Below are 57,671 nucleotides of genomic sequence, written 5' to 3'. Positions count from 1 at the left end.
CCGCAACTGGTTGCCAGAGTTATTGCATCTGATAACACTCCGGATATCTGACTGCCCTCTTCTCTCGCCCGGAGTGCCCGGAAAACCCCTTATTACACGTAGGTGAATTATCTGCATAACCGTATTTTGGGTACAAAGAGGCTCTCCGGCTGTCAGTCAGAGGTTATTTAGAAAAATATTTTAAAATATTTGATAATCCGCACACATTAAGGGGTTGCAATTGAGAATCATTACCACTATCTTTAGCTCTATCGAATAGTTGACTGTTTTAATCAACTACTCGATACGACATTGCTCACATTGCTTCCAGTTATCTTTGCCCGCTGACCGCGGGCTTTTTTTTGCCTGTAATAAAGCAGGAGTGCTGGCAATGCCAGACATAAGCTGGCACTGCATAAAAGGGCTAACAAGATTTTTACCCGCTGATTGCGGTGTTTCGGACTTGTCGCTGAGTAGTGACTCAACGCCTGAAAGAATTCGACATTGCTCAGAGCCTGTCAGCGTATCTGACAGAGCTCATTATGGTGTGTACTGCTTACTGCTTACTGCTTACTGCTTACTGCTTACTGCTTACTGCTTAACAGGAAAAAACTTAGCCCAGACGAATACAACCATTATCAATGCCTGCCAGCCTGTCGCCACGAACAATCACTTTTTCCTGCATACCATTGGCCAGCTTGACCATAAACTCTTTACTACCACCGGTCAGATGACCGTTTTCGATTTCTGTCATCTCAGTGACAGCGACGTAACAATGACGCCCGTTTAAAAACATTTTTGCCAACATAGATTTTCCTTTTTTTATGCTACCTGTGAATCATCCTATAGTCAGGTTACAGTAATTTGTCACCACGCATTTTTCTATTCGTGTCAGTCATCGAACATGCGGATAATTCTGATATAATAACCCCTCAGGTTTCAGGGTTACAGCAGGTTTACCCTTTATTACACTGCAGAGAATCTGCCATACGGGCTCGTCAGGCTGATAGCAGCACAGTTGTTACTGTGATGTTTTATCAATAGCTTAACGAAACTCTGACGGTAATTTTCTTAAGTTCTTAAGGAACTGTTGGCCGGAAACCTGGTCGTACCAATGCAATATCGGTTAACCACTGTTTAACCGTAACTGTCGTTAAGAACAAATATTGCAGTTTGCCTATAATCCATTTCCCGCTACGGCGGGATTTTTTTCGCCTCCGTGTTATGTCATCTCTGTAAGCCCCTGCCATCAATTCAGCAAAATACTCACTTTCCGGTAAATTAACGATATACTCCGGCAAACCAATTAACCGGTTCAGGAACCAGAATGACAAAACTCACTTTACAGGAACAGATGCTGAAAGCCGGACTGGTTAGCAGCAAGAAAATGGAAAAAGTACAACGGACTGCAAAAAAATCGCGGCTACAGGCCAGGGAAGCCAGAGAAGCCGTTGAAGAAAATAAAAAAGCCCAGCAGGCACGTGATAAGCAATTCAGTGAGCAGCAGAAGCAGGCAACACAGTCAAAAGAGTATAAAGCTCAAATCCGTCAGTTAATCGAGATGAACCGGATTACTCAGACGGATGGCCCGGTCAGCTTCAATTTCACCGACAACAATCTGATTAAAAATTTGTCAGTGGACAAAAATACCCACACCCAGTTATCCAATGGTCGCTTGGCTATTGCACGGTTGATTACTGATAATAACCGCAGCGAATATGCGATTATCCCTGCCGTTGTAGCCGATAAAATTGCTCAGCGTGATGCAGATTATATTGTCCTGAACAGCCCTGTGAGTGAACAGGAACAGGACGAAGATGATCCGTACGCAGATTTTAAAATCCCCGATGACCTGATGTGGTAAAAGCACTGGCATATCATCTGATCAGGCCACTTAAGGCCTGGTCAGAAGGGTACCATGCTACGGGCAGCGATCGGCTGTAAAGTGACGGGATGAACAAAGTGCAGTTCACTGGCATGTAACATTAGTCGTGGAATTTCTGCTGTGCCCGGCCACTCTTTTCCGCCATACAAATCGCAGCCTAAAATTGGGTGCCCCAGATGCTGACAATGAATACGCAACTGATGAGTCCGCCCCGTTTCGGGTAATAATCGCAACCGGGTCACCGGTAACCGGATATTGTCCGGCGTAGTATAAAACTCCCGCTGCAAGAGCCGGTATCCCGAACGGGCAGATTTGCCTGTTTCCGGACAGATACTCATGCGCGGAAATAATGCCGGGTCTTTGGTAATGGCTGCATCAATGGTGCCAGAGTTTTGTTCCGTGTGCCCGCATACCAGTGCCTGGTATTCTTTAGTCACACTACGCTGACTGAATTGCTGGCAGAGTAATGCATTAACTCTCTTATTCAGCGCAATCACCATCAGCCCGGAAGTCCCAAAATCCAGCCGGTGCACCAGAGTACAGTCAGGATACTCCTGCACCAGCCGGTAATGTACCGAATCCAGGTTTTGCGGATTTTTCCCCGACAGGCTAAGCAGACCCGAAGGTTTATTTATCAGTAACAGAAACTCATCCTGATAAAGAATTTCTATCTGTTGCTCACAAAGTGGCGCAATAAAGGTATCATTAATTTCAGAAATCATCCGGTTCACTCCCTTTCAGGCGGCGGATCATAACTAATATCTGTTCTGCAGGCTAATCAGCATTCTCTGTGCAGCTCTTGTCTGGTTCAGGAGCCGGTTTGGCTGTGGAAGCAAAAGACTCAAATTCAGTTTCAGATAAATCATTCAGCGAGGTTTTATGTTCAGTCATATTACAGTCGGAGTCAGTGATCTTGAAACAGCAGGTCGTTTTTATGATGCCGTTCTCAGCCCGTTAGGATTGATTAACCGGCCAGTTATTCCGGATGGTGGACCGGCATCACTATGCTGGATTCACCCGGATCACAATCTGCCCCGCTTCTACACTTATCTGCCATTTAACGGCGCAGCGGCCACTGCCGGTAATGGCAGTATGGTGGCTTTTCTTGCCCCCACGCCTGATGCCGTCGATAAAGCCTTTCAGGCTGCACTATCTCTGGGTGGCAGTTCTGAAGGTGAACCGGGATTGCGCAAAAATTACGGTGATAACTATTATGGTGCCTATTTCAGAGATCCGGACGGCAATAAAATTCATATCGTCTGCCGGGATGATTAAGGGGCAGATTTTATCCCTGTCTTGTTGATAACACCCTCTGCGACCGTTGGTTTCGGGCATCATGGCAGAACACTCTGACTACAGACGTACTGTCCGCTGTCCGGATACGTTATTTGCCATCCGCTAAAGATCAGGATTTATTTGTGATGAAGATCACACTAATCGGTCGCCAGGCCATTGCCTGAGATAAACTGGCTCACAATTAGGGTCACAGTTTATCTGATTAGGGAGTGATTTCGATGAGTCATTTTTTCTATGACAGTAAAGAAAACCTTATTGATCAAGTAATTGAAGGTATTATCCGTACCAGTCCACATGGAAACCTGACCCGACTGAAAACCAATGCGGGATTGCGTGTGGTAGTGCGCAATGACTGGGATAAAAAACAGGTTGCGTTGTTATCTGGTGGCGGTTCCGGTCACGAACCGATGCATGCCGGATTTGTGGGTAAAGGCATGCTGACCGGAGCAATCTGCGGCGACATTTTTGCATCGCCGGGTGTCGATGCCGTGCTCAGTGCAATTATTAATGTCACCGGCGAGGCTGGCTGCCTGTTGATTGTAAAAAACTACACCGGTGATCGCCTGAATTTCGGCCTGGCAGCAGAAAAAGCCAGAGCGTTGGGTTACAAGGTAGAAACTGTTCTGGTAGAAGATGATATTGCATTGCCTGACAATCCCCGGCCACGCGGCCTGTCAGGCACTATTTTAGCCCATAAGATTGCCGGTTATGCCGCCAGTCAGGGGTTATCCTTACAGGATGTTGCCAGCCAAACCCGTTCAGCCCTGAAACAGATGGCGACAATAGGTGTTGCACTCTCTTCATGTCACCTGCCCGGGGCTGAAAACAGCGACAGATTACCGGCTGGTAAGAGTGAACTGGGGATGGGCATTCATGGTGAACATGGTGTAGCGACACTGGACACTCAGAACAGCCGTGATATTTGCGAACAAATAACCAAGGTCCTGTTGCAACACATTGGCGATAAATCAGATTTATTATTGATGATCAATAACCTCGGCGGATTCTCGGTACTGGAACTGGCACTGCTCAGCCAGCACCTGCTGGCTTCACCGTTAGGAAAACGGGTTCGTTTGCTGCAGGGCCCTGCAACCCTGGTCAGCGCCCTGGATATGAAGGGAGTATCACTGACTGTCCTGCCTCTGAATGAGCAACTCGAAGAGGCGTTACAGGCACCGGTCGCCGTTTCCGGGTGGTCCCCGCTCTACCCACCCGCCGAAATGCACTGGCAGCAGGCTGAGGCTCTGCCGGAAAATACCGCCGTTACGCCTTCGGACAATGCCGGTACTGCGGCGTTACTTGAGTCAGCCTGCCAGGCACTGATTGATAATGAACAAGCGCTTAATACCCTCGACAGCCATGTTGGCGACGGAGACACAGGTAGCACGCTGGCTACAGGTGCCAGATATGTCCTCAAAGCGCTGCAGGATGGCAGATTACCGCTCAATGAGCCGGCGGCCTTGTTAGGCTGGCTGGGAGAAAGCATCACCACGCCAATGGGTGGCTCAGGCGGAGTATTATTATCTCTGCTGTTTACCGCTGCCGCAGAAGGCTATGATCCGCAACAAAATCCCGGTAAAGCCTTTCTTAAAGGGCTGGAACAGATGAAGGAGTATGGTGGTGCCCGTCCTGGTGACCGGACGATGATTGATGCACTGCAACCAGCTTTTGAAGCGATGGCTGAGGATAAAAACTGGTCTGATGTAGTGGCTGCCGCGCAAAAAGGCGCGGAATCCACCGCAGAAATGAGCAAGGCGGGTGCCGGGCGTTCTGCTTATCTGAATGCCGACAGTCTGCAGGGCCATATCGATCCCGGCGCGAAAGCTGTCAGTGAAGTATTTGCTGCCATCCGTCGTTAACTGCCCACAACAACAGGCAGACGGACTTATTGCAACCCGTCGTCTGCCTGCTTAACACCGTTATTCAGACAGAATTTGTCCGACATCGATACGGTTACCGTCGTGGTCAGCAAATACAAAGGCTCTCAGGCCATAGTCTTTATCCTGTATCCCTTTAATGATTTTTGCTCCGGCCTGACGACAACGTTCAAAAAAGGCTTCTGCGTCATCCACCAACAGATGCGCGACCGGATAGGCGGCGGCTTTATGAAACGGCTGAAGTGTGAGGTGCAACTCAGCGTCATCGCGCTTAAGAATCATGAAACCGGTAGGATTACCGTTTTTAAATACTGCTTCAAAATTCAGCCCGTAAGTATAGAACTGCTCTGCACGCTGAATATTTCTCACCGCCAGTACGGCAGCGATTCGACCAAATCTGACAGCATCGTTCATCGTATGCTCCTTGAATCATCCTGAGATGTCAGTTTTGGACGATGCCTGACTGACTCACCGGTCGGTGCCGGAAGAGTTCACACTTTAACCGTTTATCCGGGTTTTGGCAGAATTAATCACAATAATCCGGTCTGTGGTTCTCTGTTTATCAGGGCCAGGCTCATTTATAAACCAGTAACCTGTCCCCCGTCCGGGCTTAGTCAATTAAATCCTGTAAATCACTCACAGTCTGTCGGCTGGATATATTGCTCAGTTGACCAAAGAGTGGGTCCCACTGCTGTATTTCCAGGTTTACTATCAGGTTTTCACGCGCAAACGGGTCGGCATTAACTAATGCATTTACCTGTTGGATATCCTCTGCCCGAAATATTAAAAATCCGGCCCTGAGCGGGGTATTTTTCAGTGGCCCTGAAGCTATCAGACTCCCGTTGCGGATCAACTGTTTCAGGTACAACACATGCTCACGAACAAATGTATTCCATTCAGGACCTTCAGGGTGTTCCATCGTAACCAGATAAATGTTCATTGATTATTCCTCTGTGGCTTTGCAAAAAATTCAGCATAATAACCACCATGAGTATTTAAAATAGCCATATATAAACTTCAGAAACAATCAGGAGTGTTTAATGCCCGATAAACTCACCAGTATGAGAACCTTTGTGGCAGCTGCACGGGGAGGTTCATTCGTCTTTGCCGCTGATAAACTGGGAATATCGCCGCAGATGGTTGCACGACATATTACGGCCCTGGAACATCAGTTATCTGCACGATTGCTGAACCGGACAACCCGCTCGCAAAGCCTGACGCCGGCAGGAGAGCAGTATCTGAAACGCTGCGAAGCGATAATTGATGCGGTTAACCAGGCAGACAATGAAGCCAGCGGTCATTCCAACATCCCTTCCGGAACATTACGGATTAATGCTCCGGTCTCATTTGGCCGCTACAGCCTGGTCGGTTTTGTCAGCCAGTTCCTGCGACGTTACCCGCAGATGAAGGTTGAACTGACACTGAGTGACGGAATTATTAATCCCGCCGCGGAATACTTCGATTTTGTGTTTCGTATTGGAGAACCGGATAAAAACCTGCGTTATATTGCCAGGCCTCTGCCTCCGTACCGGTTTATCGCCTGTGCATCACCAGATTATCTGAGCCGCCGTGGGATACCGGAACATCCGGAAGATTTACAACATCATGACTGTATTGGTTTCTCACCCTGGCCTGCAGGATTAGCCGGCCAGTGGCCATTTACCTGTGAGCAGCAAATAATTCAGGTCTCTGTAAATGGTCCACTGGTTATTAATGACTGGGGAGCGATACTGGAAGCAGCCCTGAAAGGCAACGGAATACTGATAGGCTATGAAAAAGGGCTTGAGTTGCCACTACAGCGGGGAGAGTTAATTCCGATACTGCAAAATTACCCGATTCCGGAACGTCCACTCAATCTCCTCTGCGATCCGCAGAGGATTAAAGAGAGTCGTTGTCAGCTATTTATCCGTGAAATCACTGAATATTTTGGCTAACACCTGCCCTTCTTGTTGGTAGCCAGAGGCCAGCAGGATGGATCAGACCGGGTTTGCCGTGATCTCGCGCAGGTGCAGATAGTGTCGGATCACATCCTGCGCCAGGCTGGCTGCGCTGTCGACAGTAACAAACGGATAGTCGCCGCTATCCAGCAACGGACTGATATCAGTACAGGCTATCAACACGGCGCCGCTGTTGTTTTCCGCAATCAGCCCGGTGATCTGATGCCAAAGTTCGCAAACGGCGTCACTCTGGTAACCCTGCTGTTTAATCGTGCTGATCAGTGTAGTCGTCAGTTTACGGAGTTGCGGGGTATCAAAAAGTTGTTTGCCGGCAGCCTGCAATTTTTGTTGCCAGTAGCCAGCCTCCAGCGTCGGTTCTGTCGCCAGCAATGTGACACTGTTCACCTGATGCGGTATCTGTTGAACGGCACTTCCGGCAATATGCAGCAGCGGGATATCCCCGGCCGCCTGTTCCATTTCGTTGAAATAGTTATGTGCCAGATTACATGGCACTGCAATAAAACTGACTCCGGCCCGGACCAGCTCATTTATTCCTGAGCGTAAGGCAGCAATCATCGCCTGATCATCAATCTGTTTACCTGGCCAGAACGGTGTCGGCAATGAAATGATATGCATGCGAGGAAAATCCATATCAAAACACGCTGCATACTGAGACTGGCATTCCGAGATCAACATATCAATAAATGGCGCGGTTGAACGTGGCCCCATGCCAGCCAGAATTCCGATTGAAACGGTCATGTTTACTGTCCTGCTTTATGCTAACTCAAAGGCTGTAGTGTATCTCAGATAGCATTAACCGGGCCAGCCGCCAGCATTTCAGCACTGTGGAAACACCATCTTCTCCGTGATTGTTTGTACCAACAGAGCTCGCTGAACAGAGGAAATTTGAGATGGAAGAAATAAAAAAACCGCCATCCGGAGATAGCGGTTTATTTAATTTAACGGTTCACTGAGTTTAATTAGTGATATCCGGATGCTGGTCAACTAAGTTACGGCGTTTAGCCTGCAGCTCTTCAATCTGCTCATCAATATCTTCAATTCGCTGTTCAATACCGTCATGGTGTTCCTGCAACAGTTCTTTCGCTTCTTCCAGCGAGGAGGCTGCCGGAGTGCCGCCATACAGCGGTTTATTGGCGGTTTCACGCATCGAAATACCGGTGACCACCCCAATAACACCCACTACCATCAGGTAAAAGGCAGGCATATACAGATTGCCACTTACCTCCACCAGCCAGGCGGTCAGAGTCGGGGTAATACCCGCCACCAGGATAGAGATATTGTAGGTACTGGCCAATGCACTGTAGCGGACCTCTGTCGGGAACAGAGCCGGCAGAGTCGCTGCCATCACCCCAATCAGACAGTTTAGAATCACCGCCTGAATCAACAGCCCGAAAAATAACGCAGGCAGACTGTTGTGTGTAATCAGCATAAATGACGGAATCGAGAAGACCACCATCGCAATGCTACCGATAACGATAAACGGACGACGACCGAACTTATCGCTAAGCAGACCCATCACCGGCTGTACAAACAACATTGCCAGCATAATAACCACGATAATCAGCACACCCCGGTCTTCAGAGTAATGCAGATCGTGAGTCAGATAGCTTGGTACGTAGGTCAGCAACATGTAGTACGCAACGTTGGTGGTAATGACGATACCGATACAGGAGACCAGGTTACGCCAGTGTTTGCGAGCTACTTCTTTAAATGGTACTGACGGACCTTCGCTCAGCCCCTGTTTGGAACCTTCTTCCAGCGAATCCACATGTTTCTGGAATGCCGGAGTCTCTTCCAGAGCATTACGCAGATAAAGGCCAATTAAACCCAGCGGTAATGCAAGGAAGAACGGAATTCGCCAGCCCCATTCATTAAAGGTTTCCTGCCCCAGCATAGTGGTAAGCAGTACCACAATCCCTGCACCACACACAAACCCGACCAGCGACCCAAAATCCAGCCAGCTGCCCATAAAGCCACGTTTTCGGTCCGGGGAATATTCGGCCACGAAGATCGACGCACCGGTATACTCGCCCCCCACAGAAAACCCCTGCACCATCTTAGCTATCAAAAGAAGTACCGGTGCCCAGAATCCGATAGTGGCATAGGAGGGAATTAAACCAATACAGAAGGTACTGAGGGTCATCAGAACAATGGTGGTCGCCAGTATTTTTTGTCGTCCATATTTATCGCCCAGTACCCCAAAGAACATTCCTCCCAACGGACGAATGATAAAGGGTACAGAGAACGTCCCTAACGCAGCGATAATCTGAATAGCAGGAGATGCATTAGGGAAAAATACTTTACCTAAAACTGTCGCAACATATCCATACACACCAAAGTCAAACCACTCCATGGCATTACCCAATGCCGCAGCTGTTATGGCTTTTTTTAGCCTGGCGTCATCGATAATCGTGACGTCCTTCAGCCGCATTGGTTTAACTTTTTTACGTTTTATTTTTAGCATCTTTTTTCCTTAAAACACAAACACCTTAATAATCACCCACCTATAAAGCATAGGCTAAACCTGTGAGGTTTCAAATCGGGCGTTATTGTTTAGGAAAAAGCTGCAAAAAAACCGGACGTTAGCGGGTCCCATTCTGCCTGCCCGGTATCAGTTTTTACTGATGGTTTTCGATTCAGTTACAGTTTAACCAGCACCAGACACCGGGCTTTTCCACTACAGGTTTCATTCAATGCCTGTGGAGCAGATTCCAGCCCGTTAAAACAGGTCTGAGGAAAACGAATATCTGACCATAACGGCTGTGTCAGGCATTCCAGCCATTCACTGAACGCTTCCGGATGTTGATCCGCACTGTAACCGCGCATCGTGACACCTTTGACTATCAGTTCAAACGAATCAATTTCAACCGGGGCATACTTCGTTGAAGTCCCTTCGGCAAGCCCGGCAGATAATGCGCCAGGCAGAACCAGTCTGGCCCCTTCGCGGCTTTGTGAGACAGCAGCGGCCAGTTGTTCGCCTCCGACAATATCAACAAACAGATCAATGCCCCCTGGCGCATAGCGCTGCAATTGTTCGCTGATACTCCCTTCGCCACGGATTATCACCTCATCATAGCCCAGTTCCTGTTTCATCCACTCTGCCTTCCGCTGGCTTCCGGTACTGCCAGTCACCCTGCCCGCCCCCAGCTTACGGGCGATTTGCCCGGCCATCGAACCGATCGCGCCGGCACCGCCGGAGATAAACACCACATCCCCATGGGCGACAGTGGTGCCCCTTGTCAGTGCGGCATACGCTGTCCAGTCGTTCCCGGGATAAGCTGCCGGATTCAGCAACTGGCCGCCTAACCGGGTACAGTGATTCAGATCGACTACTACAAAGTTGCCGGAGTAGTTTACCGCCACACAATTATTCCACCACGGAATAGATATTATCCGTTTTGAAGGCGATCCCATTTAAGCAGGAATGGAATATTGTGATTCCACACCCAGCCAATCCTGTCTGGCCATCCTGAGGAATATCGCTATGTCAGCATTTGAAACCTACCGCAACGCATTCCCGAACGCCCGTCTGACCCGCAAAGAAAACGGGGTACTGGAAGTTAAATTCAACACCGATGGTGAAAAGCTGGTGTTCGACGGTCACACCCACCAACAGTTTGTTGAATTGTTTCATGCCATTGGCGAAGACCGTGATAACCGCGTTGTGATTCTGACCGGTTCCGGTGATGCCTTTATGGACGCCATCAGTCCGGAAGGTTTTGACTTTTTCACCCCTACAGGATTCGACAAAATTCTGCGTGAAGGCCGGAAAGTGCTCAGCAACATTCTCGATATTGAAATACCAATGATCACTGCACTCAATGGCCCTGTGCTGCTGCACAGTGAATATGCCCTTCTGAACGATATCATCCTGGCCACGCCGGAAACAGTGTTTCAGGACAAACCTCACTTTGAGTTCGGGATAGTACCAGGCGACGGTGTACACATCCTGTGGCCGGAAGTGATTGGTTCTGTTCGTGGTCGTTATTTTCTGCTGACCCGCCAGAAACTGGATGCACAGACCGCCAAAGAGTGGGGAGTGGTTAATGAAATTGTTCCCGCCGACCATCTGTTGGCCCGTGCCCATGAAATCGCCGATGGGATTGCTGCCCTTCCGCCACTCACCTCACGCTATACCCGCATTGCACTGACACAGCGTCTGAAACGATTGTTAGACGAAGGTATTGGTTATGGCCTGGCGCTGGAAGGAATCAGCGCGGCTCAGGTTGCCCGTACTATGGCGCAACAATAAACGCGAAAACCACCGAACCTAAATCATTCACCGGTGACCGCGGCATACACGATCACCGCTGAGTTACGGAGTATTAATAATGAAAAAATTACTATCAGCCGCCATTGCCGGAAAATTACAGCTCGAACACCGCGTTGTCATGGCCCCCGCGACCCGCATGAGAACAGAGCCGGGAGGAGTTCCCGGTCAACTGATGACGGAATACTACCGTCAACGGGCCAGTCAGGGCGGGCTGCTGATTGCCGAAGCTACCGCGGTGTCGCCTTACGCAAATGCTTATCAGGATGCCCCTGGCATTTTTACCGACCAGCAACAGGCCGGCTGGCAACGACTGACAGAAGCCGTTCATGCCCGGGGGAGCCAGATTATTTTACAACTCTGGCATCCGGGCCGTCAGTCACTGCCGGAACTGTCCGGAGGTCAGCAACCTGTGGGCCCTTCCGCACTGACAGCCAGAGAAACCTACGGAGTGGTGAGAAATGAACAAGGCGGCCAAGCTATTCCCACAGCCGCGAGCACTGGAAACCGCCGAAATTCAGCGACTGATAACTGAATTGCGCCAGGCTGCAGTACGGGCGAAAGATGCCGGCTTTGATGGTGTTGAACTCCATGCAGCGAATGGTTATCTGCCTGAACAGTTCCTGCTGGATGGCAGTAATCTGCGTACCGATAACTATGGTGGCAGCCTTGAAAATCGTGCTCGCTTTCTGCTGGAATCGGTTGCGGCACTGACTGAAGTGTGGGGCCCCGGCCGGGTAGCCGTTCGTATTTCACCCAGTGGTATTTATGGTGATATGCATGACAGTGATCCGCAGACCACCTTCCGCTATCTGGTGAGTCAGCTCGTCCCTTATCAACTGGCTTATCTGCATATTATTGAGCCACGGATTGTTGGCCCGGAAGATAAACAGGCAGATCATTATGCAGAGCCGGTGGCCAGCCACGATCTCCGCCCTTATTATCCGGGGACGATTATCGCTGCCGGTGGTTTCAAACCGGAGGATGCGGAGAAAATGCTGCAAAGTGGTGATGCTGACCTGATTGCCTTTGGCCGGCTGTTCACATCAAACCCGGATCTGCCGGAACGTATCCGTCACAGCCAGCCACTGACACACTATCAGCGCGAGACTTTTTTTGGCGGAGATGCCCGCGGTTATACCGATTTCCCCACATACCACAGGTCAGCTGAAGTGGCTGAACTGTAGACAAGAGAGCAGCGCTCCTCTGCAGGGGAGCGCATAAGTATAAATACCTGCCCGAAATCCCGAACCCTGTATCCAGTCCTGAGCAATGGCTGTCTTTTATGCGGTATCTCAGCCGGGGAGACAGTGAATGAGCAGGGTTAATTTTCCTGGTGTCAGCGTAGTATCCGCTATTAAAAACGGGCTGTTGATATCGTTTTTGAGAGTCATCCATTCATATCAGGGTGAGTATTTTGAAAAGGTTGACGGGTGTTGTTCTAAATCTGTCTAACACTGAGTGGTAGCAGGTTAACCTGCTACCACCTTAAGCCTTATAGATTTTTTATTCTGAGAAAATCGATTAACTCTGCCATTGCCGGGCTAAGTGAATCCGGCGTTTTATAGCAAATACAGATCCGCCGCCGTGCCCACGAATCGTTTAGTGGCAATATATGGTAGTGAAATTTTTTACTAAAGCGCTCAGCAAGTGACACAGGAATAACTGCAACACCAATCCCATTACTGACCATCTCGCAAATGCCTTCAAAACTGCTCATTCTGATACGATAACAGAGTGCATTACCCGTTTTTCTGGCATGTCCACTGATATGGTCCTGTAGCGCATTACCGGGATACAGACCAATAAAAGGTTCACTGATCACCTCTGACAGTGTGGCATTATCTCTCAGTTTCAGCGGATGAGTGACAGGGATAATAAGCGCAAGCCTGTCATCGGCCAGGGGTTCGAGAATAAGCTCACCGGCATCAACCGCATCAGATATCAGCCCTGCTTCAGCAATACCATTACGAATACTGTTAATAATATCTTCACTGGTTCGCTCTTCCAGCTCGATGGTTACATTAGAATGTTCTGACAGCCACGTTGCCAGCTTACCCGGCAGAAAACTGGCCATCGCTGATGTATTAGCATATAACCGGACCTTACCTTTGATACCTTTGGCATAGGCATCGAGTTCAGTTTTGAGTCGTTGGTGCCGGGCAAGTAATTCTCTGGCGTGGCCGACCAGTATCTCACCGGCCTCTGTCAGGCTAATGCCCCTTGGATGGCGAAAGAATAGTTTCACCCCGCTGTCTTGTTCGATGCTTTTCAGCCTCTCGCTGGCCGATCCCACGGCCAGACTGGCATGTTCGGCACCCCGGGTAATGCTTCCCGCATCAGCAATACAGACAACCAGCTTCAAATCAGAAAGATCCAGTCTCATTCAGGAATCACCTAACGCTTCGGATTATCCGAAGCATGGTGCACTAAAACCAGATTGTCCACTTAACGCAGTGGTGTTTGAATCACTTAACTTTCCTTAGCAGAGCAAATGTCATGAACGAACAACTGTATCTCTGCCTTATCTTTATTTTTATCCTCGCTGGTTTTGTTAAAGGTGTGACTGGTATGGGCTTACCTACGGTAGCAATAGGTCTGCTGGGTCTGTTTTTACCTCTGCCGGTCGCGGCAGCATTGCTGGTTATTCCTTCTTTTGTCACTAATTTACTTCAGCTTTTCACCGGCCCGTCAGTGCGACTGATTTTCAGACGTTTGTGGCTGATGATGATGTTGATTCTGGTTTGCACGGTAGCAGCCTCTCCCCTGATAACCCGAATGAATCCCGCCTGGTCAGCGTTTTGTCTGGGGGTGGCTCTGATTGTTTATGCTGCTTTCGCACTGATTTCGCCTTCCCTCACGATCTCTCAGACCCGGGAAACATGGCTGTCACCGGTGACCGGAGGAATAACAGGATTAATCACCGGTGCCACGGGCGTGTTCGTTATGCCGGCAGTTCCCTTTCTGCAGTCACTTCGCTTCAGTAAAGATGAACTGGTGCAGGCACTTGGGTTGTCATTTACCGTGTCAACCATTGCACTGGCCATCGGGCTTTATCTTAATGACGCATTCAGAATCGGGCAGTTTTCATTATCCTTTCTCTCAATATTCCCGGCGCTGGCGGGAATGTGGATTGGACAAAAGGTGCGCGCATGTATCAGCGCCAGACGTTTCAGACAGTGCTTTCTGTTGTTTCTGATATTGTCCGGGCTGGAGTTAATTTCACGCCCGTTTATCTGATTGTCAGGACCCAAAAATCAGCTACCGCTGAAACCAGTCCAACCGACAGATAACCGGGCAGAGGCCCGGGGGGCACCTGTATGGTCAGTAGAAAGAATGCCCGGGCTGTTGAATAAAATGTCAGACCTGATACAGCGGGCTATTTAATAAGCCCGTTAAAAAGCGGTCTGTATTCCATATGCAGACTGAATTTATACGGCAATACCGTTCTGTCAGTGCCAGGATTCATTCTGTTACCTGCCCGTATTGTCTGCACGGGAAGTCAGGAATATAAGTACAGTCGCGATAATTAACATCACGGCACTGGCCAGAAAGGTACTTTGATAACCGTGATGGTCGAAAAGCAAGCCACCTACTGTTGAACCAAGGGCAATCGACAGTTGCACGGTGGCTACCATCAGCCCTCCGCCAGCTTCGGCATTCTGTGGGAAGGTACGTGGAATCCATGCCCACCATCCAACCGGTGCGGCGGTAGAAATAAGTCCCCAAAATCCAAGCAATACCGTCACAAACGCTACCTGGCTTCCGAAAGCAATCAGTGCCAGTGCAGTGATGGCCATCAACACAGGGATAGCCATTAATGTCTGGTAGAAACCGGGTTTAAGTACCTTGCCAATTAACGTGGTCCCGATAAATCCTGCAACACCAATGATCAACAGAATCATAGTCACCACTGAAGCATGCACCTTCGTTACCGTCTCCAGAAAAGGCCGGATGTACGTGAAAAGCGTGAACTGTCCCATAAAGAAAATCCCGACCCCGAGCATGCCGAGCGTGACTAATCTGCTACGAAACAGAGCAAATATATTCCGTGAACCAGCTTCCTGTCGGGCTCCCGGCATAGACGGCAGACTGACCAGTTGCCAGATAAATGCAATCAGCGCGACCGGTAACAGGCAGAAGAATGCTCCCCGCCAGCCAATCACCGCACCAAGCCAGCTTCCCAACGGAGCCGCCACTACGGTAGCCAGCGCATTGCCGCTATTGAATATAGCCAGCGCCAGCGGAACACGATGTGCAGGAACCAGACGCATTGCCGTTGCTACAGACATCGACCAGAATCCACCGACCACAATACCAATCAGGGCCCGCCCCGCCATATAGGTCAGGTAATTAGTCGCCATCGCGATCACCGCCCCGGAAAGCGCCATAATGCAGGTCAGACCGAGCAACAGGGTCTTACGGTTAAGTGTGCCAGCCAGCCTGGAAATAAACAGGCTGGTTACCACCGCAAACGCACCGGAAATAGAGATTCCTTGCCCGGCCATACCTTCGGTAATATTCAGTGCGTGAGCCATTGGAGTCAGCAGGCTGACCGGCATAAACTCGGAGGCGATTAGCGAGAAAACGCACAACGTCATGGCAAAAACGCCACTCCAGTGCGCCTGCGGTTTCCCAGTCTGTCTGTTTTTGTTTCTGATCTCAGTTTGATGATTACCCATTTACGCCTTTCTTTTTTAAAAATAATACGATGCCGTGCTGTGGCTGGTTCAGGGCCATCAGGGACAGTGGAACGAAGGTGTGAGGAATGAACGTGTTATTAACAGGATTGGCAGCACTACAAAGTGCAACTGTTCAGTCTGAAACGCTGATTTGCACTGACAGTGGCCCGTGCCGCTCAAGAGCAGCAATACCTGAATCAATTTTTCCTAACGGAATCAGTGAGCGAGCGTAGGCTCTGCCGTGGGTAAAAATCGCCAGATTACCCCAGGGCGCGTAGAACGTGATATCCCCCGCTTGCGGCGTCATACCCGCCGGAGCCTGTGCAACAGATAATCTGCGTGGCAGATCACTAATGCGTTCAATATCGGCATAGTCCTCAAGGGTTATGTTAAGAGGCAATAATGAGGCAAAATCCCGCGCTGTCGGCGTGTCAAACAATGTGGCAGTGGCTGTCTCTCCGTCGACGATAAGTTTAATTTTCATAAGTATCTCCTTTCCTGGTCTTTGGTCATTTCCAGCAGCCATATCTGCATACAAGGCGAACAGCAGCCCGGCCAGAATGAGCATCAGCAGTAATGACGGTATATTGCGGGTGTTTCGCCTGTCGGATAATGTTGGCTTTTTCATCGCATTATTGTTACCAATAGGCAGCGGTGAAACTAGCTAATGAATGCTTAACAGCCTTATAAGTAAAATTAATAAACAGGACAAAAACGGTCATGGCCAGACGTAACCTTAACGACTTACTTTCCTTTGTGACCGTGGCGCGGGAATCCAGCTTTACGCGCGCTGCCGCGCAACTTGGCGTAACCCAGTCGGCACTTAGCCAGGCTATTTCCGGACTGGAAGAGCGGATGCAAATCCGCCTGCTCACCCGCACTACCCGTAGTGTATCGCCAACGGCTGCAGGAGAACGTCTGCTGCAGTCAGTGGGCCACCGTATCGACGAGATTGAAGCCGAGCTGGATATGCTCACCGAACTTCGGGATAAACCCGCGGGTACGGTGAGAATTACCTGCGGTCCGAATGTGCTGAAAACGACCTTACTGCCGAAACTCACCCCGTTATTGCGGGAATATCCGGATATTCATATCGAGTTCGATGCTAATCACGGATTCCGGGATATTGTGGCAGACCGTTTTGATGCAGGAGTCCGTCTGGGCGATACGATTGACAAAGACATGATAGCGATGCCAATTGGCCCACAATTACGGATGGCGGCGGTAGCTTCGCCAGATTATTTCAGCCGGCATTCGACTCCGCAGACGCCTTATGATCTGACAGAACACCAGTGCATCAATCTGCGTATGGTCCGGTCCGGTGCAATCTATGTCTGGGAATTTGACCACGAAGGTAATGAGTTGAATGTACGGGTTAACGGGCAACTAACGTTTAATACTTCTGAGCATATTGTGGACGCTGCGCTGACCGGGCTGGGAATAGCCTTTTTACCTGAGCAGGAATGTGGTTCACATATCAGCGAAGGCCGTCTGGTTCGCGTACTTGAGTCCTGGTGCCACCCTTTTCCCGGCTACTATCTTTATTACCCCAGCCGTAAACAACTTTCTCCGGCGTTTTCACTGGTCGTTGATGCGTTACGTATTACCCGATAATTTTATTATCAGGTTTTGATGGTTGAACCGGGCAGCGTCCTGCAAACACTTCAACAGCATAATCCGGCAGGATACGAATTATTCCCACGGCCTTATTTTTGACCAGATTATATGAGGTTATCTGGGCTTGCACTGAACCAGAGCGGGTAAAGCTTCAATGGCAGAGGCACTCTTCAGAGGTTTTCAGACCAACAGCTCCATGGACAGGAAGTACACAAACTTTCGGTCCCTGATTTTCCCGACCCGGTTTCATCATCTGAACATAAGTTTATCCACCGCTACATAGGGCAGTGCATTTGTATTTTCACTCTTTCAATCAGTTTATTGCGCTAATTTAGTATCCTGCACACCAACTATACCCATGACATTCGGCAATGTGTGTTATTGCCATAACGGATTAGGCAAATCACACGCCTGCAACCACTCGCACATTATTAATTAGCGTTCTCAATCGACGACAACACGAATGACATAGTTCAGCACGAACTACCAATTTACACATTTAAATCTTTAAATATAATATTACCACTTTGTCATTTAAGGATCGTTTGTTATGCCATCTCTTTTCAGCCCTTTATCTCTGGGTTCACTGACTCTGCGTAACCGTATTGCGCTTCCTCCTTTAACCCGCTGCCGCAGCAATCAGCCGGGAAATATTCCAGGCGATACGATGGTCGAGTACTATCGCCAGCGTGCAAGTGCAGGATTTATGGTCACCGAGGGTACACAGATTGAGCCCCGGGGCCAGGGATATGCGTGGACACCCGGCATCCATAGCGAACAACAGATTGCTGGCTGGAAGCGAGTGACCGATGCCGTTCATCAGGAAGGAAGTACAATTTTTTGTCAGCTCTGGCATGTCGGTCGCGTATCACATAATGAACTTCAACCAGAGAAACAAGCCCCGGTAGCACCTTCCCCTGCGGCTGCAACCAACGTGAGAGTCTTTATTGAAACCGGGCCGGGAACCGGGATTCTGACATCACCCAGCCAACCGCGCGAATTGACGACTCAGGAAGTTAAACAGATTGTGGAACTGTATCGGACAGCGGCAGAGAATGCTAAAAAAGCCGGTTTCGATGGTGTAGAACTCCACTCGGCCAATGGATATCTGATTAACCAGTTTATTTCTGAACATACTAACTTCCGTTGTGATGAATACGGTGGTTCGCTGGAAAACAGACTACGTTTTTTACGTGAAGTAGTTCAGGCAGTCAGTTCTGTTTTTGGCAGTGATCGTGTCGGCGTACGCTTTGCTCCCCTGTTTTCCAGTACTGATGAAGAACGGGTCTATCTGGGTCTGGTTGAAAGTGATCCTCACACCACCTATATCCGTGCAGCAGAAATCCTGAGTGAACTTGGCGTCGGATATCTGTCAATTGCTGAGGCTGACTGGGATAACAGCTCGGACCTGCCGGAAAGTTTCCGGACTGCTTTACGTAAAACTTTTCAGTCACCAATAATGTATTCCGGTCGTTACACTCAGGAGAAAGCCATGCTTATGCTGGAAAAAGGCTGGGGTGACTTATTTGGTTTTGGCAGACCATTTATCGCGAACCCGGATCTGCCTGAACGGCTAAAAGCGGGCTACCCATTAACGGACACCGATCAATCGACTCTGTATGGTGGTAGCGTGAAAGGATATACTGACTACCCTGTTTACTCTTCCTAATCTTTGTGAGGCGGCATGTCACCAGAAAATGCCATTAAGTTACTGGCTAACCCTACACGGGTTGCTGTGCTGAAATGGCTAAAAAATCCCGAAGAAGCGTTTGCAGGCTATTCTCAGCTCTTTCCCTTCGGACAGTATGGTGTCTGTGCCAGCCTCATCCAGGACAAGACGGGTTTGTCACAACCCGCCACCTCATTGTGTCTTAAAGCCCTCTATGATGCAGGTCTGCTCGAAGCCAGTAAGGTGGGGAAATGGACCTATTATCGTCGTTGCGAACCACGTATTGGTGAGATGACTGATATTGTCTCCCGGGCTCTGCATGAGCTGTAATTCCGGTATTGCCGCCCTTTTGATATTCACTGTCAAAACACTAATTATTCTTAACTCTGGTCGATAATTTCCTGCAGCAGTCAGCTGCAGGAAATTATCACCATTTTATGCCGCCTGTTCACCGCCAATAGCAGTCATCGCTGAACAAATGTCTGGCCTAAACTGCACCGACTGGCCGGGGTGTTCCGCCTCCGGAGTGCAGTCAGAACAACGAGTTTATCGTCAGAACAGTAATACCCTCATATGGAGGGTATTTATCTGAAATGACTATAGCGGACGTTTTTCCAGTGCCTCGGCTATACGTTTAAGATATTCATTATTTTTAAAGCTAACAATAACGCATTCGAAGAATACTCTACTGAAAACAGCAATAATGATTAAAACGATCGCTTCGCTAACTTTCCCTTGTGACAGGTTAAACAAAGCGCCAATTAAGGATAATATCAGGGTCAGAGCATATAACACTGTAATTATCTGAGGTGTAATTAATCTATTGAATCCCACAAAAAAATCCTTTTTAATGTTATGGAGATTAGTCTTATATCATTACGGTCAATATACATCCATTGATATCTGGTGTTACCAGGCTGGCCGATAAACTAAAACTGCTTACCACTTAATCTTTCTCCCGGGATTGTTTTTTCGATTTATTCGCTGGTAAGCCACTTTTATATTTGTGCAGCCTGTTCGTTCTGTAAATGCCCGACGATTTAGTTTGTTATTGCAAGGGCCGTGACACTATTTTTTACAGGCAATATTTCTTATATATATCAAAGACATTTACTTAATTGATTTAGTCAAAATTTTCCACAAGAAACGCCTAATCTTCACAAAGAAATTGCTTGATGGCACGAAAAGTTGCGAGCGTAGCCTTACGAAGCGCTGGTGCTTTTCAATAAAAGGTCTCATGCTCTTTTCATATTCATTAAGAGCATCGTCGATATTGCTCTCATTTCCTGCAAGGGCATTACCTAATGCTACCCCGCCGATCATCCCGGCAGACGCACCCATACCAGAATACAGAGTCAGGCACCATGCAGCATCGCCAAGCAGAACAACCCGCCCTTTTGACCAGGATGACATTTTCACCATATTTACTGTATCAAACACATAATCCTGAGTACCTGACAATTCATCCAGTACAGAGGATATAAGCCCGCTGTTATCCAGACCGCTAAAAATCTTATGTAAGGTTTCGGCCGGAAGTTTTTTAGAAGTTACTTTTTCTCCTGAAATTCTGTAGGAAAATAATGCAGTGGGTGGCATGTTGGCTAACGGGAAAACCGTTAGTGACCGGCCTTTTTCAGCTATAATTATGCCATCCCCCTGAGAGAATCCTTTTAACTGTTCTGATAAAGGAAATGCGCAAAGAACGGTTCCAACCGGATGCAAAAAATTGTCGTCAGAGCCAAAAACCATTTCGCGTACGCTTGAACGTATGCCATCAGCGCCGATAACAAGATCATAATCCTCTTCATATACAGGGCCATCCCCCTGCCGGAGGGACACTGAAGCAGTGAATTCTTTATTAGTAATACTTACGGGACCGGTATCAAATCGGACTTCAATACTCTCATCAATGACCTTCCAGAGTGCCTCCTCAATATCACCACGGAGTAACGCAACAGGAGCGTTTGTTTCATTCGTAATATCTCTGATTGGCCTTCTGTTACCATCCTTATTAATATCGTAGAACTGTGCTTTCTGAGGAGTACGGTTAGGCATGTACTTAAACGCACCTAATGATTCGGCCGCTTGTTTTCCCTCCTCACGCAAGCCAATAAAATATCCCCCCTTCCTTCGTTCAGAAGAACGCTCAATCAGGACCGGAAACCAACCTTGTTTTTTAAGAGAAATAGCAGCTGACATTCCACTGATGCCTAAACCTACAATCAAAACCTTTCGTTTCATATCTCACGCCCACCCATAACCAGCTGATATCTGGATAAATTTAAGTAAAATGCCACATGGTACTATTTTACTTTTACTTAAGTTAGGTATCTCACCCCTTAGTTTAAATTAAATTTAAACTTTAAATGTGAGATAATAAACCTATATTCGAAAAAAATTTGTAACCGGAATGATCTATGAGCAGAGAACGTCGTAGTGATGGTGAGTTAACCCGGATAAAAATCCTGGAAGCCGCTGGCCAACTGATTGCCGAACATGGTCTTGCACATACGACTAACAAGTCGATAGCCAGTGCCGCAGGGGTTGACCTGGCGGCGATCAACTATCATTTCGGTGGCAGAGATGGACTCTACCTCGCAGTCCTTTCGATGGCACATCAACACTATCTGGATGGTGACAAACTGGCTAGACTTGCTGCCAGCCCGGTGCACCCGGATGAAAAACTGGGCGCATTTATTGAAATTTTCATCTCAAAAATGAATGAAGAATGTGGCTGGTACAGACGCGTATTAGCACGAGAATTACTGGCTCCCTCAGTACAACTCGCCGATTTCGTAAACAGTGAAGGGTTGGGAAAAATTAAGTCAGTCAGGAAAATAGTCAGCGAAGCAGCAGGTATCAGCGAAGATGACCCGGCGTTATTGCCTTGTATGTTAAGTGTGATTGCGCCATGCATGATGCTGATAGTAGCAGGAAACCGAATACCCGGACCTGTAAGCGAAGTTGCGGCAATGCAGGCTCAGGAACTGACCGATCATTTTAAGCGGTTTTCCCTGGCAGGTCTTAAGGCAATAAAAGACTCCAAAAAGAGTCAATAACAGAAAAGTTTCCGTTGCCACAACTAAGTAAGTCCTGATGAACATACCTGCTCATACCTCGCTGGTATTAGATAAATACAGAAGTACTCAGCAAGTTGATTTCACACTGGCTCACCAATGTCCATTGCAAGGAATTTAAATCATTGGATACGGGAAAATTATCAGGGAATTGAGTAAATTTAACAGCGGGTTTAAACAAAAACGGGCCCCATCCGGGACCCGTTCCACTTGTAACCACCGTTACCGGAAATTACATATTTGCGATAATCGCATCACCAAACTCTGAAGATTTCAGCAGTTTAGCGCCGTCCATCAGACGTTCGAAATCGTAGGTGACGGTTTTAGCGGCGATAGCGCCTTCCATACCTTTAACGATAAGGTCAGCCGCTTCGGTCCAGCCCATATGACGTAACATCATTTCTGCAGACAGAATCACTGAACCCGGGTTCACTTTATCCTGACCTGCGTATTTTGGTGCAGTACCGTGGGTTGCTTCGAACAGCGCGCAGTCATCACCGATGTTGGCACCCGGAGCAATACCGATCCCGCCGACCTGAGCTGCCAGGGCGTCAGAAATGTAGTCGCCATTCAGGTTCATACAGGCAATAACGTCGTATTCAGCAGGACGCAGCAGAATCTGTTGCAGGAAGGCATCAGCGATAACATCTTTAACGATGATTTCTTTGCCGGTTTTAGGATTTTTGAATTTCATCCATGGGCCGCCATCCAGCAGCTCAGCGCCGAATTCTTCTTTCACTAACTGGTAACCCCAGTCTTTGAAAGAACCTTCGGTGAATTTCATGATGTTGCCTTTGTGAACCAGAGTCAGGCTGTCACGGTCGTTGGCAATGGTGTATTCCACCGCTGCACGCACCAGACGTTTGGTACCTTCTTCAGAACACGGCTTAACACCGATACCACACTGCTCAGGGAAACGGATTTTTTTAACACCCATTTCTTCACGCAGGAATTTGATCACTTTGTCCGCTTCAGCGGTACCTGCTTTCCATTCGATACCTGCATAGATATCTTCGGAGTTTTCACGGAAGATCACCATGTCGGTATCTTCAGGACGTTTCAGCGGGCTTGGAGTACCGGTGTAGTAACGAACCGGACGCAGACAGATATATAAATCGAGCTCCTGACGCAGTGCAACGTTCAGTGAGCGAATGCCTCCGCCAACCGGAGTGGTTAATGGGCCTTTGATGGCAACGCGATATTCTTTGATAAGGTCGAGGGTTTCCTTCGGCAGCCAGACATCCGGACCATACAGTTCAACAGATTTCTCGCCAGTGTAGATTTCCATCCAGGAAATCTTGCGGTCGCCCTTGTAAGCTTTCTCTACGGCGGCATCAACTACTTTCAGCATAACAGGAGAAACATCAACCCCAATCCCGTCCCCTTCGATGTAAGGGATCACAGGGTTATTAGGTACAACGAGTTTTCCCTGACTAACAGTAATCTTCTGACCTTCCGCCGGAACAACAACTTTGCTTTCCATCAACCTCTCCTTCGAGCGATTTTATGTTAATGATTTGTAAGATGCCGGACAATAGTACCCGAATACGCAGGCAATAGCATGCAAAAAAATGTATCCGCTTACCCGTTGCCGGGGACGTGGTGACTAAGAGTATTACCGCAAATTTTCACCGGTGATAAGCATTTTATTTCCCTGACCGGGGAATTGTGATGCAGATGGGTAGTTACAGGCAGATTTGTTCAGCCTGCTGAATAACTGTACGAAAAACCGGCGGTTAGCATATTTTCCGCAGGATGACTCTTCGACAGACTACAGCCAAAATACCCTATCCGGGTTATACTGCTGTGATTCTGGTCAATAATACACATTATGTTTAACAAATCCCGACATCCTCAGCGGTCAACCCGCCCTTCCCGGACTCCGGTTAGTCAACAACCCCGGAAGATCATTCTGTTTAACAAACCTTTCGATGTGCTGCCACAGTTCACCGATGAAAGCGGGCGCCGGACGCTAAAAGAGTTTATTCCGTTGAGCGGTGTTTATGCCGCCGGCCGGCTGGACCGTGACAGTGAAGGCTTACTGCTGTTGACCAACGACGGCAAATTACAGGCTCGCCTGACTCAGCCCGGCAAACGGACCGGGAAAACCTATTTTGTGCAGGTTGAAGGTGATCCCACAGAGCAGGATCTGCAACGGCTGCGTGACGGAGTGACCCTGAAAGATGGCCCTACTCTGCCTGCCACGGTTGAACGGGTTTCGGAACCGCTCTGGTTGTGGCCACGCCAGCCGCCCATCCGCGAGCGTAAGTCCGTTCCAGACTGCTGGCTGAAAATTGTGCTGCATGAAGGACGTAATCGTCAGGTTCGGAGAATGACGGCGTTTATCGGTTTCCCGACATTGCGGCTTATCCGCTATGCTATCGGCAGCTATACTCTGGATAATCTGACCTCCGGAGAGTGGCGTGAAGTGAGTTCCTCGTCAGAGGTCTGAGACCAGATTTCCGACACTATCTTTTCCCTGTTTCCGGGAGTATTTATGTTTAGGCCGCACATTACCGTCGCCTGTATGGTTCACGCCGAAGGCAAATTACTGGTCGTGGAAGAACGGATTAACGGATTACCGACTCTCAATCAGCCGGCAGGTCATCTGGAAGCTGATGAAACACTGGCAGAGGCTGTCAGCCGGGAGTTGTATGAGGAAACCGGACTGCAGGCAGAACCGCACTATTTCCTGGGAGTTCAGCAGTGGATTGCCCCGGATAAAACACCGTTTATTCGCTTTCTGTTCGGGCTGGACCTCGCGATTTGTGCGGAAACCTCGCCGCAGGACAGTGATATCGACCGCTGCCACTGGCTAACCCCTGAAGCTGTTATCGCGGCAGATAACCTGCGTTCTCCGTTGGTTGCCGAATCTGTACGGCTCTGGCAGCAGCCGGAGCGCTATCCTCTGAGCCTGGTTTCAGCCTTCAATTGGCCGTCCGTCAGGGATGCGTAACAGACTGTGTCATGGTAGAATGCGCCGCCGGTTTTTTTATAAATACGTCTTGTGTGAGTAGGTCATGTCTGACAATAGTCAAAAAAAAGTAATCGTCGGTATGTCCGGCGGGGTAGATTCTTCCGTGTCAGCCTGGCTGCTGTTACAGCAGGGATACCAGGTTGAAGGTCTTTTCATGAAGAACTGGGAAGAAGACGACGGGGAAGAATACTGTACTGCTGCCGAAGATTTGGCTGATGCACAAGCTGTATGCGATAAACTGGGTATCCGTCTGCATAAGATTAACTTTGCAGCAGAGTACTGGGACAATGTATTCGAACATTTCCTTGAAGAGTACAAAGCCGGGCGCACGCCAAATCCGGATATCCTCTGCAACAAAGAGATCAAATTTAAAGCCTTCCTTGAATTTGCCGCCGAAGATCTCGGGGCAGATTTGATTGCTACCGGTCACTACGTTCGCCGCCAGGATGTTGACGGTAAAAGTCGCCTGTTGCGCGGCCTGGATGCCAATAAAGATCAAAGCTACTTCCTGTACACCCTGAGCCACCAGCAGGTAGGCCAGAGTCTGTTCCCGGTCGGAGAACTGGAAAAACCGGAAGTCCGCCGTATTGCGGAACAGCTAGATCTGGTGACCGCCCGTAAGAAAGACTCTACCGGTATCTGTTTTATCGGTGAGCGTAAATTCCGAGATTTCCTCGGACGCTATCTGCCTGCACAGCCAGGAATTATCGAAAATACCGAAGGCCAGGTGCTGGGTGAGCATCAGGGGCTGATGTATCACACTCTCGGCCAGCGCAAAGGCCTGGGCATCGGTGGACTGAAAGACAGCAACGATGATCCCTGGTACGTGGTAGATAAAGATGTTGCCACCAACCGGCTAATTGTCGCTCAGGGTGCAGAACATCCGCGTCTGATGTCCGTGGGCCTGATTGCTCAGCAACTGGACTGGGTTGACCGGCTGCCGGTCACCGCACCGTTCCGTTGTACCGTCAAAACCCGTTACCGTCAGACCGATATTCCGTGTGAAGTGATCCCTCTGTCAGATGAACGGATTGAAGTGCGGTTTGATGAGCCAGTGGCAGCAGTCACTCCGGGACAGTCTGCGGTATTCTATCTGGATGACATTTGTCTGGGCGGCGGCGTTATCGAACAGCGCCTGCCTCTGCCTGGCGCTGAATAATAACGGGGACACCGTGGCAAAAAATATCAGGGAAATCACGCTGGCACTGGCCGGCGTTTGCCAGGCAGCTCATCTGGCACAGCAACTGGCCCATCAGGGCAGTTGCCCACCAGAGGTGTTTCGGGTGTCGTTGCAAAGTCTGGTGGATCTTAATCCACCCGATACCCTCGCCGTTTATGGCGGAGATGCAGCTAACCTGCGTTTTGGTCTGGAAACCCTGATTGCCGTCCTGCATAATCCCTCGCGCCAGGGTGTGAGTGCCGAACTGACCCGTTATACGCTCAGTTTGTTGATGCTGGAACGTAAACTGCACAGTAACCGTAAGGCTCTGCAACAACTGACACAGCGAATTTCCGGGCTGGACCGTCAGTTGCAGCATTATGCGCTGGACTCTGATACTGTGATAGCCGCTATTGCTGGCATCTACGTCGATGTTATCAGCCCGATTGGCCCGCGAATTCAGGTCACCGGATCATCGGCAGTATTACAGAACAGCCAGGTACAGAGCAAAGTACGAGCCTCGCTGCTGACGGGTATCCGCAGTGCGGTACTCTGGCAACAGGTAGGCGGTAGCCGCCTGCACTTAATGTTTAGTCGCTCCCGGATTGTCGGAGAAGCGAAATCAATTTTATCCCGTTTGTCGCCCGGATTTTAACTGGCGACAGCATGACTGCTTTTACAATGATTCAGGAGTTGCACTGATGGAATTATCCGCACTGACCGCCGTTTCCCCTGTTGATGGACGCTATGGGGAAAAAGTCAGCCCGCTGCGCGCGATTTTCAGTGAGTTTGGTTTACTGAAATATCGTGTTCAGGTTGAAGTTCGCTGGTTACAAAAACTGGCTTCAACCGCAGAAATCAAGGAAGTTCCTGCATTTGATGCTGACGCAAACGCTTACCTTGACCAGATCGTCGCCAATTTTAGCGAAGAAGATGCAGCACGTATCAAAACCATCGAACGCACCACTAACCACGATGTGAAAGCGGTCGAGTACTTCCTGAAAGAAAAAGTTGAATCAGTTCCTGCCCTGCAGGCCGTTTCCGAATTTATTCATTTTGCCTGTACTTCTGAAGATATTAATAACCTGTCTCATGCTCTGATGCTGGAAACAGCCCGTCGTGAAGTTATTCTGCCTTACTGGCAGCAACTGACTCAGGCGCTGGAAACTCTGGCCACCGAGTACCGTGATCTGCCGTTACTTTCCCGTACCCACGGCCAGCCTGCTACCCCTTCTACACTGGGTAAAGAGATGGCTAACGTGGCTTACCGGATGGCTCGTCAGGTTCGTCAGTTAGAGCAGGTTGAAATTCTTGGTAAAATCAATGGTGCCGTAGGTAACTACAACGCCCATATTGCCGCTTATCCGGAAGTGAACTGGCATCAGCTGAGTGAAGAGTTTGTGACTTCACTGGGTATCCGCTGGAACCCGTACACCACTCAGATCGAACCTCACGATTACATTGCAGAACTGTTTGACTGTGTGGCCCGGTTTAACACCATCCTGATCGATTTCGACCGTGATATCTGGGGTTATATCGCTCTGAACCACTTTAAGCAAAAAACCATTGCCGGCGAAATTGGTTCTTCAACCATGCCGCATAAAGTGAACCCGATCGATTTCGAAAACTCGGAAGGTAACCTCGGTCTGGCAAATGCGGTTCTGCAGCATCTGGCTGCCAAACTGCCGGTTTCCCGCTGGCAGCGTGACCTGACAGACTCCACTGTGCTGCGTAACCTGGGCGTCGGTATCGGTTATGCGGTGATTGCTTATCAATCTACCCTGAAAGGTATTTCCAAACTGGAAGTTAACCGTGATCGTCTGCTGGATGAACTGGACCATAACTGGGAAGTGCTGGCTGAGCCGGTACAGACCGTGATGCGTCGTTACGGTATCGAAAAGCCGTATGAAAAACTGAAAGAACTGACCCGCGGTAAGCGCGTTGATGCCCAAGGAATGCAGGAGTTTATCGATACCCTGCCGCTGCCGGAAGAAGAAAAAACCCGTCTGAAAGCAATGACTCCGGCTAATTACCTGGGCCGTGCTGTCACTATGGTTGATGAACTGAAATAACCTGCCAACACAGGCCGGATAATCCGGTCTGTGTTCATCCCCTGTTTACCCCAAATCACGTATACTGACCAGATAGTCCATCCTGCCTGGTTTGAGGTTTTATTATGCGTGTGCTGGTTATTGAAGATAATGCTCTGTTGCGTCACCATCTGGCGGTCCAGTTGCGTGATATGGGGCATCAGGTTGATGCTGCCGAAGACGCCAAAGAAGCGGATTATTTTCTGTCAGAACATGAACCCGATGTCGCCCTAATCGATCTTGGCTTGCCCGGAGAAGACGGCATGACGTTGATTCGTCGCTGGCGAGCCCGCTCAGTAAAACAGCCTATTCTGGTACTGACTGCCCGCGAAGGCTGGCAGGCTAAAGTTGAAGCACTCGAAGCCGGTGCTGATGACTACGTCACCAAACCGTTTCATATTGAAGAAGTCGCCGCGCGGTTACAGGCACTAATGCGCCGTAACAGTGGACATGCTTCTCAGGTGATCGATTCCGGTCCCTTCCAGGTCGATTTATCCCGCAAAGAACTGACTATTAACCAGCAACCGGTAAAACTGACCGTCTTTGAGTACACTATTGTCGAAACGCTAATCCGTAATGCCGGCAAGGTCGTCAGTAAAGAGTCTCTGATGCTGCAACTCTATCCGGATGCGGAATTGCGTGAAAGCCATACCATTGATGTGCTGATGGGCCGTTTACGCAAAAAGATACAGCAATTGCATGATGGTGATGTGATTACCACTGTCCGTAGCCAGGGCTATCGTTTTGAGTATTGCTAAACGCCTGCGCCATATTATTTCGCCGCACGGTCCGCTGTCATTGCGGGTGCGGTTCTTGTTAGCTGCCTCGGTGCTGGTGTTGTTTTTGTCACTGTCCTACGGAGTGGTGGCGGTCGTTGGCTATGTGATTGGTTTCGACAATAACACCTACCGTGTATTGCGCGGCGAGAGTAACCTGTTTTTCACCCTTGCGCAGTGGCAGGATAACAAACTGACCATTGCTACACCGGAACGTATTAAGCTTAATTTCCCGACGCTGGTATTTATTTATAATGAACATGGTCAGCTACTGTGGCAGTTACGTGATGTCCCGGAAATCCGCTCGGAAATTCATCCCAGCTGGTTGCTGAAAAGCGACTTCTACGAAATTGATACCAATAACCATACCAGCCTGGAAGCTATCGGCGATGATCGCGTAGCGCGACAAAAAATGAGCCAGTTGGCCAATGACGATACCTTCACTCACTCCGTCGCGGTAAACCGCTATGACGCGACACCGAGCCTGCCGGCACTGACCATTGTTGTGGTGGATTCGATTCCCCAGGAGCTGCAACACTCTGACGTAGTCTGGATGTGGTTCAGTTATGTGCTGGCCGCCAACCTGCTGCTGGTGATCCCGCTGTTATGGCTGGCCGCTCGCTGGAGCCTGAAACCTATAGGGCTGCTGGCTTCTCAAATTCACGAACTTGAAACCAATAAACGTGACAGTCTGGACTCCAGTCCACCGCAGGAATTGCGCAGTCTGGTGCGTAACCTGAACCTGCTACTGAATAACGAACGTCAGAGGGGAATGCGCTACCACACAACTCTGTCTGATCTGACTCACAGCCTGAAAACGCCGCTGGCGGTCCTGCAAAGTACGTTACGTTCATTGCGTGGCGGGCACCGGTTAACTATTGAAGAGGCTGAACCGGTGATGTTAGAGCAAATTAGCCGGATATCGCAGCAAATTGGCTATTATCTGCATCGTGCCAGCCTGCATGCTGACCATAATCCGTTGCAACGTGATCTGCATTCAGTTCCGGCATTATCAGACAGCCTTTGCTCTGCACTGAACAAAGTTTATCAGCGGAAAGGTATCGTTCTGTCACTGGATATCTCTCCGGAGTTAACCTTCTGCGGCGATCAAAATGATTTTATGGAAGTGATGGGTAATGTTCTGGATAACGCCTGTAAATATTGCCTGGAATTTATTGAAGTCACCGCCATGCAAAGCGAAACTGAGTTGCACCTTTTTATTGACGACGATGGTCCGGGGATTCCGGTCAGTAAACGTGATCTTATTTTCCAGCGCGGCCAACGCGCTGATACTCTGCGTCCCGGTCAGGGTATCGGGCTGGCAGTGGCCCGGGAAATCGTCGATATCTATCAGGGAGAGATTATCGCTCACTCCAGCGCTCTGGGTGGTACCCGGATGGAAGTGATATTCCGCCAGCAACAGATGTAAATTCTGCCAGACTTCGCCCCGGTCAGACTGATATACTGGGCCATAACTTCAGCAAAACAGAAGGTTTCTATGGACTACCAACTTTCCATCAACTGGCCGGAATTTCTGGCAACTTACTGGCAGAAAAAGCCGGTAGTGATTAAGCAGGGGTTTAATGATTTCATCGATCCAATCACCCCCGATGAACTTGCCGGGCTGGCGATGGAAAATGAAACGGACAGTCGGCTGGTCAGCCAGGATAATGATAAATGGCAGGTCAGTCATGGTCCATTTGAGAGCTTTGATCATCTTGGAGAGACTCACTGGTCATTGCTGGTTCAGGCTGTCGATCACTGGCATGCGCCTTCGGCTGCGTTGATGCAACCCTTTCGTACCCTGCCCGACTGGCGAATGGATGACCTGATGGTCTCCTTTTCGGTGCCCGGGGGCGGTGTCGGCCCACATCTTGATCAGTACGATGTGTTTATTATTCAGGGCAGCGGTCGCCGACGTTGGCGTGTGGGCAATAATGTGCAGATTAAACAGCACTGCCCGCATCCTGATTTGCTGCAGGTTGAGCCTTTTGAGGCAATTATTGATGAAGTTCTGGAACCCGGCGATATTGTCTATATTCCACCGGGTTTTCCTCATGACGGATATTCGCTGGAAAATGCCCTGAATTATTCGGTAGGCTTCCGCGCACCTTCCGGAAAAGAGCTGTTAAGCAGCTTTGCAGACTATGCACTGGCCAACGAAATCGGCACCCATCGTTACAGTGACCCGCAAATTAGCCCCCGCAACAATCCATCAGAGATTTTGCCAGCCGAAACTGAGGCTATCCGGGGCATGATGCTTGGGCTTATCAGCAAACCTGCCAGTTTTAATCAATGGTTTGGCGAATTTATTTCCCAGTCACGCCATGAGCTGGATATCGCCCCGCCGGAACCACCGTATCAGCCTGATGAGATCCTTGATGCGTTGCAACAGGGGGATACCCTGACGCGCCTTGGCGGGCTGAGGGTGATTACGCTCGGAGAATTGGTATTTATTAACGGTGAAAGTCTCAGTTGTCGCTGGCCGCAGGCATTACATATGCTGGCCAATAAAATGACTCTGACTGTGGATGATTTTGCCGATGCTCTGGACGATCCTGCATTTCTGAATCAGCTGGCCGGGCTGGTCAACAGCGGTTACTGGTATTTTGACGATCAGGATGCTGAGGAATAATCTGTAACCACACAGAATTGTCCCGCACCGGACAATTCTGTGGAATATTAGTGGGCGACTTGTTTGCCCACCGCAGCAAGTTCGGCAATCTGCATAATTACCTGCACACTCAGGTCCATAATGTTTAGTGAAGCAAATTCATGTTTGCCGTGAAAGTTAAATCCGCCTGTAAACAGATTCGGACAGGGTAATCCCTGCCAGGACAATACTGCACCATCCGTTCCTCCGCGTACGGGTTTCACCACCGGAACTATTCCGCACTGTTCGATGGCCTGCAATGCCAGATCAATCACCTGAGGTCGTGCCTCGATTTTCTCACGCATATTCCGGTAGCTTTGTTGAAAACTCACCGATACTGACGCATGGCTGCCATACTGATGATCCATTCTGCCGGCAATAGCTTCAAGCCGTTGCTGACGCAACAGAAAATCCTGCCAGACAAAATCGCGCACCAGATAATGCATTTCGGCCCGCCCTGCATTTCCTTTCACCGAATCCAGATGATAAAAACCCTGGTAATCGGTGGTATTTTCCGGCTTCTCTTCAGGAGGTAACTGCGCGTGGAATTCCCAGGCCAGCTCCAGCGCATTAAGCAGCTTGCCTTTCGCCTCTCCGGTGTGTGCGCTATTACCGGTAATTTTTACGATAGCCCTGCCGGCATTAAAATTTTCGTACTCGAATTCCCCGGCACCGCTACCGTCAACCGTGTAAGCCCAGTCAGCACCAAATTCCTCAATATTGAACAGTGCGGCCCCTGTTCCCGTTTCTTCATCCGGAGTGAAAGCGACACGAATTTTGCCGTGGGGTCGTTGCTGCTGTTTCAGGCGGGCCAGCGCAGTAATAATTTCCGCAATGCCTGCTTTATCATCGGCACCGAGCAGGGTTTTACCGTCGGTGGTAATCAGGGTATGACCATGTAACTGATGCAATACCGGAATAAGGACCGGTGACAGAATTTCATCGCCGATACCCAACGCAATATCCCCGCCACGATAATTTTCTACCAGTTGCGGCTGAACATTTTTGCCGCTGCAATCCGGTGCGGTATCAAGGTGGGCAATAAAGCCTACTACCGGTACCGGCTCGCTGACCGTAGCCGGTAAGGTTGCCGTCAGACAACAATGTTCACTTAAACTGATATCAACACATCCCAGTGTTTCTAATTCTGCCATCAGCATTCTGGCCAGTTGCCATTGACCTTCACTGCTGGGTACCTGCCCGGCACGACATTGCACTTTCGACTGCGTATCTACCTGAACATATTGTAAAAATCTATCCAGTAATTTTTCCATCTCAGGCTCCTTTGTCATCATTGGTTATTATTGACATATCGAAGCCCTGTTATTTTGTCCGAAGTCATAAAGCGTTCGTTTATATTAATTAATTAAACGCTGCTGTATTTCCCTGTTTTGCGTTGCCAGGGACCAGCCCGGGGGTAATCCGGGGTTCACCGCGGTTTCCCTGACAGTCTCCGGCAATTGGGGTATTATCCACCGGTAACGTTCAGCCAACTTATCTTTCAGCCGGCGGCTTGTTTATTGTTCAGAGTGAATCCTATGACGCCAATTTCCGCGCCATCAGCACTGGTGACGCTTAACAGTATCCGTAAAGTATTTGATAAAAAAACCGTAATTCCGGATCTCAGTCTGACCTTATCTCAGGGTGAGTTTGTTACTCTGCTGGGCCCTTCAGGCTGCGGAAAAACCACACTGCTGAGGCTGATTGCCGGGCTGGAAAGCCCTGATCAGGGCACCCTTTTGCTTAACGGAAGTGATATCACAGCCCTGCCAGCCGAACAGCGTCCTGTAGGGACTGTCTTTCAGAATTACGCCCTGTTCCCCCATATAAGTGTGGCGGAAAACGTAGGTTTTAGTCTGCGTATGCAACGTCGCCCAACGACAGAAATCCATCAACGGGTGACCGAAGCACTGGAGATGGTGCAACTGGCAGATTTTGCCGGTTACCGTCCGGCACAGTTATCCGGCGGTCAGCAGCAACGAGTGGCGATCGCCAGAGCCGTAATCAGTCGTCCTGCATTGTTACTGCTGGATGAGCCTCTGTCTGCACTGGATTTTCCGTTGCGTAAGCAGATGCAAAACCAGCTAAAAATTCTGCAGCAGCGTCTGGGGATTACCTTTATTTTCGTCACCCATGACCGACATGAAGCTATGGCCCTGTCAGACCGGATAGTGGTATTGAAAGATGGCCAGGTCATGCAGGATGGCAGCCCACAAACTATTTATCAGCAACCGGCCAGTCTGTTCGTTGCCGGATTTATCGGCGAAGTAAATCAGCTCACTGCCCGGGTTCTGTCACCGCTGGCAGATGAAGAAGCACTGGTCAGTGTCGGCGGTTATCAGAACAGGGTTCAGTGCCGGTGGCCTGTCCATGCCGGAGATCAGGTACAGTTACTGGTCCGCCCCGAAGATCTCAGCATTACCCCTGCGGAGTCACACCCGGGCGTCGAAGGGATCCCGGGGAGTATTCATCACTCTGATTATCAGGGCAGGATAATCGAGACCAGTGTGAGTCTGTTCAATGGTGAAAAGGTCATCGCCTGCCAGTTAGATAATGATACAACCCGTCAAATGGCCTCATCATTGGGTTTACCAGTGATGGTCAGTTGGCCTGCGGGTCGTGCGCAGGTTTTCCCTGCAGAAACTCAATCTGCCCTGGCGTAGTCCGGCCACCCGCAAAGAGGACGTGCTGCCCGGTTGTTTTTTTGAATGATATTCGTAAATTAACCACACAAGATTTGGGTTTATTTGGCAATGCTGTTAGATTTGTCAGGCTTGCGGCTGTCAGGAGATTGCCAAAAGCTGATATTACCTACGAGGGAAATAACCCGTTTAACTCTTTCAGCGGATCACAGGGAGTGATAACCATGGACAGCCAGCCCGGAGTCAGAGCCTATAACAGCTTCTCACTGAGTTTATATGACTGGTGGGTTTTGTCAGTCGCCAATCGTTTTGCCTGGAGATGTCCCACCTCCGATATTCAGTTACCGTTCTACCGGAAAAATCTGTCAAACCGCCATCTGGATATAGGTGCAGGTACCGGCTATTATCCCCGCCACTGTATGAACATCTGCCAGTTAACCTTATTAGATCTGAATACCGAATGCCTGTTTCTGGCGTTACGGCGCATCGGGCCGGCACGCGTGAAGGCCACTGTCCGTCACGATATTTTCCAGCCCTTTCCCGAATATCTACACCAGCGTTATAACTCACTGGCTTTATATTATGTGCTGCATTGCCTGAATGGCAGCGCAGAAGACAAGTTTATTGCCCTGAAAAACGCTAGCCAGGCACTGAGTGCTGACGGAATGTTGTTTGGAACCACCATCAGTGGTGAATTGCAGCGACATAACATCTTCGGCCGTATTCTGTTGAAGATTATGAATCGTAAGGGGATTTTCACAAATTATCATGACAGTGCGGCCTTGCTGCAATCACAGCTTCGACAACTGTTTCGTGAGGTCACCGTGAATGAAGTAGGTGCGGTAATTATGTTTACCGCACGTTATCCCCTGCATTCGGAGGCTGAGTCAGCAAATATCCCGCTTAACTGCAGGTCTGATGCAGACCTGAACGACACGCCCGGTGAAACGGGAGAACAAAGTTTACTATCATAACCAGGCAGGCAATAACGGGCCGGGGATAAGCCTTAGCTTATTCCCGGCTGCAAATATCTTACTGGTGCAGGTGTTTCAGTAGCTCACTGATATATTCCGGTACCAGGGTGGTAGCCGGCCCGTAATGGCATTCAGCAAACTCATTGTTGACCTGGCTGGGTTCCAGATTAAGTTCCACAGTATGCGCCCCCTGCAGGGTCGCTTCATGCACAAATCCGGCAGCCGGATAAACATGTCCGGAAGTCCCAATGGCAATAAAAATATTCGCTTCTGACAACGCCTGATAAATCCGCTCCATCCCGAAAGGCATTTCGCCAAACCAGACAATGTGCGGCCGTAAACGTGCCGGAAACTGGCAGCAGGTACAACGGTCATCGGCAGTAATATCGCCAGTCCACTGGATCACCTGCCCGCTCTCTTCACAGCGGACTTTCAGCAATTCTCCATGCATATGGACCACTCGCTGACTTCCGGCCCTCTCATGCAAATTATCGATATTCTGTGTGACCAGCAGCAGATTATCACCCAGAACTGATTCCAGCCTTGCCAGCGCCAGATGTGCATTATTCGGGGCAATCTCCTCTGAATGCAGTTGCCTGCGACGCTGGTTATAGAATTCCTGTACCAGTTGCGGTGCACGACGAAACCCTTCAGGAGTCGCCACATCTTCTACCTTATGATCCTCCCACAACCCGTCACTGGCACGAAAGGTACGGATTCCTGACTCTGCGGAGATCCCCGCACCGGTCAGCACCACCACTTTCGGTAAGCGGTTCTTCGCCATATTCTGCTGCTCCCGATCACATTCGAAAATAGACTGCCGGTGACGCTGATGCAGCTTGCGTTTATGTTTCCTGAAACGGGCAATCCGGACGCGACGTCGCGGTGTGAGCATAACTATCCCTCTGGTACTCATTCACTGATAATTTCCGGTCACAGTGCCGTGTCCAAACCACTGACCTGTAACCCTGACTATCAGGTTATACCTGCCGGCTGTAACCTTTGCACGACAAAGCATCCCGCTGATACGCCAGCAGGATAACAGTTTTTATAGTCTCTCTGAACCACTTGCCGCTGGTGAAATATCAAACCCGGGGCAATATAGCATTTGTATTAAGTCAGCAACGCAGGCTGGCGGACAGTTCAGCCCTTTACGAAGCAGATGTCACGGGGAATAAGGGCAACGACCACCGGGGATGGCGGCCATACCCTGAATCTGTAACCCTCACAAAGGAGAACGTTGCGGTGGTTAGTGGCTAACGGTTAACTGCTGCTGAAGGCGTTCCAGTTCACGCACTCGCGGAAGGATTTCGCGGCCAAAATAGGCAACTTCCTCCTGAAAGTGTAAAAAGCCTAACAGTAACAGGTCAGCCCCGGCGTTTTTAAACTCAATAATTCGTTCGGCAATCTGTTGCGGGGTACCAATCAGGTTGCTTTTAAATCCGTCGTTATATTGCACCAGGTCCTCAAAGCCTGAATTTGCCCAGTTTCCTTCACCTTCCGGCGATGCTTTACCTGCATTTGTCACCTGGTCTGCAAAACCTTTAACAGCTTCAGGGTTAGCCCGGGCCACAATATCGCGGATTACCTGCTTTGCCTGCTGCTCTGTGTCACGCGCCACTACAAATCCATTGACCCCAATCCTGACCTGATGTTGGTTTTGTGCCGCCTTTTGGCGGATATCTGTCACCTGACGGGCAATCTCTGCAGGGGTGTTGCCATTGGTAAAATACCAGTCAGACACCCGGGCTGCCATGTCCCTTGCCGCGCGGGAGCTTCCACCCTGGAATATCTCCGGCAAGGGCAGTAACGGTTTCGGCTTCATCACATAATCACGGTAGCGGTAAAAATCACCGGAAAAACTAAAACTTTCCTGCTGCCAGATACCCCGCAGACAGCGAATAAACTCCTCAGAGCGCAGGTAGCGTTCTTCATGATCCAGCCAGGGTTCACCGATTGCTTTGAATTCACCACGAAACCAGCCACTGACTACATTTACGGCAATCCTGCCTCCGGTGAGATGACTGATGGTAGCAATCTGCTTGGCGGCTAATGTCGGATTCCAGGGGCCAGGCAATAATGCAGCAATGACTTTTAATTTGTCTGTCGCCCCGAGCAGTCCCTGAGAAAAGCTGACCGATTCATGTTGATTATCCGCGCCGTAACCGGCAGTAAAACGAATCTGGGTCAGGGCATAATCGAACCCTGACTCTTCTGCTATCTGAGCCAGTTTGCGGTTATAGTCAAAATCCCAACGTGTGCGTTGTTCAATATCACTGATCACCAGCCCGCCGGATACATTGGGTACCCAGTAAGCAAACTGCAACGGCTTATTACTCTGATGGTCACTCATACAGATCTCCCTGGTTTAATCCCCGGTACAGGCAATACCGGAGGTTGTCAGCTCTCTGTGTCTGGCGGGCTGCAGCAATAACGACGACCTGACGCCTTGTTACTGCACTGTCTGCTCATTACCGCCATAGCAATTTTTCTTATACCCTTATCCAGTAAAAAGAAAAGGAAAGACAACAACTTGGTTATAACCATGAGCACAAACTATGCCAGTCTGAGAAGATAGTAAAAATACATATAAATCATAATCATGGTTAAAAAACCGGGCAAAGTTACTGTTGCATATGCAGCAACCAGTGCCGAAGGGCTGCTTCATTTACAGCAGGTCAGAGACAATCCCGTATTACTGATGGATTTACTGATCGTCACGACAGAGCAGTCGAACTGCGAAGATGACAATGAATAGCGGAGGTTACACGACCCTGATTTTTATCAATCCGGCGTCAGGAAAAACATTTATCTGGTCAGTGTAGTTATTTATATTGTCTGGTATTAACTTCAATGGTTATACAAAATCCAGTGCTATTTATGTAAGTTCATAAAGAAGGCTGATAAACAGTGCTCTGAGTCAGATGCTATTTCCGTACAGCTAAAACCGGGCATCTGTTATGCCACTGACCACTCACTGATATTGACTATATCACCCTGTGAAGGAGAGATAATTGTTAGAACTTCGTCCAAACTGTGAATGTTGCGACAGCGATTTACCTGCTGATTCAACAAAGGCTTTTATATGTTCCTTTGAATGTACTTTCTGCAGCGATTGCGTCAGTACCAGACTCAACGGATGTTGCCCAAACTGTCAGGGTGAACTTGTTCGCAGACCAATACGCCCGGTAGCGGCGCTGGCAAGACATCCGGCCTCCACCCAGCGTGTCCATTCAAACTAATCACTCACAGTAAAGGAAACGGTGGCTGTTAAACTGTTTAGCAGAACGGCTTTTCACTCACCGCCATTAAGTCCTCTTTAAATACCACAGAGAGCTGATACACCAGCAGCTGAAAATAATCAGCCTGGTATATTACGCAGAATCAACGCTCCTGGCTGCACTCTGTCCGTATCCGGCAACAGAGGCGAAATACTGGCAGTACCAGTTGCCGCTTTTCACATTAGTTAATGATTTAATTGTATTAAGTCTGTCCCTTCCGATTTGTTATGTTTTTCCTGTGATTCGTCTGGCTGCCTTATTAACTCAGGAAAATATACAATGAAAAACACACTATCCGGCCTGTTATCGGCCACTCTGTTCGCGGCCATGCTACTGCCTGCCGTTGCCCGGGCGGAGAATCTGCCTAAAATTGTCAATATTGGTTACCAGAAAGCCAATATTTTTGCTCTGCTGAAATACAGGGGAACACTCGATAAAGATTTTGCCCGGCAGGGAATTAATGTTCACTGGGTCGAATTCACCGCAGGTCCACAAATGCTCGAAGGATTAAATGTCGGAAGCATTGATCTGGCAGCTACCGGTGATGCTCCGCCGGTGATTGCTCAGGCAGCCAGGGCCGACCTGGTTTATCTGGCGCACTCCCCTGCTAACCCGGAATCCGAGGCTATCGTGGTACCCGCGAATTCCCCGATTAAAACTGTCGCGGATTTGAAAGGGAAACGGGTAGCGCTTAATAAGGGCTCAGATGTTAACTATCTGCTGATTGCTGCGCTGGAAAAAGCCGGTCTGACCTATAAAGATATTACTCCGGTCTATCTGGTGCCCGGCGATGCCAGAGCGGCCTTTCAACGCGGTTCTGTCGATGCCTGGGTTATCTGGGATCCGTTCCTTGCAGAAGTGGAAACCAGTACCGGAGCCCGGGAAATCAGTAATGCCAGCGGGCTGGTACCCCATTACACATTTTTCCTCGCGGGAAGAAAATTTGCCGACAGTTATCCGCAGACCGCTAAACAGCTGATCACTGAATTGCAATCCACCAGCGACTGGGCCAATAACCATCAGGATCAGGCAGCTGCGGTGTTAGCCGGTTCCACCGGGTTATCACAATCTATCTGGGTAAAAGCGCTAAAACGCATCCCTTTTGGTGCCAGCCGTATGACCCCGGCAGTTTTTGCTGAACAGCAGACCCTCGCGGATACACTTAAACGTGCCGGAGTCATACCGGTGAGCGTGAATGTGCGTTCTGCCCTCTGGTCAGCCGATAAACAATAACTGATGTCTTCCGCCGGCAGGATGACTCTCCTCCGGCGGTATATTTTGCCTGCTTTCCCTGTCTTACTACACAATACCCTCCCTCCAATCCCGTACTGCAAAAAAGCTTATCTGAAATCGATGCTTCATCCCATCGCCACGGTTAGTTACCTTAATGATGAACTATGCATTCAGTTTTACATTTAGATACAACCAGGACATTTATTACCTCAACCGGGAATCACTATGAAAAAAATGACTTTACTGGCAGCAACTCTGTTACTGGCCGTCCAGGGGGCCAGTGCTGCCACCCTGGCTCTTAACGCACCATTACCGGACAGCGTTCCGGCCGGAACCCGGCTTAATGTGGCGGATCAGGATGAAGTACTGCAAACACTGTTTAAATCCTCCGGCCAGGACAACGGACTGAAATCGAAAGTACATTTCGGTAATTTCAGCGACGGTCCTGAGATCCTTGAAGCTTTCAGGGCTGGTGCGGTAGATGTGGCAGTGGTCGGTGATGCTCCCCCCATTCAGGCTCAGGCTAATGGCAGCCCGATACTGATTGTCGGGGTACAACAAAACAGTGACAGAGAGTATCAACTGGCCATTTCTCCTGAGGCTCATATCCGCACCCTGACTGATCTGCGAGGCAAAAAAATAGCCAATGCTCCGGGGACTGGCAGGGAAGCCTACCTGTACCGGGTGCTGGAAAAAGCAGGATTGCAACCAGATGATGTCAAACTGGTGACCCTGCAGACCGGGAATTTTACCGATGCTGTGCGCTCCGGAGAAGTGGATGCCGCCGCATTAAAAGAACCGAATCTGACACAGTATCTGAATGCCTATAAAGCGAAAGGCGGTACAGTGCTTGGGACAGAAGTGACTGCCGGAGGATCAACCGGCCTGCGTTATCTGTATGCGCGGCAAAGTGCCGTGGAAGACCCGGCGAAGGCCGCCGCACTGCGTGAATTTGTCAGCCACTGGGTGAAAGGCTGGCAGTGGGCTAACCAGCATCCACAGGCCTGGGTCAATGATTACTATGTGAAAAATCAGGGACTGACTCCGGCGGAAGGTAAACTTATCAATGAAGTCTCCGGCCCGACCCACTTCCCGCGAATTGACCAGGCGCTGTTTGCAACTCAACAACATACCGCTGACTTACTGCTGAAGTCCGGCAGCATCCGTCAGAAAGTGGATGCAGCGAAAGAGTTTGATGTGCGATTTGATCAGGTAATACAGCAGGCTGCGGATGAAAAATAGTTATCTCTGGCGCCGGGAGAATCACCCCGGCCGTCTGACTCCGCCACGGACGACTCTGCCGTGGCGCACGCTCGGCCCCCTGCTGCTGCTGATCCTCTGGCAGGCATCGGCTCTCGCTGGCTGGACCGACAGCATGACGCTGCCGTCGCCAGGGCAGGTTCTGGCGACCTTTGTCCGGCTGGTGAACGACGGGCGCCTCATCCCGGGAATAGAGGTTTCTGCATGGCGTTCTCTGACTGCTCTGGTAGCAGGAACTCTGACAGGCCTGGTACTGGCGCTGATTTCCGGGCTTAGCCGTTGGGGCGAATCACTCATTGACGGGCCGATGCAGATTAAGCGTTCGATCCCTACCCTGGCGATGATCCCGTTGTTTATCGTCTGGCTCGGTATCGGTGAAGCCACCAAAATTACTATTATCATGTTCAGTGTGATTATTCCGGTTTATATCAACACTCACGCTGCAGTACGGGGTGTCGATGAGCGTTATGTCGAACTGGCAGAGACGCTGAAAATCAGCCGGCTGACATTTATTCGCCGTATTATTCTGCCCGGAGCCATGCCCGGTTTCTTTACCGGCCTGCGGCTGGCTGTCGCCCACTCCTGGACTTCACTGGTGGTGGTGGAACAGATTAATGCGACTTCCGGCATCGGCTACCTGATGACCAGGGCGAGAGCCTACGGGCAGACCGACATTATTATGGTCGGGCTGGTGTTGTACGCATTGTTTGGTCTGTTTTCTGACGGACTGGTCAGAATGGCGGAAAGGAGGGTATTGTCATGGCGCAAATCTCTGGGCAGTTAGCCCCACCGCTGGTGTCGGTTCAGGGGCTTTCCCGACAATATGCAGGTCGTACGGTACTAAGTAATATTCAACTGGAACTGCAACAGGGCGAATTTGTTGCGCTGCTGGGACGTAGCGGTTCAGGAAAAAGTACACTGCTGAAAGCCCTGGCAGGACTCGATTCACGGGCGACCGGCAGTGGTGAATTGCAGGTGCCTGAGAATTTTTCTGTGGCTTTTCAGGATTCCCGGCTGCTGCCCTGGTTGCGTGTCCTGGACAATATCGTGCTGGGCGACAACAGCAAAAGTTTTCGTCGTGAAGGGCTTCAGGTGTTGGCCGGAGTCGGGCTGGCAGGCAGAGAGACAAACTGGCCGTCAGACCTCTCCGGAGGCGAGCAGCAACGGGCAGCGCTGGCCCGCTGCCTGGTCCGCAAACCGGCTTTGTTACTGGCAGATGAACCTTTCGGTGCGCTGGATGCACTGACACGATTAAATATGCAGGAGCTGTTACGTCGCCTTTGCCACCAATACCAGCTGACGGTTCTGTTGGTCACTCATGATGTGGATGAAGCGATTGCTCTGGCACAGCGGGTGATTGTGCTGGACCAGGGAGGTATATCTCTGGAACTGACTATCGGACAGCAGTCTGCCCGTCAGCCGGAACAACATGAGATTTACCGGCAGCAACTTCTGAAAGCACTGGGAGTCAGTGAACCGACGGAGCTGTAATCTCTGTACTGAGACTACCCAGTGGCCAGCCAACGCTGGCCACTGCTGGTTACTGACCGCTCAACACCCGGGCCGGGTCGATACGGCTGGCACGACGTGACGGATACCAGCTGGCCAGCAGAGTGAGCACAATCGCGGTGACCAGTACAGACCAGACATCCAGCCAGTGAAGTTCCGAAGGCAGGAAATCGATAAAATAGATATCGCCTGACAGGAAATGATGGCCAGTCAGTTTTTCGAGTCCACGGATAATCGCAGTCAGATTCAGGGCACCCAGCACTCCGGCCACCACGCCGAGAATACTACCAGCCATCCCCGCTAATAATCCGTACCAGACAAACACAGTGCGGATTAGCTTATCTCCGGCACCCAGGGTACGCAGTACCGCGATATCACTGCTCTTATCTTTCACGGCCATTACCAGCGTTGAAACAATATTAAAGCAGGCAACACCAATCACCAGAATCATTGCCAGATACATGATTGCGCGGATCATCTGGATATCGTGGTACATGTAACCATAAGTACTGATCCAGTTACGGATATACACGTAACTATGGGTCACTTCCCCGGCAGCCCTGACAACTTTCACCGCCTGGAACGGATCGTTCATTTTCAACGCAATCCCGGTCACGCTGTCGCCCATATCCAGATACTGCTGAGCATCGGCCAGCGGCACCAGTGCCAGGCTGTGATCCAGCATGCCACTCAGTTGCAGAATACCTTCCACCTGCAAACGGATACGTTTGGGCTGCAGCAGATGGTTCTGACCGTCACTATTGGGGATCATAATGGTGATCCAGTCACCGGCTTTCACCGACAGACTATTAGCAATCCCTCCCCCCAGAATGATTTGCTGTTTACCGGCACTGAACCCTGCCCACGCATTACCCTGTACAAACTTAGGTAAGGCACTGAGTCGCGGTTCCTGTTGTGGATCGACACCACGCACCGTCAGAGCCTGCAATTTACTGGCACTCTCCACCAGCCCGGTGAAGTTAATATAAGGCGCAGCCGCTGCAATGCCAGGGACCTGTTCAATCGGGGCAATCAGCTGTTGCCACTGGCTGAATGGCTGATGCACCGGCTCTATCTCGCCGTGAGGTACAACACTCAGAATACGTTCATTCAGCTGACGCTCGAAGCCGTTCATTGCACTTAGCCCGATAATCAGGACCGCCACTCCAAGGGCAATACCGACCGTCGAAATCACCGATATCAGCGAAACCATGCCGCCACGACGACGCCCGCGGCTGAAGCGTAATGCCAGCTGCAGGGATAACGGACGAATCATTACATCGCTCCTGTCAGGGTAACTTCCGCCGTTAACTGCCCGTCACGCATTTCCATCTGGCGATTCAGGCGTCTGGCCAGTGCCAGATCATGAGTCACCACCAGGAATGCCGTACCCTGCATCTGGTTCAGTTCACCCAGCAACTGGAAAATAGCATCTGCATTACGGGCATCCAGGTTGCCGGTAGGTTCATCAGCCATTACCAGACTTGGCCGGTTGACCAGCGCGCGGGCAATCGCTACCCGTTGGCGCTCTCCACCGGATAATTCAGAAGGACGATGGCTGGCACGCTTTTCCAGCCCTACCGCTGCCAACATTTCAGTGGCACGTTGCAGAGCTTCACTGCTGTTCTTTTTGCCAATTAACAGCGGCATGGCCACATTTTCCAGTGCCGTAAAATCAGGAAGCAGATGATGGAACTGATAAATAAATCCCAGTTCGCGGTTACGCAGTTCAGCTTTGGCCGACGACGACATCTGATTCAGTGACTGCCCTTTAAACAGCACATCCCCGGAGGTAGGCGAGTCCAGCCCTCCCAACAGGTGCAACAGGGTACTTTTACCCGAACCTGAACTACCAACAATCGCCGTCATTTCACCTGGTTGCAGGGTAAACGAGACATTTCGCAATACATCGGTCTGCAGGTTACCTTCCTGATAGCGTTTGCATAACTGATCACATTGCAAAAGTAACGGGTTATTCATAACGTAATGCCTCGGCGGGTTGTACGGCGGCAGCGCGCCATGAAGGATAAAGTGTCGCCAGTAATGCAACAATCATTGCGGTCACCGCAATGGCAACGACCTGAGTCGGATTGATATCGACCGGCAGCGCGGCACCATCCAGAAACAGCCCCAGGACCGGCAACAGATGGTTAAGCTGGCTGGCCAGCAGCACGCCGCCCAGAGTACCTAATAATGCTCCTGCGATCCCGGCACTGGCGCCCTGTACCATAAAGACGCTCATAATTTGCCCGCGGGTTAACCCCTGGGTTTGCAGAATCGCGACTTCACCCTGTTTTTCCATAATCAACAGGCCAAGAGAGGTCACAATATTAAAGGCGGCGACTGCCACTATCAGGCTCAGTAACAGTCCCATCATATTTTTTTCCATCCGGACGGCCTGGAACAGATCACCTTTGCGTTCCCGCCAGTCTTTCCATTGCAGCCCTGGAGCCAGTGTCTGCTGGCTGAGGCTGTCCACATCCAGCGGATGGTTGAGCCATAACCTCCAGCCGGTAATGTTACCCAGCGGATAATGCATTACCCGTGAAGCGTCCTGTTGGTTGACCAGAATCTGATAGCTGTCAACTTCACTGTCAGCAGCATAGGTTCCGACCACAGTAAAGATACGTTCACTGGGCACCCTGCCAACCGGGGTAAACTGGCTGATGGAAGGAACCATTAAACGCAAAGTATCGCCGGTGTGAATACCCAACTGGCTGGCCAGCTGCTCACCAAGAATGACGTGATAACTACCTGGCTGTAACTGGCTGGCAGAACCGTTAACCAGATAAGGTAACAGCGGGTCCTGTTCATCCGGATTAATGCCCAACATAACACCGACCGCTACACTGCTGGCACTTTGCAGTACCACATCAGCCGTGGTCAGAGGGGCTATACGTGAAACCCCCTGCAGTCCCAGACCAGACGCGGGGATTTGTTGTGGATTAATACTGCCGCTGTCACTGGTGATCAAAGCCTGAGGCATCAGCCCCAGAATATTTCCTTCCAGCTGGCGTTCAAAACCGTTCATCACCGACAGTACCGTGACCAGCGCCAGGACTCCCAGAGTGATACCTATGGCGGATAGCCAGGAAACAAAACGACCAAAGCGGTCGGATGCACGTCCACGCATATAACGCAGACCAATAAACAGAGCTACGGGTTGGTACATTAAATCCGTCCCGGACGGTTGCCTGAAATTCAGTATGTGGATGATAAAGGAGCCAGCCGGTTATGAAAACCTCTGTCCCCCGGTTTGAAAGGTAAAGTTATCTGATTATCCGCAGATAAAGCTAAAAAGCGCCCGGGTTCGTTCATTTTTCCGACAGTTAAGCAGCGGCTCCCTGCTCTGAACCTGGCATTTGCGGTTTTGTCGCTTATTCAACGGAAAATGCATCAAGGCAGATGAATCATATGTGTTTATGTGAAATTATAGCTGCCTGGAAATTTTGGAGAGAATAATTATCCCCATGTCAGATAAGACAAATTACTCCCTGCCAGTCAAAGCCGGTGACCACCGTCAACTTGGCCAGCTGACAGGTGCAGCCCTTGCCGCAGAGTGCGCAGACATCGCAGAACGTCATCCCGGTCCGTTACTTCTGATCACCAGTGATATGCAGGCAGCTTTGCATTTACAGGATGAGATTCGCCAGTTTACCGCTCTGCCGGTCAGCCATTTGCCTGACTGGGAAACTCTCCCCTATGACAGCTTTTCACCACATCAGGACATCATTTCCGCACGTTTATCCACGCTCTATCATCTGCCCACTATGGACAGAGGCGTTCTGATCCTGCCGGTGAATACCCTGATGCAACGGGTATGCCCGCATCAGTTCCTGCAGGGCCATGCACTGGTCATGAAAAGCGGCCAGAAAATGTCGCGGGATTTACTGCGGGAACAGCTGGACCAGGCCGGTTACCGGCATGTTGACCAGGTGATGGAGCATGGCGAATACGCCATCCGTGGAGCCCTGCTCGATCTGTTCCCGATGGGCAGCGAACAGCCCTTCCGGATTGACTTTTTTGACGATGAAATCGACAGCCTGAGGTTGTTTGATGTTGACAGTCAGCGGACCCTGGATGAAGTAGAAGCAATAAATCTACTTCCGGCTCACGAATTCCCTACCGATAAACAGTCTATTGAACTGTTTCGTAGCCAGTGGCGCGAGCATTTTGATGTCCTGCGCGATGCAGGCCATATCTACCAGCAGGTCAGCAAAGGCAGTTTGCCGGTAGGAATTGAATATTGGCAGCCACTGTTTTTTTCCGGTGATTTACAGCCATTATTCGATTATCTGCCAGCCAATACCTTGTTGCTGAGCAGCAGTGACCTGCAGGCAGGCAGCGAGCGTTTCTGGCAGGATACCGAACAGCGCTATGAAAACCGCAAAGTTGATCCGTTACGACCATTGCTACCCCCTGACAGGCTGTGGCTACGCCCGGATGCACTGATGTCAACGCTGAAACAGTGGCCGCTGGTTCGCTTATCTGCCGCGACACTGACAGACAAAGCCGCTAATACTAACCTGGACTATAGCCCGTTACCGGAAATCAGCCTGCAGGCACAAGCCAAAAGCCCGCTGGAAGCGTTGCGAAAATTCACTGAGTCTTTCAGTGGTGCCATTATATTCTCGGCAGAAAGTCAGGGGCGACGCGAACGGCTACAGGAGCAGTTGAGCAAAGTTAAAATCCGTCCTAAAGAAATCAACCGACTGGCTGATGCGGATAAACCCGGCCACTATCTGATGATCGGTCCGGCTGAAACCGGATTTATCGACCATGCGCGGCAACGGGCCGTTATTACCGAAACGGATTTGTTAGGTGAACGGGTGGTACGGCGTCGTCAGGACAACCGCAAAACCATCAATCCGGATGTACTGATCCGTAACCTGGCAGAACTCCATCCGGGACAGCCGGTTGTGTATCTGGAACATGGTGTCGGCCGTTACGCCGGGTTGACCACACTGGAAACCGGCGGGGTTACCGCAGAGTATCTGATGCTGACCTATGCCGGGGATGCCAGCCTGTACGTGCCTGTTTCATCCCTGCACATGATTAGTCGCTATGCCGGTGGCGCGGATGAAAATGCGCCATTACACCGGCTGGGCAGTGACAGCTGGAGCCGTGCCCGACAAAAAGCCGCAGAGAAAGTCCGTGATGTCGCTGCTGAGTTGCTGGATATCTACGCCCAGCGCGCCGCTAAAAGTGGCTATGCATTTAAGCACAACCGGGAAATGTATCAGAAATTCTGTGACAGCTTCCCGTATGAAACCACAACAGATCAGGCTCAGGCGATCAATGCTGTGCTGAGTGATATGTGTCAGCCACTGGCAATGGACCGGCTGGTGTGTGGTGATGTCGGCTTTGGTAAAACCGAAGTGGCAATGCGCGCGGCATTCCTCGCGGTGGAAAACCATAAACAGGTGGCGGTGCTGGTTCCGACTACCCTGCTGGCTCAGCAGCATTTTGACAATTTCCGCGACCGGTTTGCCGACTGGCCGATCCGTATCGAAATGTTATCCCGTTTTCGTACTACCAAAGAGCAAACCCAGATATTGCAACAAGCCAGCGAAGGCAAAATTGATATTCTGATTGGCACTCATAAATTGCTGATGAGTGATTTGCAGTGGCACGATCTCGGCCTGCTGATTGTCGATGAAGAACACCGCTTTGGGGTCCGGCACAAAGAACGGATTAAAGCGATGCGCGCTGATGTAGATATTCTGACGCTTACCGCAACACCAATCCCCAGAACCCTGAATATGGCAATGAGCGGAATGCGTGATCTGTCGATTATTGCCACGCCTCCGGCCCGGCGTCTGGCGGTTAAAACTTTCGTTCGCGAATATGATGAACTGGTGGTGCGCGAAGCAATTCTCAGGGAGATTCTGCGTGGTGGTCAGGTGTATTACCTGTACAACGATGTAGAGAACATCAACAAAGCTGCTGAACGACTGTCGGCGCTGGTACCAGAGGCACGGGTTGGCATTGGGCATGGTCAGATGCGGGAGCGGGAACTGGAACGGGTGATGAATGATTTTCATCATCAACGCTTCAATGTCCTGGTTTGTACCACCATTATTGAAACCGGGATCGATATCCCCAGTGCTAATACCATCATTATTGAACGCGCCGACCATTTCGGGCTGGCCCAGTTGCACCAGCTGCGCGGAAGGGTCGGACGGTCTCATCACCAGGCTTATGCATGGCTGTTAACCCCGCATCCAAAAGCGATGACCAGTGACGCGGCAAAACGCCTGGAAGCCATTGCTTCTCTTGAGGACCTGGGCGCGGGGTTTGCACTGGCGACTCACGACCTGGAAATTCGCGGTGCCGGGGAATTACTGGGAGAAGACCAGAGTGGTCAGATGGAAACCCTGGGCTTCACACTGTACATGGAGTTGCTGGAGAATGCGGTCGAAGCGCTGAAAGCCGGTCGTGAACCATCGCTGGAGGATTTAACCAGCCAGCAGACCGAAGTAGAACTGCGTATGCCTGCCCTGCTACCGGAAGATTTTATTCCGGATGTAAACACCCGCTTGTCGTTCTATAAGCGAATTGCCAGTGCCGCCAGCGACAGTGAAATTCAGGATCTGAAAATTGAGCTTATCGATCGCTTCGGTTTACTTCCTGATCCGGCACGCAATCTGCTGGATATCGCTCTGTTGCGTCAGCAGGCGGTGACTATCGGCATCCGCAAAATTGAGGCCAGTGATAAAGGTGGCTACATCGAGTTTTCCGAGAAAAATCATGTTGATCCTGGCTGGCTAATCGGTTTACTGCAAAGTGCACCACAGCACTGGAAACTGGAAGGTCCGGTTAAATTACGTTTCACGTTTGATCTGGCAGAGAGAAAACAGCGGATGGAATGGGTAACACAGTTGCTGCAACAGATGCAGGAGCACCGTCTGTAACATAGCCGCCCCCGCCGCTGCGGGGGAAACCGGCTGAATAGTTTAGCTGCGGGCAGAGTTAATGATCAGCTGGCCGTTATTATCCAGCGGAATACGTGGGCCAGGTGCATTGTCCATCCGGACTTTGCCCTGCTGATCACCAATTTTATAGGTGACATCATAGCCCAGGGTTTTTTCCTGTTTATCATAGATGGTACGGCACTGCTGGCGTGTCGTGGTGTAAGTATCGCGATTTTGCAACCCTGCCTGAGCCTGATTACCGGCATAACCACCTGCCACTGCCCCGGCGACTGTCGCCAGGCTCCGGCCACGCCCTCCACCAAACTGATGGCCCAGTACCCCACCCGCCACGGCCCCAAGGATTGAGCCGGTCAGACGATTTTCGTCCTGAACTGGCCGACGATGGACGACCTGAATATCACGGCATTCCTGACGTGGATTTTTGATAACTTCCCGGATAGGGACTGCTGACACAACCTGGGCATACTCTGGTCCACGGTGAAATGCAGTCACTCCTGCAACCGAAGCTACTCCCAGCGCTGCTGCAACGCCGATACCGATACCTGCGACCATTGATTTATTCACAGGGCTCCTCCTGACTTATCTGATAACCACGCATGAAATTCATTTAACTATCAGTATGCTACTGAAGGCGTGCGTGCCTCGCCTGATGGTCGGCAGTTTCGCAGAATCAGATTTCTGAGACTATCAGACAAATGGAAAAAACGCGGTGACAGCGTCCGCAGAGGATAATTTTGAGAGGCTTCTTAAAAAGCCCCGGTGCTTTTGCCCGGGGCTACAGGCAACAATTAATGCAGTTTCAGTTTAGGACGGATCACGCGGTTAATACTGCCCGACAGCATCATCAGCAGGGTTTTGAAATAACCGTGCAATGCAATCTGGTGCATACGATACAGTGAAATGTAGACCATCCGGGCAATGCGCCCTTCGACCATCATCGACCCGCGCATCAGGTTACCCATCAGGCTGCCCACGGTGGTAAACCGGGATAATGACACCAGTGAGCCATGATCTTTGTAAGCATACTCTTTCTGCGCTTTGCCTTTACGCCGCGCCAGAATGTTGTTCAGAACACAGGAAGCCATCTGGTGAGCTGATTGCGCACGTGGCGGCACAAATCCGCCCTGCGGTAATGCGCAGGAAGCACAGTCACCGATAGCGTAGATATCTTCGTCACGCGTGGTTTGCAGAGTCGGGGTCACCACCAGTTGATTGATACGGTTGGTTTCCAGCCCGGCAATCTCTTTCATAAAATCAGGGGCTTTGATCCCTGCTGCCCACACCATCAGGTCAGCATTGATTAATTCACCGGATTTGGTGTGCAACCCTTCAGGGCCGGCACTGGTGACCATGGTCTGAGTCAGCACTTTCACCCCAAGTTTCTGGAGTTCCTGTTGTGCCGAAGCAGAGATACGTGGCGGCAGTGCCGGAAGAATACGTTCGCCGGCTTCAACCAGCGTGACATTCAGCGCTTCTTTATTCAGCTGTTCATAGCCATAACTGTGCAGTTCTTTAACCGCGTTATACAGTTCAGCTGACAGCTCAACGCCAGTCGCTCCACCACCAACAATCGCAATATTGACCTTATGATCAGTCTGCTGACCGGAAGTGTATTTCAGGAACAGGTTCAGCATCTGATTATGGAATCGCCGTGCCTGCGCCGGGTTATCCAGGAAGATACAGTTCTCTTTGACTCCGGCAGTACCGAAATCATTGGATGAACTGCCAATCGCCATAACCAGAGTGTCATAAGCGAGGCTGCGTTCCGCAACTAACAGATTTCCCTGTTCATCACGAATTTCTGCCAGCTGAATCGATTTGTTTTCGCGGTCTATTTCCGTCAGGGTACCTAACTGAAAGCGGAAATGATGATGGTGTGCGTGTGCCAGATAGCTAAGAGCATCGATACCTTCATCCATCGAACCCGCAGCAATTTCGTGTAACAACGGTTTCCATAAGTGAGTCTGATTACGGTCCACCAGCGTAATTTCCGCTTTTTTGTACCGACCCAGCTTGTTGCCCAACTGAGTCGCCAGTTCCAGACCGCCGGCACCGCCACCCACGATGATGATTTTTTGCGCAGAAGTAGTCAACCATACCCCCTAATTTGTGAGCTTGAAGTTAACAAATGGTTAAATTAAACCTTTGCTAACATAGGGTTATACTCGATAAAGAGTTACTAAAATCAGAATAACACGACCGGGCAACGGGTTCCTATCAAAATGATCTGGATCAATTTTGCCCTGCCGGACTGACTGCGGATTAACGGGAAAAGAGAAATAAAACTTCAGGAATCAGGGAAGGAAATACATTAAAGGCAAGGAAATATAGCAGAACAACGGGCCTGTCCCCTGCCCGGCCAATATGCCGGGCAGGGATTAGCCGTTAACTGTTCTGTTTTTTCTCCAGCCAGTTCAGCTGCAATTGTGAAAGTTGTTGATGGTTTTCTTTCCAGCGGCTGTGCTGCCGAAGCTCTGCATCACTGAACCGGCCACGATGATAAAGACGGGTTAGCCGTTCAGCAGAGGTTATCGGTAAGTTATCAAGAATCGCTACGACACCCGGGCGGTGATTGCATACCAAAATCACATCGCATCCGGCTGATAACGACTGTTGCGCTCGTTCGGTATAACTCCCCATAACTGCGGCGCCCTCCATTGATAAGTCATCGGAGAAGATAACCCCTTCAAAACCCAGTTCCTGGCGTAATACATTTTTCAGCCAGTATGGCGACCCACTGGCAGGCAACGGATCAATCGCCGGATAAATCACATGAGCAGGCATGACAGCATCCAGTTTACCCTCATGGATAAGCCGGCTAAAAATTGCCATATCCTGCTGACGGATAGTGTTCGCATCACGGTGGTCAACCGGCGTTTCTTTATGCGAATCCGCCTGTACTGCACCGTGGCCTGGAAAATGTTTACCGGTGGTTTTCATACCAGCTTCGTGCATACCGGCAATAAATTGTTCGGCAACCGGTAACGCTATGCGCGGGTCGTCATGAAATGAGCGGTCGCCAATCGCAGCACTGATATGGCCGATATCCAGCACCGGGGCAAAACTAATATCAATATCCATTGCCGTCATCTCAGCAGCCATTTGCCAGCCGGCTTCTCTGGCCAGTTGTCCGGCCTGCTGCAGTGATTCACTCAGTGCTGAAAAAGACTGCATCGCCGGCAGACGGGTAAATCCATCACGAAAGCGTTGAACTCTTCCCCCTTCCTGGTCAACAGCAACCACCAGCCGGGTATGAGAAGCTTCACGAATCTGGCGAACCAGTTCAGCAAGCTGCCGGGGATCATGATAATTACGACTGAACAGAATCACGCCTCCGGTCAGCGGGTGGCGTAATAATTCCCGCTCTTCGCCATCCAGTTCGTAGCTTTCCACGTCCAGCATCAGTGGTCCCGGGATAGAAGTCGTCATAGTGCTGTTCCTGTGTCCTTGCGGTGAAACATAATATTCAAAGTGATAAATTCTGCCAGTGCTGCCTTGCCAGCCCCTGCATCTGCGGGCTGTCTGTCTGTTCGGCCCGTAACTGATACCAGCAGGCCATGAGCAACCTGAGCCAGGGCTTCCAGCGCTCAATCTGCCGTGAGAACTGTCCGGGTTCTACGCCGGTAATTTCGGCATAGTAGTTGATCCACTGCATTTCATTCGCCGGATCATTCAGACATATCACCGCCAGATCAAGTGCAATATCACCGTCGGCGGAGTATTCCCAGTCGATAAAACAACAGCGCTGACTGACTCGTAAAACATTACCGGCATGGATATCCATATGTAGCGGAACCAGCCGTAACGGTGATGGTTCACCACGCGATTTCAGGCGCTGCCAGTACTGTAACCAGTGGTGCGTTTTCTGACGACATAACTGCCAGTAATCTTCCAGTAATGCGGTTAGCGATAAACGGTAACCGGTCAGGGGCTGATGATGCAGTTCTGCCAAAGCCTGACATATCTCCCGAAAATGCTCAGAAAATTGCTGACAGGTCAGCATTTCACCGGGCTGCCAGCTTAACAGCAACCAGTGCTGATTATATCCCAGAGGGCGTGCAACCACGCCACCGGCAGAGAGTTTTTTCAGCACACGGAATTCGCGTCGACGATCGACAAACGGTAATGGTGTTAACGGCTGCTGTCTTGCCAGCAACGTCCGCTCCGGCAAAACAATTTTGAGTGAATGGTGGCTCAGCCCTGACAGGGGTAAAAAACAACCGGCAGAAATATCTGCCGGTTGATATTGTCGGACAAGCTGTAACAGCGAGGGATCAATCGGCGACGCTGGCACTGCCGGTCCAGATAATTTCGCCGGTCTGAACCAACATCAGTTGCATTTGCAGCCGTGGCGCTTTGGCATCACCATGCGCGGTGCTGTACAGAACATATTGCGCATTCAGATTGCGGGCCAGTCCAATCGCTTTACTGCGTGAATTGAGACTATCCTGTGGAGAGAGACCCAGAGCCTGTTTAGCCTGATTTAGCTGAGCCGTTGTCACCAGAGTAAATTTGCTGTTGCTCTGTAACGCCTGGTTAATCGCCAGGTCAGCGTTAGCACTCTGAATCGATCCGTTGGTGCTGTTTTTCAGACGATCGACCAGTAATACGCTGCCCGGGTTAATTCCCTGGGCGTTCATCATCTGGCTGACTAATGGCTGAACGCTGGATTGCCAGTTAATGGTTTTCAGTTTAGGTGGTTCAGGCACTGGCTGCGGCTGGGTGACCGGCGGCGGTGGCTGTTGCGCGCTGATAACTGGTGCCGGCTGTTCCGGCTGAGGCGCCTGTTCAACCGGGGCAGGTTTTTGTGACTGATTCAGCACACAACCGGATAAAACAAACGCAAATAACAACGGAATACTGAATTTTATGCTGCGAATCACTTGAACATCCTCAAAGATAAAGGGACACACGTACCTGACTTGCGCTCAGATTTCCCGACCAGGAGATCGCTTCACGACTCTGGTGTGCAGGCACAACCACTGTTTCAGCGGGTTGTTCCGGTAAAATTTCCAGTCCTTTGTCATCATACCAGTAATAACGATAGTGTAGCGTTACCGCCACGTCACGGTCATTATAAAGAATTACTGTTGCTTTCTGCTGTCCGCTGTCACTACTGAGCTTCGGCCCATCAGCAGTAATACCCGCAGATAACACGTCAGAATCCATCACCAGCGGTTGTGAAATACTGATTTGTGGCTGACTGCCTCCGCAGGCGGTCAGTAATAACACCAGTGGAAGACATAACAAACCTGCACGCATCTGACCCCTCCGGAAACTTAACGGGATAACATTGGCCCAAGCGCGCGGCCACCCAGCAGGTGCATATGGATATGATAAACTTCCTGACCACCATGACGGTTGCAGTTAACGATTAACCGGTAGCCATCTTCATCAATCCCCTGCTGTTTAGCGATGGAAGCAGCCACTGTCATCATTCGGCCCAGAGCTGGCTCGTGTTCAGCGGTCAGATCATTCACTGTAGGTATTAACTGATTAGGGATAATCAGAATATGGGTAGGTGCCTGGGGTGAAATATCGCGAAATGCGGTCACCAGTTCGTCCTGATAGACGATATCAGCGGGAATTTCCCGGCGAATAATTTTACTGAAAATAGTTTCTTCGGCCATGAGCTGATTTCCTGATAAAAGTAACGGCTGTATAAATTTCATTCCCTGATCCGGGTTGTTTCAGCCCCGGAACCAGCGGTAAGTAGTTGTACAACTTTACATTATCCCCTCAGGTTAAGGCCATCAAAATATGGCTCCGGGGAAATGTCGGCTGTTATTGTCAGGGCAACGCAGTGAATTCTGCCGGCCCTGCAAACACAAGCTTAGTCAGCAATCAGACAACCGGCAGGTTTTTCTTCCGCTGCCACCGGGCAGGCCTGGCTCCTGTCCCCGAAAGACTCAGGCACCCAATCTGTCCATTGGAATATGGAACAGTCGGGAAAAGTTTTCGGTGGTCTGCAGGGCCAGTGTCTCAATATCCACGCCTTTCAGAACGGCCATATACTCTGCCACATCACGGGTATACGCAGGCTGATTGGGTTTACCACGATGAGGCACCGGAGCCAGATAGGGAGAATCGGTTTCCACCAGAATTCTGTCCAGCGGGACATAGCGGGCGGCTTCACGAATCTGTTCCGCATTACGGAATGTAACGATGCCGGAGAAGGAAATATAAAAGCCCATATCCAACAGCTCTGCTGCTGTCTGTTTATCTTCGGTAAAGCAGTGCAGCACTCCGCCACACTCTTCAACCTTTTCCTCACGCAGTAACGCCAGAGTATCTTCCCTGGCATCACGGGTATGCACAATGACCGGTTTATTTAGCTGCCTTCCGACACGGATATGCTGGCGAAAAGAGAGCTGCTGTTCCTGTTGTTGTGCAACTTCCTTCTGATAAAAATAATCCAGACCAGTTTCACCCAGCGCGACCACCTGAGGATCAGCAGCCAGTTGCAACAAGGTTTCCTGCTGATAGGGTTGTTCCATATTCAGCGGATGTACTCCGCATGACAACGCGATTTCCGGCCGATCATTAACCAGCGTTTTCAGCCCGGCGAATCCCTGCAGGGTGGTTGCCACGGCCAGCATAAAACGGACATCCTGCCCGGCAGCCTTACTGATGACATCTTCCAGATTGCTGTGCTCTTTCTCATAATCCAGGCAATCCAGATGACAGTGGGAATCGACTAAAAACATAATCTGCTCTCTTACTTATTTAATGCCTTTCAGCCTGCATGAAAAGACTGTTCCCAGTCCAGCAGAGCTTCAGTGACTAACAATTCATGGTTTACCGACGGGGTCTCAAGAATATGATGACGGCATTGCATCCATAAATTCAGACTCTGGTGCAGTACGGTCACCGGCATCAGGCCTGCCAGTTTTGCGATCAGCGGTTGTTGATCGATATTGGTTATCCAGCGCAGGTTTTGCTGATGATATTTGACCGCGTCAAGCAACAAAGCCATCAGCCAGTGAATACGCAAAGCCACATCATCCTGACTGAGTAACGGAAGCAGTGCCAGAGTATGATCCGGCAACGTTTCACTCAGCATCTGGCACAGCTTATTGCGCTGTTGCCACTGGTTGCCGGTCAGCATTTCCAGTGCAGCAGCCGGTGCTCCCCCGGCCAGGCGCAGGGCCGTCAGCGCATCAGACTCCTGCTGAGTTGTCTGTCCCGCCAGCCAGTTCAGACTCTGCTGCTCAGCCGGAACTGTCAGGTGCAGTGTCATACAACGGCTACGCAGGGTAGCAGGCAAGGCAGAAGGCTGGTGAGTGCTGAGAAAGAACCAGCAATTCGCCGGCGGTTCTTCGAGTGTTTTCAGCAATGCGTTGGCCGCAGCTTCGGTTAACTGCTCCGCCACAGGGATATGAATCACTTTGGCGCCACCTTGCTGGGCAAAATGGTACAGTTTATCGGTGACCTGACGGATGGCATCGACACCCAGCGACGACTTACCTTTTTCAGCCGTCAGGGAGTACCAGTCGGGATGATTATGTGCAGCCATCAGCTGGCAGCCATGGCATTCGCCACAGCTCTTAACACCAGTCGGCTGAGTACACATCAGCCAGCGCGATACACCCCAGACCAGGGCACTGTCTCCCATCCCGGGCAAAGACTGAATCAGCAGAGCGTGATGTGCCCTGCCAGCCTGATGCTGACTGACAATATGTTTATAAGGGGCATTAAGCCACGGGTACCATTGCATCAGCAGTTTTCCGTCAGCCAGTGGGTAAGGGTTTCGGTTAATGCCGCTCTGACCTGCTGCGGCGTGCCGGTAGCATCAATTGTAAGGATGGTCGGATCTGTGGCAGCAATTTCCAGATACCGTGCACGGGTACGGTGGAAAAAGTCCAGAGACTC

At 50.3% G+C, this 57,671-nt stretch carries 59 protein-coding genes (2 of these 59 only partly in view); 30 read left to right on the top strand and 29 right to left on the bottom strand.

Annotated features, from left to right (window positions below):
* Positions 1-51, top strand: the 3' end of a protein-coding gene (locus A7K98_RS07925) for a DUF523 domain-containing protein (RefSeq protein WP_087488059.1). It extends 456 nt beyond the left edge of the window; 51 of the gene's 507 nt are visible here — the last part of the coding sequence; its start codon lies beyond the left edge, outside the window; its stop codon occupies positions 49-51.
* Positions 52-592: 541 nt separating this feature from the next.
* Here A7K98_RS07925 and A7K98_RS07920 read toward each other — a convergent pair.
* Positions 593-787, bottom strand: coding sequence for a hypothetical protein (locus tag A7K98_RS07920; RefSeq protein WP_087488058.1), 195 nt, complete (start codon positions 785-787; stop codon positions 593-595).
* A 519-nt stretch (positions 788-1,306) separates the two neighbouring features.
* Here A7K98_RS07920 and A7K98_RS07915 point away from each other — a divergent pair.
* Positions 1,307-1,843 carry a DUF2058 domain-containing protein gene (locus A7K98_RS07915; RefSeq protein ID WP_087488057.1) on the top strand — a complete coding sequence of 179 codons (537 nt, stop codon included), beginning with the start codon at positions 1,307-1,309 and terminating at the stop codon, positions 1,841-1,843.
* Between the two features lie 41 nt (positions 1,844-1,884).
* On the opposite strand, the gene A7K98_RS07910 is transcribed toward A7K98_RS07915, so the two are convergent.
* Positions 1,885-2,583, bottom strand: a complete 699-nt coding sequence (locus A7K98_RS07910; RefSeq protein WP_087490418.1) for an RluA family pseudouridine synthase — start codon at positions 2,581-2,583, stop codon at positions 1,885-1,887.
* Positions 2,584-2,743: 160 nt separating this feature from the next.
* Between A7K98_RS07910 and A7K98_RS07905 the strand changes: the two genes are divergently transcribed.
* Together A7K98_RS07905 and A7K98_RS07900 are read left to right on the top strand one after the other, a co-directional pair.
* The gene (locus A7K98_RS07905) at positions 2,744-3,139 is read left to right on the top strand and encodes a VOC family protein (protein WP_087488056.1); all 396 of its coding nucleotides are present in this window, start codon (positions 2,744-2,746) and stop codon (positions 3,137-3,139) included.
* Between the two features lie 239 nt (positions 3,140-3,378).
* Positions 3,379-5,019 (top strand): dihydroxyacetone kinase subunit DhaK, encoded by a 1,641-nt coding sequence (locus tag A7K98_RS07900; protein WP_087488055.1) that lies wholly within the window; start codon positions 3,379-3,381, stop codon positions 5,017-5,019.
* Between the two features lie 60 nt (positions 5,020-5,079).
* Here A7K98_RS07900 and A7K98_RS07895 read toward each other — a convergent pair whose 3' ends face one another.
* Positions 5,080-5,451 carry a VOC family protein gene (locus tag A7K98_RS07895; protein WP_087488054.1) on the bottom strand — a complete coding sequence of 124 codons (372 nt, stop codon included), beginning with the start codon at positions 5,449-5,451 and terminating at the stop codon, positions 5,080-5,082.
* Between the two features lie 196 nt (positions 5,452-5,647).
* The gene (locus tag A7K98_RS07890; RefSeq protein ID WP_087488053.1) at positions 5,648-5,977 is read right to left on the bottom strand and encodes a YciI family protein; all 330 of its coding nucleotides are present in this window, start codon (positions 5,975-5,977) and stop codon (positions 5,648-5,650) included.
* 100 nt (positions 5,978-6,077) lie between these two features.
* Between A7K98_RS07890 and A7K98_RS07885 the strand changes: the two genes are divergently transcribed.
* Positions 6,078-6,971: a LysR family transcriptional regulator gene (locus tag A7K98_RS07885; RefSeq protein WP_087488052.1), complete on the top strand. Its 894-nt coding sequence runs from the start codon at positions 6,078-6,080 to the stop codon at positions 6,969-6,971.
* A gap of 42 nt (positions 6,972-7,013) precedes the next feature.
* Here A7K98_RS07885 and A7K98_RS07880 read toward each other — a convergent pair whose 3' ends face one another.
* From A7K98_RS07880 to A7K98_RS07870, 3 genes are all read right to left on the bottom strand, one after another.
* A complete protein-coding gene (locus A7K98_RS07880; RefSeq protein WP_087488051.1) occupies positions 7,014-7,733 on the bottom strand; it encodes an aspartate/glutamate racemase family protein in 720 nt (239 codons plus the stop codon).
* A gap of 217 nt (positions 7,734-7,950) precedes the next feature.
* On the bottom strand, positions 7,951-9,459 hold the full coding sequence (proP, locus tag A7K98_RS07875; protein ID WP_087488050.1) for a glycine betaine/L-proline transporter ProP: 1,509 nt from the start codon (positions 9,457-9,459) through the stop codon (positions 7,951-7,953).
* Positions 9,460-9,635: 176 nt separating this feature from the next.
* Complete coding sequence (locus tag A7K98_RS07870) at positions 9,636-10,358, bottom strand: zinc-binding dehydrogenase (RefSeq protein WP_232461605.1); 723 nt, start codon at positions 10,356-10,358, stop codon at positions 9,636-9,638.
* 121 nt (positions 10,359-10,479) lie between these two features.
* Between A7K98_RS07870 and A7K98_RS07865 the strand changes: the two genes are divergently transcribed.
* The 3 genes from A7K98_RS07865 (at position 10,480) to A7K98_RS07860 (ending at position 12,452) form a co-directional block, all read left to right on the top strand.
* Entirely contained in the window at positions 10,480-11,247 is a 768-nt protein-coding gene (locus A7K98_RS07865) for an enoyl-CoA hydratase/isomerase family protein (RefSeq protein ID WP_087488048.1), read from the top strand.
* A 79-nt stretch (positions 11,248-11,326) separates the two neighbouring features.
* Positions 11,327-11,800, top strand: a complete 474-nt coding sequence (locus tag A7K98_RS21640; RefSeq protein WP_250638354.1) for an oxidoreductase — start codon at positions 11,327-11,329, stop codon at positions 11,798-11,800.
* Complete coding sequence (locus A7K98_RS07860; protein WP_250638353.1) at positions 11,727-12,452, top strand: oxidoreductase; 726 nt, start codon at positions 11,727-11,729, stop codon at positions 12,450-12,452. The genes A7K98_RS21640 and A7K98_RS07860 overlap by 74 nt, the downstream gene beginning before the upstream one ends.
* Before the next feature lie 308 nt (positions 12,453-12,760).
* Here the strand turns inward: A7K98_RS07860 and A7K98_RS07855 are convergent, their stop codons facing one another.
* Positions 12,761-13,651, bottom strand: a complete 891-nt coding sequence (locus A7K98_RS07855) for a LysR family transcriptional regulator (RefSeq protein ID WP_087488047.1) — start codon at positions 13,649-13,651, stop codon at positions 12,761-12,763.
* 113 nt (positions 13,652-13,764) lie between these two features.
* Between A7K98_RS07855 and A7K98_RS07850 the strand changes: the two genes are divergently transcribed.
* The gene (locus tag A7K98_RS07850) at positions 13,765-14,505 is read left to right on the top strand and encodes a sulfite exporter TauE/SafE family protein (RefSeq protein ID WP_087488046.1); all 741 of its coding nucleotides are present in this window, start codon (positions 13,765-13,767) and stop codon (positions 14,503-14,505) included.
* Between the two features lie 233 nt (positions 14,506-14,738).
* Here A7K98_RS07850 and A7K98_RS07845 read toward each other — a convergent pair whose 3' ends face one another.
* Positions 14,739-15,947, bottom strand: coding sequence for an MFS transporter (locus A7K98_RS07845; RefSeq protein ID WP_087488045.1), 1,209 nt, complete (start codon positions 15,945-15,947; stop codon positions 14,739-14,741).
* 133 nt (positions 15,948-16,080) lie between these two features.
* Positions 16,081-16,431 (bottom strand): cyclophilin-like fold protein, encoded by a 351-nt coding sequence (locus A7K98_RS07840; RefSeq protein WP_087490417.1) that lies wholly within the window; start codon positions 16,429-16,431, stop codon positions 16,081-16,083.
* Between the two features lie 236 nt (positions 16,432-16,667).
* Here A7K98_RS07840 and A7K98_RS07835 point away from each other — a divergent pair, with 236 nt between their 5' ends.
* The 3 genes from A7K98_RS07835 (at position 16,668) to A7K98_RS07825 (ending at position 19,563) form a co-directional block, all read left to right on the top strand.
* Entirely contained in the window at positions 16,668-17,561 is an 894-nt protein-coding gene (locus A7K98_RS07835; protein WP_087488044.1) for a LysR family transcriptional regulator, read from the top strand.
* A 553-nt stretch (positions 17,562-18,114) separates the two neighbouring features.
* Positions 18,115-19,233: an alkene reductase gene (locus tag A7K98_RS07830; RefSeq protein WP_087488043.1), complete on the top strand. Its 1,119-nt coding sequence runs from the start codon at positions 18,115-18,117 to the stop codon at positions 19,231-19,233.
* Positions 19,234-19,248: 15 nt separating this feature from the next.
* Positions 19,249-19,563, top strand: a complete 315-nt coding sequence (locus A7K98_RS07825; RefSeq protein ID WP_087488042.1) for an ArsR/SmtB family transcription factor — start codon at positions 19,249-19,251, stop codon at positions 19,561-19,563.
* Between the two features lie 267 nt (positions 19,564-19,830).
* On the opposite strand, the gene A7K98_RS07820 is transcribed toward A7K98_RS07825, so the two are convergent.
* Both A7K98_RS07820 and A7K98_RS07815 read right to left on the bottom strand, forming a co-directional pair.
* On the bottom strand, positions 19,831-20,028 hold the full coding sequence (locus A7K98_RS07820; RefSeq protein WP_232461633.1) for a hypothetical protein: 198 nt from the start codon (positions 20,026-20,028) through the stop codon (positions 19,831-19,833).
* A gap of 315 nt (positions 20,029-20,343) precedes the next feature.
* Positions 20,344-21,474: an FAD-dependent monooxygenase gene (locus A7K98_RS07815; protein ID WP_087488040.1), complete on the bottom strand. Its 1,131-nt coding sequence runs from the start codon at positions 21,472-21,474 to the stop codon at positions 20,344-20,346.
* 176 nt (positions 21,475-21,650) lie between these two features.
* On the opposite strand from A7K98_RS07815, the gene A7K98_RS07810 reads away from it, so the two are divergent.
* A complete protein-coding gene (locus A7K98_RS07810; RefSeq protein WP_087488039.1) occupies positions 21,651-22,292 on the top strand; it encodes a TetR/AcrR family transcriptional regulator in 642 nt (213 codons plus the stop codon).
* Between the two features lie 250 nt (positions 22,293-22,542).
* Here the strand turns inward: A7K98_RS07810 and icd are convergent, their stop codons facing one another.
* Positions 22,543-23,793, bottom strand: a complete 1,251-nt coding sequence (icd, locus tag A7K98_RS07805) for an NADP-dependent isocitrate dehydrogenase (RefSeq protein WP_087488038.1) — start codon at positions 23,791-23,793, stop codon at positions 22,543-22,545.
* Between the two features lie 348 nt (positions 23,794-24,141).
* On the opposite strand from icd, the gene rluE reads away from it, so the two are divergent.
* From rluE to A7K98_RS07765, 8 genes are all read left to right on the top strand, one after another.
* Positions 24,142-24,762, top strand: a complete 621-nt coding sequence (rluE, locus tag A7K98_RS07800; RefSeq protein ID WP_087488037.1) for a 23S rRNA pseudouridine(2457) synthase RluE — start codon at positions 24,142-24,144, stop codon at positions 24,760-24,762.
* A gap of 45 nt (positions 24,763-24,807) precedes the next feature.
* A complete protein-coding gene (locus A7K98_RS07795) occupies positions 24,808-25,266 on the top strand; it encodes an NUDIX domain-containing protein (protein ID WP_087488036.1) in 459 nt (152 codons plus the stop codon).
* A 64-nt stretch (positions 25,267-25,330) separates the two neighbouring features.
* Complete coding sequence (gene mnmA / locus A7K98_RS07790; protein ID WP_087488035.1) at positions 25,331-26,446, top strand: tRNA 2-thiouridine(34) synthase MnmA; 1,116 nt, start codon at positions 25,331-25,333, stop codon at positions 26,444-26,446.
* 13 nt (positions 26,447-26,459) lie between these two features.
* A complete protein-coding gene (hflD, locus tag A7K98_RS07785; protein WP_087490416.1) occupies positions 26,460-27,101 on the top strand; it encodes a high frequency lysogenization protein HflD in 642 nt (213 codons plus the stop codon).
* Positions 27,102-27,147: 46 nt separating this feature from the next.
* A complete protein-coding gene (purB, locus tag A7K98_RS07780) occupies positions 27,148-28,518 on the top strand; it encodes an adenylosuccinate lyase (RefSeq protein ID WP_087488034.1) in 1,371 nt (456 codons plus the stop codon).
* A 104-nt stretch (positions 28,519-28,622) separates the two neighbouring features.
* The gene (gene phoP / locus A7K98_RS07775; RefSeq protein ID WP_087488033.1) at positions 28,623-29,294 is read left to right on the top strand and encodes a two-component system response regulator PhoP; all 672 of its coding nucleotides are present in this window, start codon (positions 28,623-28,625) and stop codon (positions 29,292-29,294) included.
* A complete protein-coding gene (phoQ, locus tag A7K98_RS07770; protein ID WP_269466932.1) occupies positions 29,287-30,741 on the top strand; it encodes a two-component system sensor histidine kinase PhoQ in 1,455 nt (484 codons plus the stop codon). Before phoP ends, phoQ begins: the two co-directional genes overlap by 8 nt.
* A 69-nt stretch (positions 30,742-30,810) precedes the next feature.
* A complete protein-coding gene (locus A7K98_RS07765) occupies positions 30,811-31,947 on the top strand; it encodes a ribosomal protein uL16 3-hydroxylase (protein WP_087488032.1) in 1,137 nt (378 codons plus the stop codon).
* Between the two features lie 47 nt (positions 31,948-31,994).
* On the opposite strand, the gene pepT is transcribed toward A7K98_RS07765, so the two are convergent.
* Entirely contained in the window at positions 31,995-33,239 is a 1,245-nt protein-coding gene (pepT, locus tag A7K98_RS07760; RefSeq protein ID WP_087488031.1) for a peptidase T, read from the bottom strand.
* A gap of 264 nt (positions 33,240-33,503) precedes the next feature.
* Here pepT and A7K98_RS07755 point away from each other — a divergent pair, with 264 nt between their 5' ends.
* Both A7K98_RS07755 and A7K98_RS07750 read left to right on the top strand, forming a co-directional pair.
* Complete coding sequence (locus A7K98_RS07755) at positions 33,504-34,628, top strand: ABC transporter ATP-binding protein (RefSeq protein ID WP_087488030.1); 1,125 nt, start codon at positions 33,504-33,506, stop codon at positions 34,626-34,628.
* A 203-nt stretch (positions 34,629-34,831) separates the two neighbouring features.
* Positions 34,832-35,581: a class I SAM-dependent methyltransferase gene (locus A7K98_RS07750; RefSeq protein ID WP_157665901.1), complete on the top strand. Its 750-nt coding sequence runs from the start codon at positions 34,832-34,834 to the stop codon at positions 35,579-35,581.
* A 58-nt stretch (positions 35,582-35,639) separates the two neighbouring features.
* Here A7K98_RS07750 and cobB read toward each other — a convergent pair whose 3' ends face one another.
* Positions 35,640-36,476 carry a Sir2 family NAD+-dependent deacetylase gene (gene cobB / locus A7K98_RS07745; protein ID WP_087488028.1) on the bottom strand — a complete coding sequence of 279 codons (837 nt, stop codon included), beginning with the start codon at positions 36,474-36,476 and terminating at the stop codon, positions 35,640-35,642.
* A 354-nt stretch (positions 36,477-36,830) separates the two neighbouring features.
* Positions 36,831-37,934 carry a dimethylsulfone monooxygenase SfnG gene (sfnG, locus tag A7K98_RS07740; protein ID WP_087488027.1) on the bottom strand — a complete coding sequence of 368 codons (1,104 nt, stop codon included), beginning with the start codon at positions 37,932-37,934 and terminating at the stop codon, positions 36,831-36,833.
* A gap of 249 nt (positions 37,935-38,183) precedes the next feature.
* Here sfnG and A7K98_RS21285 point away from each other — a divergent pair, with 249 nt between their 5' ends.
* The 6 genes from A7K98_RS21285 to A7K98_RS07715 all read left to right on the top strand — a co-directional run bounded on the left by A7K98_RS21285 (position 38,184) and on the right by A7K98_RS07715 (position 42,846).
* The gene (locus A7K98_RS21285) at positions 38,184-38,339 is read left to right on the top strand and encodes a hypothetical protein (protein WP_157665899.1); all 156 of its coding nucleotides are present in this window, start codon (positions 38,184-38,186) and stop codon (positions 38,337-38,339) included.
* A gap of 256 nt (positions 38,340-38,595) precedes the next feature.
* Entirely contained in the window at positions 38,596-38,823 is a 228-nt protein-coding gene (locus tag A7K98_RS07735) for a DUF1272 domain-containing protein (protein WP_087488026.1), read from the top strand.
* Positions 38,824-39,189: 366 nt separating this feature from the next.
* Positions 39,190-40,095, top strand: a complete 906-nt coding sequence (locus A7K98_RS07730) for a sulfonate ABC transporter substrate-binding protein (RefSeq protein ID WP_407703107.1) — start codon at positions 39,190-39,192, stop codon at positions 40,093-40,095.
* Positions 40,096-40,320: 225 nt separating this feature from the next.
* A complete protein-coding gene (locus A7K98_RS07725; RefSeq protein WP_087488024.1) occupies positions 40,321-41,337 on the top strand; it encodes an ABC transporter substrate-binding protein in 1,017 nt (338 codons plus the stop codon).
* Positions 41,327-42,139, top strand: coding sequence for an ABC transporter permease (locus A7K98_RS07720; RefSeq protein WP_087488023.1), 813 nt, complete (start codon positions 41,327-41,329; stop codon positions 42,137-42,139). Before A7K98_RS07725 ends, A7K98_RS07720 begins: the two co-directional genes overlap by 11 nt.
* Positions 42,115-42,846: an ABC transporter ATP-binding protein gene (locus A7K98_RS07715; RefSeq protein ID WP_087488022.1), complete on the top strand. Its 732-nt coding sequence runs from the start codon at positions 42,115-42,117 to the stop codon at positions 42,844-42,846. The genes A7K98_RS07720 and A7K98_RS07715 overlap by 25 nt, the downstream gene beginning before the upstream one ends.
* Before the next feature lie 49 nt (positions 42,847-42,895).
* Here the strand turns inward: A7K98_RS07715 and lolE are convergent, their stop codons facing one another.
* From lolE to lolC, 3 genes are read right to left on the bottom strand one after another with little or no spacing between them, the layout of a single operon-like run.
* Positions 42,896-44,140 (bottom strand): lipoprotein-releasing ABC transporter permease subunit LolE, encoded by a 1,245-nt coding sequence (gene lolE, locus A7K98_RS07710; RefSeq protein WP_087488021.1) that lies wholly within the window; start codon positions 44,138-44,140, stop codon positions 42,896-42,898.
* Positions 44,140-44,844, bottom strand: a complete 705-nt coding sequence (gene lolD, locus A7K98_RS07705) for a lipoprotein-releasing ABC transporter ATP-binding protein LolD (protein WP_087488020.1) — start codon at positions 44,842-44,844, stop codon at positions 44,140-44,142. Before lolD ends, lolE begins: the two co-directional genes overlap by 1 nt.
* Positions 44,837-46,036 carry a lipoprotein-releasing ABC transporter permease subunit LolC gene (lolC, locus tag A7K98_RS07700; protein ID WP_087488019.1) on the bottom strand — a complete coding sequence of 400 codons (1,200 nt, stop codon included), beginning with the start codon at positions 46,034-46,036 and terminating at the stop codon, positions 44,837-44,839. Before lolC ends, lolD begins: the two co-directional genes overlap by 8 nt.
* A 298-nt stretch (positions 46,037-46,334) precedes the next feature.
* Between lolC and mfd the strand changes: the two genes are divergently transcribed.
* On the top strand, positions 46,335-49,778 hold the full coding sequence (gene mfd / locus A7K98_RS07695) for a transcription-repair coupling factor (protein ID WP_087488018.1): 3,444 nt from the start codon (positions 46,335-46,337) through the stop codon (positions 49,776-49,778).
* 42 nt (positions 49,779-49,820) lie between these two features.
* Here the strand turns inward: mfd and A7K98_RS07690 are convergent, their stop codons facing one another.
* The 10 genes from A7K98_RS07690 to tmk all read right to left on the bottom strand — a co-directional run.
* Positions 49,821-50,363 (bottom strand): glycine zipper 2TM domain-containing protein, encoded by a 543-nt coding sequence (locus tag A7K98_RS07690; RefSeq protein WP_087488017.1) that lies wholly within the window; start codon positions 50,361-50,363, stop codon positions 49,821-49,823.
* Between the two features lie 224 nt (positions 50,364-50,587).
* On the bottom strand, positions 50,588-51,892 hold the full coding sequence (locus tag A7K98_RS07685) for an NAD(P)/FAD-dependent oxidoreductase (RefSeq protein ID WP_087488016.1): 1,305 nt from the start codon (positions 51,890-51,892) through the stop codon (positions 50,588-50,590).
* A gap of 292 nt (positions 51,893-52,184) precedes the next feature.
* A complete protein-coding gene (nagZ, locus tag A7K98_RS07680) occupies positions 52,185-53,228 on the bottom strand; it encodes a beta-N-acetylhexosaminidase (RefSeq protein ID WP_087488015.1) in 1,044 nt (347 codons plus the stop codon).
* Between the two features lie 37 nt (positions 53,229-53,265).
* Positions 53,266-54,093 (bottom strand): phosphotransferase, encoded by an 828-nt coding sequence (locus A7K98_RS07675; RefSeq protein WP_232461604.1) that lies wholly within the window; start codon positions 54,091-54,093, stop codon positions 53,266-53,268.
* Positions 54,074-54,682, bottom strand: a complete 609-nt coding sequence (gene lpoB, locus A7K98_RS07670) for a penicillin-binding protein activator LpoB (RefSeq protein ID WP_087488014.1) — start codon at positions 54,680-54,682, stop codon at positions 54,074-54,076. The genes A7K98_RS07675 and lpoB overlap by 20 nt, the downstream gene beginning before the upstream one ends.
* A 10-nt stretch (positions 54,683-54,692) precedes the next feature.
* On the bottom strand, positions 54,693-55,061 hold the full coding sequence (locus tag A7K98_RS07665; protein ID WP_087488013.1) for a YcfL family protein: 369 nt from the start codon (positions 55,059-55,061) through the stop codon (positions 54,693-54,695).
* Between the two features lie 17 nt (positions 55,062-55,078).
* On the bottom strand, positions 55,079-55,429 hold the full coding sequence (gene hinT / locus A7K98_RS07660) for a purine nucleoside phosphoramidase (RefSeq protein WP_087490413.1): 351 nt from the start codon (positions 55,427-55,429) through the stop codon (positions 55,079-55,081).
* 279 nt (positions 55,430-55,708) lie between these two features.
* Positions 55,709-56,506, bottom strand: coding sequence for a metal-dependent hydrolase (locus A7K98_RS07655; protein WP_087488012.1), 798 nt, complete (start codon positions 56,504-56,506; stop codon positions 55,709-55,711).
* 29 nt (positions 56,507-56,535) lie between these two features.
* Entirely contained in the window at positions 56,536-57,516 is a 981-nt protein-coding gene (gene holB / locus A7K98_RS07650; RefSeq protein ID WP_087488011.1) for a DNA polymerase III subunit delta', read from the bottom strand.
* Positions 57,516-57,671: the 3' end of a dTMP kinase gene (gene tmk / locus A7K98_RS07645; protein WP_087488010.1), read on the bottom strand. Its footprint extends 477 nt past the window's final position; 156 of the gene's 633 nt are visible here — the last part of the coding sequence; its start codon lies beyond the right edge, outside the window; the stop codon is at positions 57,516-57,518. The genes holB and tmk overlap by 1 nt, the downstream gene beginning before the upstream one ends.

It is taken from the genome of Tatumella citrea, from assembly GCF_002163585.1.
GTDB classification, from domain to species: Bacteria; Pseudomonadota; Gammaproteobacteria; order Enterobacterales; family Enterobacteriaceae; genus Tatumella; species Tatumella citrea.
This window is presented reverse-complemented; position numbering and strand designations above follow the sequence as displayed.

Excerpts from the sequence above, each read along its gene's own strand:
- A7K98_RS07920 (WP_087488058.1), bottom strand. The coding sequence starts at position 787 with ATGTTGGCAAAAATGTTTTTAAACGGGCGTCATTGTTACGTCGCTGTC.
- A7K98_RS07915 (WP_087488057.1), top strand. The coding sequence starts at position 1,307 with ATGACAAAACTCACTTTACAGGAACAGATGCTGAAAGCCGGACTGGTT.
- A7K98_RS07905 (WP_087488056.1), top strand. The coding sequence starts at position 2,744 with ATGTTCAGTCATATTACAGTCGGAGTCAGTGATCTTGAAACAGCAGGT.
- A7K98_RS07900 (WP_087488055.1), top strand. The coding sequence starts at position 3,379 with ATGAGTCATTTTTTCTATGACAGTAAAGAAAACCTTATTGATCAAGTA.
- A7K98_RS07895 (WP_087488054.1), bottom strand. The coding sequence starts at position 5,451 with ATGAACGATGCTGTCAGATTTGGTCGAATCGCTGCCGTACTGGCGGTG.
- A7K98_RS07890 (WP_087488053.1), bottom strand. The coding sequence starts at position 5,977 with ATGAACATTTATCTGGTTACGATGGAACACCCTGAAGGTCCTGAATGG.
- A7K98_RS07885 (WP_087488052.1), top strand. The coding sequence starts at position 6,078 with ATGCCCGATAAACTCACCAGTATGAGAACCTTTGTGGCAGCTGCACGG.
- A7K98_RS07880 (WP_087488051.1), bottom strand. The coding sequence starts at position 7,733 with ATGACCGTTTCAATCGGAATTCTGGCTGGCATGGGGCCACGTTCAACC.
- proP (WP_087488050.1), bottom strand. The coding sequence starts at position 9,459 with ATGCTAAAAATAAAACGTAAAAAAGTTAAACCAATGCGGCTGAAGGAC.
- A7K98_RS07865 (WP_087488048.1), top strand. The coding sequence starts at position 10,480 with ATGTCAGCATTTGAAACCTACCGCAACGCATTCCCGAACGCCCGTCTG.
- A7K98_RS21640 (WP_250638354.1), top strand. The coding sequence starts at position 11,327 with ATGAAAAAATTACTATCAGCCGCCATTGCCGGAAAATTACAGCTCGAA.
- A7K98_RS07860 (WP_250638353.1), top strand. The coding sequence starts at position 11,727 with ATGAACAAGGCGGCCAAGCTATTCCCACAGCCGCGAGCACTGGAAACC.
- A7K98_RS07855 (WP_087488047.1), bottom strand. The coding sequence starts at position 13,651 with ATGAGACTGGATCTTTCTGATTTGAAGCTGGTTGTCTGTATTGCTGAT.
- A7K98_RS07850 (WP_087488046.1), top strand. The coding sequence starts at position 13,765 with ATGAACGAACAACTGTATCTCTGCCTTATCTTTATTTTTATCCTCGCT.
- A7K98_RS07845 (WP_087488045.1), bottom strand. The coding sequence starts at position 15,947 with ATGGGTAATCATCAAACTGAGATCAGAAACAAAAACAGACAGACTGGG.
- A7K98_RS07840 (WP_087490417.1), bottom strand. The coding sequence starts at position 16,431 with ATGAAAATTAAACTTATCGTCGACGGAGAGACAGCCACTGCCACATTG.
- A7K98_RS07835 (WP_087488044.1), top strand. The coding sequence starts at position 16,668 with ATGGCCAGACGTAACCTTAACGACTTACTTTCCTTTGTGACCGTGGCG.
- A7K98_RS07830 (WP_087488043.1), top strand. The coding sequence starts at position 18,115 with ATGCCATCTCTTTTCAGCCCTTTATCTCTGGGTTCACTGACTCTGCGT.
- A7K98_RS07825 (WP_087488042.1), top strand. The coding sequence starts at position 19,249 with ATGTCACCAGAAAATGCCATTAAGTTACTGGCTAACCCTACACGGGTT.
- A7K98_RS07815 (WP_087488040.1), bottom strand. The coding sequence starts at position 21,474 with ATGAAACGAAAGGTTTTGATTGTAGGTTTAGGCATCAGTGGAATGTCA.
- A7K98_RS07810 (WP_087488039.1), top strand. The coding sequence starts at position 21,651 with ATGAGCAGAGAACGTCGTAGTGATGGTGAGTTAACCCGGATAAAAATC.
- icd (WP_087488038.1), bottom strand. The coding sequence starts at position 23,793 with ATGGAAAGCAAAGTTGTTGTTCCGGCGGAAGGTCAGAAGATTACTGTT.
- rluE (WP_087488037.1), top strand. The coding sequence starts at position 24,142 with ATGTTTAACAAATCCCGACATCCTCAGCGGTCAACCCGCCCTTCCCGG.
- A7K98_RS07795 (WP_087488036.1), top strand. The coding sequence starts at position 24,808 with ATGTTTAGGCCGCACATTACCGTCGCCTGTATGGTTCACGCCGAAGGC.
- mnmA (WP_087488035.1), top strand. The coding sequence starts at position 25,331 with ATGTCTGACAATAGTCAAAAAAAAGTAATCGTCGGTATGTCCGGCGGG.
- purB (WP_087488034.1), top strand. The coding sequence starts at position 27,148 with ATGGAATTATCCGCACTGACCGCCGTTTCCCCTGTTGATGGACGCTAT.
- phoP (WP_087488033.1), top strand. The coding sequence starts at position 28,623 with ATGCGTGTGCTGGTTATTGAAGATAATGCTCTGTTGCGTCACCATCTG.
- A7K98_RS07765 (WP_087488032.1), top strand. The coding sequence starts at position 30,811 with ATGGACTACCAACTTTCCATCAACTGGCCGGAATTTCTGGCAACTTAC.
- pepT (WP_087488031.1), bottom strand. The coding sequence starts at position 33,239 with ATGGAAAAATTACTGGATAGATTTTTACAATATGTTCAGGTAGATACG.
- A7K98_RS07755 (WP_087488030.1), top strand. The coding sequence starts at position 33,504 with ATGACGCCAATTTCCGCGCCATCAGCACTGGTGACGCTTAACAGTATC.
- A7K98_RS07750 (WP_157665901.1), top strand. The coding sequence starts at position 34,832 with ATGGACAGCCAGCCCGGAGTCAGAGCCTATAACAGCTTCTCACTGAGT.
- cobB (WP_087488028.1), bottom strand. The coding sequence starts at position 36,476 with ATGCTCACACCGCGACGTCGCGTCCGGATTGCCCGTTTCAGGAAACAT.
- sfnG (WP_087488027.1), bottom strand. The coding sequence starts at position 37,934 with ATGAGTGACCATCAGAGTAATAAGCCGTTGCAGTTTGCTTACTGGGTA.
- A7K98_RS21285 (WP_157665899.1), top strand. The coding sequence starts at position 38,184 with ATGGTTAAAAAACCGGGCAAAGTTACTGTTGCATATGCAGCAACCAGT.
- A7K98_RS07730 (WP_407703107.1), top strand. The coding sequence starts at position 39,190 with ATGCTACTGCCTGCCGTTGCCCGGGCGGAGAATCTGCCTAAAATTGTC.
- A7K98_RS07725 (WP_087488024.1), top strand. The coding sequence starts at position 40,321 with ATGAAAAAAATGACTTTACTGGCAGCAACTCTGTTACTGGCCGTCCAG.
- A7K98_RS07720 (WP_087488023.1), top strand. The coding sequence starts at position 41,327 with ATGAAAAATAGTTATCTCTGGCGCCGGGAGAATCACCCCGGCCGTCTG.
- A7K98_RS07715 (WP_087488022.1), top strand. The coding sequence starts at position 42,115 with ATGGCGCAAATCTCTGGGCAGTTAGCCCCACCGCTGGTGTCGGTTCAG.
- lolE (WP_087488021.1), bottom strand. The coding sequence starts at position 44,140 with ATGATTCGTCCGTTATCCCTGCAGCTGGCATTACGCTTCAGCCGCGGG.
- lolD (WP_087488020.1), bottom strand. The coding sequence starts at position 44,844 with ATGAATAACCCGTTACTTTTGCAATGTGATCAGTTATGCAAACGCTAT.
- lolC (WP_087488019.1), bottom strand. The coding sequence starts at position 46,036 with ATGTACCAACCCGTAGCTCTGTTTATTGGTCTGCGTTATATGCGTGGA.
- mfd (WP_087488018.1), top strand. The coding sequence starts at position 46,335 with ATGTCAGATAAGACAAATTACTCCCTGCCAGTCAAAGCCGGTGACCAC.
- nagZ (WP_087488015.1), bottom strand. The coding sequence starts at position 53,228 with ATGACGACTTCTATCCCGGGACCACTGATGCTGGACGTGGAAAGCTAC.
- A7K98_RS07665 (WP_087488013.1), bottom strand. The coding sequence starts at position 55,061 with ATGCGTGCAGGTTTGTTATGTCTTCCACTGGTGTTATTACTGACCGCC.
- hinT (WP_087490413.1), bottom strand. The coding sequence starts at position 55,429 with ATGGCCGAAGAAACTATTTTCAGTAAAATTATTCGCCGGGAAATTCCC.
- A7K98_RS07655 (WP_087488012.1), bottom strand. The coding sequence starts at position 56,506 with ATGTTTTTAGTCGATTCCCACTGTCATCTGGATTGCCTGGATTATGAG.
- holB (WP_087488011.1), bottom strand. The coding sequence starts at position 57,516 with ATGCAATGGTACCCGTGGCTTAATGCCCCTTATAAACATATTGTCAGT.